The 52285-nt window shown below is 63.9% G+C and carries 49 protein-coding genes (1 of these 49 running past the window's edge); 38 read left to right on the top strand and 11 right to left on the bottom strand.

Annotation, left to right across the window (positions count from 1 at the left end; genetic code table 11):
* Window positions 1-115: 115 nt before the first annotated feature.
* The 18 genes from AUR_RS00840 (at window position 116) to AUR_RS00755 (ending at window position 19301) form a co-directional block, all read left to right on the top strand.
* On the top strand, window positions 116-1306 hold the full coding sequence (locus AUR_RS00840) for a TetR/AcrR family transcriptional regulator (RefSeq protein WP_062096779.1): 1191 nt from the start codon (window positions 116-118) through the stop codon (window positions 1304-1306).
* A gap of 247 nt (window positions 1307-1553) precedes the next feature.
* Entirely contained in the window at window positions 1554-2906 is a 1353-nt protein-coding gene (locus AUR_RS00835) for an MFS transporter (protein ID WP_021472203.1), read from the top strand.
* A gap of 101 nt (window positions 2907-3007) precedes the next feature.
* Entirely contained in the window at window positions 3008-3862 is an 855-nt protein-coding gene (locus AUR_RS00830; protein ID WP_062096780.1) for a TauD/TfdA dioxygenase family protein, read from the top strand.
* Window positions 3863-3987: 125 nt separating this feature from the next.
* The gene (locus tag AUR_RS00825) at window positions 3988-4881 is read left to right on the top strand and encodes an FAD binding domain-containing protein (RefSeq protein ID WP_031216488.1); all 894 of its coding nucleotides are present in this window, start codon (window positions 3988-3990) and stop codon (window positions 4879-4881) included.
* On the top strand, window positions 4878-5411 hold the full coding sequence (locus AUR_RS00820) for a (2Fe-2S)-binding protein (protein ID WP_021472206.1): 534 nt from the start codon (window positions 4878-4880) through the stop codon (window positions 5409-5411). The genes AUR_RS00825 and AUR_RS00820 overlap by 4 nt, the downstream gene beginning before the upstream one ends.
* Window positions 5408-7747, top strand: coding sequence for a xanthine dehydrogenase family protein molybdopterin-binding subunit (locus AUR_RS00815; RefSeq protein WP_021472207.1), 2340 nt, complete (start codon window positions 5408-5410; stop codon window positions 7745-7747). The genes AUR_RS00820 and AUR_RS00815 overlap by 4 nt, the downstream gene beginning before the upstream one ends.
* Window positions 7740-8990 carry an XdhC family protein gene (locus AUR_RS00810; protein ID WP_082694479.1) on the top strand — a complete coding sequence of 417 codons (1251 nt, stop codon included), beginning with the start codon at window positions 7740-7742 and terminating at the stop codon, window positions 8988-8990. The genes AUR_RS00815 and AUR_RS00810 overlap by 8 nt, the downstream gene beginning before the upstream one ends.
* A gap of 122 nt (window positions 8991-9112) precedes the next feature.
* A complete protein-coding gene (locus AUR_RS00805; protein ID WP_021472209.1) occupies window positions 9113-10672 on the top strand; it encodes an aldehyde dehydrogenase in 1560 nt (519 codons plus the stop codon).
* Window positions 10673-10712: 40 nt separating this feature from the next.
* Window positions 10713-11057 carry a RidA family protein gene (locus AUR_RS00800; RefSeq protein ID WP_128397019.1) on the top strand — a complete coding sequence of 115 codons (345 nt, stop codon included), beginning with the start codon at window positions 10713-10715 and terminating at the stop codon, window positions 11055-11057.
* Window positions 11058-11062: 5 nt separating this feature from the next.
* A complete protein-coding gene (locus AUR_RS00795; RefSeq protein WP_021472211.1) occupies window positions 11063-12121 on the top strand; it encodes a PDR/VanB family oxidoreductase in 1059 nt (352 codons plus the stop codon).
* A 32-nt stretch (window positions 12122-12153) separates the two neighbouring features.
* Window positions 12154-13164, top strand: a complete 1011-nt coding sequence (locus tag AUR_RS00790; protein ID WP_021472212.1) for a VOC family protein — start codon at window positions 12154-12156, stop codon at window positions 13162-13164.
* On the top strand, window positions 13157-13984 hold the full coding sequence (locus AUR_RS00785; protein ID WP_021472213.1) for an alpha/beta fold hydrolase: 828 nt from the start codon (window positions 13157-13159) through the stop codon (window positions 13982-13984). The genes AUR_RS00790 and AUR_RS00785 overlap by 8 nt, the downstream gene beginning before the upstream one ends.
* A complete protein-coding gene (locus tag AUR_RS00780; protein WP_062096781.1) occupies window positions 13981-14724 on the top strand; it encodes an SDR family oxidoreductase in 744 nt (247 codons plus the stop codon). Before AUR_RS00785 ends, AUR_RS00780 begins: the two co-directional genes overlap by 4 nt.
* 72 nt (window positions 14725-14796) lie before the next feature.
* The gene (locus AUR_RS00775) at window positions 14797-15585 is read left to right on the top strand and encodes an SDR family oxidoreductase (protein WP_021472215.1); all 789 of its coding nucleotides are present in this window, start codon (window positions 14797-14799) and stop codon (window positions 15583-15585) included.
* Window positions 15586-15666: 81 nt separating this feature from the next.
* Window positions 15667-17337 (top strand): thiamine pyrophosphate-binding protein, encoded by a 1671-nt coding sequence (locus tag AUR_RS00770; protein ID WP_031216495.1) that lies wholly within the window; start codon window positions 15667-15669, stop codon window positions 17335-17337.
* 16 nt (window positions 17338-17353) lie between these two features.
* Window positions 17354-17995 carry an alpha/beta fold hydrolase gene (locus AUR_RS00765; RefSeq protein ID WP_021472217.1) on the top strand — a complete coding sequence of 214 codons (642 nt, stop codon included), beginning with the start codon at window positions 17354-17356 and terminating at the stop codon, window positions 17993-17995.
* On the top strand, window positions 17988-18206 hold the full coding sequence (locus tag AUR_RS00760; RefSeq protein WP_021472218.1) for a recombinase-like helix-turn-helix domain-containing protein: 219 nt from the start codon (window positions 17988-17990) through the stop codon (window positions 18204-18206). The genes AUR_RS00765 and AUR_RS00760 overlap by 8 nt, the downstream gene beginning before the upstream one ends.
* 3 nt (window positions 18207-18209) lie before the next feature.
* Entirely contained in the window at window positions 18210-19301 is a 1092-nt protein-coding gene (locus AUR_RS00755; protein WP_062096782.1) for a Rieske 2Fe-2S domain-containing protein, read from the top strand.
* A gap of 215 nt (window positions 19302-19516) precedes the next feature.
* Here the strand turns inward: AUR_RS00755 and AUR_RS00750 are convergent, their stop codons facing one another.
* The gene (locus AUR_RS00750) at window positions 19517-20035 is read right to left on the bottom strand and encodes a cupin domain-containing protein (protein WP_062096783.1); all 519 of its coding nucleotides are present in this window, start codon (window positions 20033-20035) and stop codon (window positions 19517-19519) included.
* 196 nt (window positions 20036-20231) lie between these two features.
* Between AUR_RS00750 and AUR_RS00745 the strand changes: the two genes are divergently transcribed.
* Window positions 20232-20789 carry a MarR family winged helix-turn-helix transcriptional regulator gene (locus AUR_RS00745; protein ID WP_062096784.1) on the top strand — a complete coding sequence of 186 codons (558 nt, stop codon included), beginning with the start codon at window positions 20232-20234 and terminating at the stop codon, window positions 20787-20789.
* A 47-nt stretch (window positions 20790-20836) separates the two neighbouring features.
* On the top strand, window positions 20837-21631 hold the full coding sequence (locus AUR_RS00740) for an aspartate dehydrogenase domain-containing protein (protein ID WP_021472222.1): 795 nt from the start codon (window positions 20837-20839) through the stop codon (window positions 21629-21631).
* On the opposite strand, the gene AUR_RS20685 is transcribed toward AUR_RS00740, so the two are convergent.
* On the bottom strand, window positions 21628-24528 hold the full coding sequence (locus AUR_RS20685; RefSeq protein WP_062096785.1) for a helix-turn-helix transcriptional regulator: 2901 nt from the start codon (window positions 24526-24528) through the stop codon (window positions 21628-21630). The genes AUR_RS00740 and AUR_RS20685 overlap by 4 nt on opposite strands.
* A gap of 161 nt (window positions 24529-24689) precedes the next feature.
* Here AUR_RS20685 and AUR_RS00730 point away from each other — a divergent pair, with 161 nt between their 5' ends.
* Window positions 24690-24941 carry a hypothetical protein gene (locus AUR_RS00730; RefSeq protein WP_021472224.1) on the top strand — a complete coding sequence of 84 codons (252 nt, stop codon included), beginning with the start codon at window positions 24690-24692 and terminating at the stop codon, window positions 24939-24941.
* Here AUR_RS00730 and AUR_RS00725 read toward each other — a convergent pair whose 3' ends face one another.
* The 4 genes from AUR_RS00725 to AUR_RS00710 form a co-directional block, all read right to left on the bottom strand.
* Complete coding sequence (locus AUR_RS00725) at window positions 24942-25439, bottom strand: hypothetical protein (RefSeq protein ID WP_021472225.1); 498 nt, start codon at window positions 25437-25439, stop codon at window positions 24942-24944.
* A 73-nt stretch (window positions 25440-25512) separates the two neighbouring features.
* Complete coding sequence (locus AUR_RS00720) at window positions 25513-26280, bottom strand: SCO1664 family protein (protein ID WP_062096786.1); 768 nt, start codon at window positions 26278-26280, stop codon at window positions 25513-25515.
* A complete protein-coding gene (locus tag AUR_RS00715) occupies window positions 26280-26825 on the bottom strand; it encodes a DUF3090 domain-containing protein (RefSeq protein ID WP_062096787.1) in 546 nt (181 codons plus the stop codon). Before AUR_RS00715 ends, AUR_RS00720 begins: the two co-directional genes overlap by 1 nt.
* A 23-nt stretch (window positions 26826-26848) precedes the next feature.
* Entirely contained in the window at window positions 26849-27541 is a 693-nt protein-coding gene (locus AUR_RS00710; RefSeq protein ID WP_021472228.1) for an MSMEG_4193 family putative phosphomutase, read from the bottom strand.
* Window positions 27542-27657: 116 nt separating this feature from the next.
* On the opposite strand from AUR_RS00710, the gene AUR_RS00705 reads away from it, so the two are divergent.
* The 4 genes from AUR_RS00705 (at window position 27658) to AUR_RS00690 (ending at window position 31453) form a co-directional block, all read left to right on the top strand.
* Window positions 27658-28692 carry an AAA family ATPase gene (locus AUR_RS00705; RefSeq protein WP_062096788.1) on the top strand — a complete coding sequence of 345 codons (1035 nt, stop codon included), beginning with the start codon at window positions 27658-27660 and terminating at the stop codon, window positions 28690-28692.
* Between the two features lie 136 nt (window positions 28693-28828).
* Entirely contained in the window at window positions 28829-29251 is a 423-nt protein-coding gene (locus AUR_RS00700) for a hypothetical protein (RefSeq protein ID WP_062096789.1), read from the top strand.
* Window positions 29252-29371: 120 nt separating this feature from the next.
* Window positions 29372-30172, top strand: a complete 801-nt coding sequence (locus tag AUR_RS00695) for a GAF and ANTAR domain-containing protein (RefSeq protein ID WP_062096790.1) — start codon at window positions 29372-29374, stop codon at window positions 30170-30172.
* 222 nt (window positions 30173-30394) lie between these two features.
* Window positions 30395-31453: a serine hydrolase domain-containing protein gene (locus tag AUR_RS00690; RefSeq protein WP_241650832.1), complete on the top strand. Its 1059-nt coding sequence runs from the start codon at window positions 30395-30397 to the stop codon at window positions 31451-31453.
* 18 nt (window positions 31454-31471) lie between these two features.
* On the opposite strand, the gene AUR_RS00685 is transcribed toward AUR_RS00690, so the two are convergent.
* Window positions 31472-32101: a nucleoside/nucleotide kinase family protein gene (locus AUR_RS00685; protein WP_241650831.1), complete on the bottom strand. Its 630-nt coding sequence runs from the start codon at window positions 32099-32101 to the stop codon at window positions 31472-31474.
* A 3-nt stretch (window positions 32102-32104) separates the two neighbouring features.
* Complete coding sequence (locus tag AUR_RS00680) at window positions 32105-32854, bottom strand: dienelactone hydrolase family protein (protein ID WP_062096792.1); 750 nt, start codon at window positions 32852-32854, stop codon at window positions 32105-32107.
* A 212-nt stretch (window positions 32855-33066) separates the two neighbouring features.
* On the opposite strand from AUR_RS00680, the gene AUR_RS00675 reads away from it, so the two are divergent.
* On the top strand, window positions 33067-34782 hold the full coding sequence (locus AUR_RS00675) for a thiamine pyrophosphate-binding protein (protein ID WP_128397018.1): 1716 nt from the start codon (window positions 33067-33069) through the stop codon (window positions 34780-34782).
* Between the two features lie 70 nt (window positions 34783-34852).
* On the top strand, window positions 34853-35728 hold the full coding sequence (locus tag AUR_RS00670; RefSeq protein ID WP_128397022.1) for a PaaX family transcriptional regulator: 876 nt from the start codon (window positions 34853-34855) through the stop codon (window positions 35726-35728).
* A gap of 94 nt (window positions 35729-35822) precedes the next feature.
* Here AUR_RS00670 and AUR_RS00665 read toward each other — a convergent pair whose 3' ends face one another.
* A complete protein-coding gene (locus AUR_RS00665) occupies window positions 35823-36221 on the bottom strand; it encodes a RidA family protein (RefSeq protein WP_021472237.1) in 399 nt (132 codons plus the stop codon).
* 142 nt (window positions 36222-36363) lie between these two features.
* Between AUR_RS00665 and AUR_RS00660 the strand changes: the two genes are divergently transcribed.
* The 11 genes from AUR_RS00660 (at window position 36364) to AUR_RS00610 (ending at window position 51083) form a co-directional block, all read left to right on the top strand.
* Window positions 36364-37200 carry a fumarylacetoacetate hydrolase family protein gene (locus AUR_RS00660; RefSeq protein ID WP_021472238.1) on the top strand — a complete coding sequence of 279 codons (837 nt, stop codon included), beginning with the start codon at window positions 36364-36366 and terminating at the stop codon, window positions 37198-37200.
* Window positions 37201-37253: 53 nt separating this feature from the next.
* Window positions 37254-37736, top strand: a complete 483-nt coding sequence (locus tag AUR_RS00655; protein ID WP_062096795.1) for a cupin domain-containing protein — start codon at window positions 37254-37256, stop codon at window positions 37734-37736.
* A 2-nt stretch (window positions 37737-37738) separates the two neighbouring features.
* Complete coding sequence (locus tag AUR_RS00650) at window positions 37739-38611, top strand: acyl-CoA thioesterase (RefSeq protein ID WP_062096796.1); 873 nt, start codon at window positions 37739-37741, stop codon at window positions 38609-38611.
* A gap of 57 nt (window positions 38612-38668) precedes the next feature.
* Window positions 38669-40369 (top strand): AMP-binding protein, encoded by a 1701-nt coding sequence (locus AUR_RS00645; protein WP_062096797.1) that lies wholly within the window; start codon window positions 38669-38671, stop codon window positions 40367-40369.
* Between the two features lie 14 nt (window positions 40370-40383).
* Window positions 40384-42774 carry a bifunctional salicylyl-CoA 5-hydroxylase/oxidoreductase gene (locus AUR_RS00640; protein ID WP_062096798.1) on the top strand — a complete coding sequence of 797 codons (2391 nt, stop codon included), beginning with the start codon at window positions 40384-40386 and terminating at the stop codon, window positions 42772-42774.
* A 2-nt stretch (window positions 42775-42776) separates the two neighbouring features.
* Window positions 42777-44135 carry an MFS transporter gene (locus AUR_RS00635; protein WP_062096799.1) on the top strand — a complete coding sequence of 453 codons (1359 nt, stop codon included), beginning with the start codon at window positions 42777-42779 and terminating at the stop codon, window positions 44133-44135.
* Window positions 44125-44583 (top strand): acyl-CoA thioesterase, encoded by a 459-nt coding sequence (locus AUR_RS00630; protein WP_225740031.1) that lies wholly within the window; start codon window positions 44125-44127, stop codon window positions 44581-44583. The genes AUR_RS00635 and AUR_RS00630 overlap by 11 nt, the downstream gene beginning before the upstream one ends.
* A gap of 240 nt (window positions 44584-44823) precedes the next feature.
* The gene (gene ppsA / locus AUR_RS00625; RefSeq protein WP_128397017.1) at window positions 44824-47226 is read left to right on the top strand and encodes a phosphoenolpyruvate synthase; all 2403 of its coding nucleotides are present in this window, start codon (window positions 44824-44826) and stop codon (window positions 47224-47226) included.
* Entirely contained in the window at window positions 47227-48069 is an 843-nt protein-coding gene (locus tag AUR_RS00620) for a pyruvate, water dikinase regulatory protein (RefSeq protein ID WP_021474581.1), read from the top strand.
* A 185-nt stretch (window positions 48070-48254) separates the two neighbouring features.
* A complete protein-coding gene (locus tag AUR_RS00615) occupies window positions 48255-50477 on the top strand; it encodes a catalase (protein WP_062096801.1) in 2223 nt (740 codons plus the stop codon).
* Between the two features lie 129 nt (window positions 50478-50606).
* Window positions 50607-51083, top strand: a complete 477-nt coding sequence (locus tag AUR_RS00610) for a pyridoxamine 5'-phosphate oxidase family protein (protein WP_021474579.1) — start codon at window positions 50607-50609, stop codon at window positions 51081-51083.
* Between the two features lie 51 nt (window positions 51084-51134).
* On the opposite strand, the gene AUR_RS00605 is transcribed toward AUR_RS00610, so the two are convergent.
* Window positions 51135-51908, bottom strand: coding sequence for an HpcH/HpaI aldolase family protein (locus AUR_RS00605; RefSeq protein WP_031217292.1), 774 nt, complete (start codon window positions 51906-51908; stop codon window positions 51135-51137).
* Window positions 51893-52285, bottom strand: partial view of a 2-oxo-hept-4-ene-1,7-dioate hydratase gene (hpaH, locus tag AUR_RS00600; protein ID WP_062096802.1) — the final stretch only. It continues 393 nt past the right edge of the window; 393 of the gene's 786 nt are visible here — the last part of the coding sequence; the start codon falls outside the window, past its right edge; its stop codon occupies window positions 51893-51895. The genes AUR_RS00605 and hpaH overlap by 16 nt, the downstream gene beginning before the upstream one ends.

Raw genomic sequence — 52285 nt, 5'->3', positions numbered from 1 at the left:
TAAGCCCGCTTACTAACCCGCATTCATGGATGCAGATGAGTTCCTGTGGCTTGTTCTTCAACTTTGGCACGCGGCGGGCTATTGCGCAATAAGTGAATCTGATTAATCTTGAGATATGGAGAAAGCGTCCACAGCCCCGGAACGCGGTACACGGCCCCGCAACCGCCGAGCCCTCATACTCGCTGCGGCGGCGGACCTCTTCGCGCAACGGGGGTATCCGCAAGTCAGCATGACCGATGTGGCCAAGGCGGTCTCTGTGCAGCCGTCGGCCCTGTACCGGCATTTCCCAGGCAAAGGCGAACTGCTCCGGGAGGCCGTGGCGGCGAACCTCCAGCCTGTTGTGGAGAGCGTCATCCAGGCGCCCGACGGCGATCTTGACCAGTTGGTCTTGTCACTCGGCCGGGCGCTTTTGGAGCATCGCGGGAACGGCGTGCTGTGGGAGCGGGAATCCCGCCACCTGCCGCCTGCGGTCCGCTTCGAAATAGCCAGCGGCGCCAAGTTCGCCATCAGCAGCAAGCTCCAGTCCGGCACTGCTGCGCTTCCCGCAGCAGAGGCCGATCTGCGGGCGTGGGCGATGTTCGCTGTGATGGTCAGTGTGTCGTGGCATCCGAACCGGCTCTCGAAAGCGGACGAGGAAACCCACCTCGCCACGCTTGCCCGCACTGTGATCGATATGCCGTTGCCGCCGATCAAGGAATCGGACCGTCGGGCCGGTGCGGCACTCTCCGTGCCGCGCAGCCGCCGCGAGGCTCTGTTGGCTGCTGCAATCCGGCAGTTCGCTAGGTCCGGTTTTGATGCGGTCAGCCTTGACGATATCGGCGCCGACGTCGGGATAGCCGGCCCCGGCATCTACCGTCACTTCAGCAATAAGGCAGAAATGCTCGCTGCCGCGCTTTACCGGGCCACGGAGGTCCGTTGGATGGACTTGTCGCGCGCCCTCTCTGAAGCCGCGGATTCATCCGCGGCGCTCCAGCGCATCCTGTCGTCGCAAATTTCCTTCTCGCTGTCCTGCCCGGAATTCCTGCAACTGGCCGTCTCCGAGCGCCAGCACGTTCCCGAACGGGAGCTGCAGAACCTTTTGGAGGCGCAGAACGACTATGTCGCCGACGTCGCCTCACTGGTCCAGGACGCTTACCCGGGTACGGATCAAGAAGTAGTCAGAGTCCGCGTGAAAGCAGCTTTGCATGTGATCAGCAGCGTTGTCCGTACGCCGTTCCTGCGGGACATCCGCGGCATTCAGGACATCCTCGAGGACCTCGCGTGGGGAATTATGGTGCCCGCTGCCGATCAAGGCGCCACGTCATGAGCATCTGCCGAAGGGACTAGCCCATAGCAAACAGTTCCAGTTCGCACCACGCCGGAAGCCCCTCGGGGGCTCCACCACTGCCAAGATGAGATCTTGCGCACAAGACATCTCAGCAATAAGATAATCAACACTGAAGTAATTTGCATCACTTCAGATCTCATTCTCAGACAGGTGCCTTGGCTGCCCTGATCACCAGGGCCCACGCAAAGCGGGGCCGACTGTTTGCAAAATTACCTGGAGGCACAATATGAGTGCAGTGGTCCCACAACCATCGGGCGGCAGCTCTCCGAGAAAGGTCGCCATCGCGAGCCTCATCGGCACAACCATCGAGTGGTACGACTTCTTTATCTACAGCACCGCAGCGGTGCTTGTTTTCAACCAGCTCTTCTTTCCGGGCTTCGACCCCACAACCGGCACGCTGCTCGCGTTCTCGACCTTCGCCGCCGGCTTCGTCGCCCGCCCCGTAGGAGCCATAGTCTTCGGCCACTTCGGTGACAGGGCGGGCCGGAAGCCGATGATGGTCCTCACCATCCTGATCATGGGCATAGCCACGGTCGCCATCGGATTGTTGCCTACCTATGACGTCATAGGTGTGTTTGCCCCCGTCTTGCTGGTGATCCTGCGGCTTTGCCAAGGGTTTGCCCTCGGCGGAGAGTGGGGCGGGGCCGTGCTGATGGCTACCGAGCACTCCCCGCAGGGCCGGCGCGCCTTCTTTGGCAGCTGGCCGCAAGCAGGCGTGGCTGTGGGACTCATCCTTGCCATGACCTTGTACATCCCGCTGGAATCCATGTCGCCGGACGCCTTCATGGCCTGGGGCTGGCGGGTTCCGTTCATGCTGAGTGCCGTGTTGGTCATCACCGGCCTAGTCATCCGCGTAAAGGTGGCAGAAAGCCCGGAGTTCGATCGAGTCAAGGCTAACCACAGCGTTGTGCGCATGCCCGTCATCGAGGTACTTCGAACCCACCCGAAGCAGGTGTTCCTTGTAGCCGGCGCAAGCCTGGTGCCGGGCATCTTCTTCTACCTCATCACCGTGTACAACTTCGTCTACGCCGGTAAGTCGGAAGAGTTCGATTCGACCTCCATGCTGGTGCTGGTGATCATCACCTCGGCCGTTGGTTTCTTCGTCAATCCCGCAGCAGGTGCCATGGCGGATAAATACGGCGCACAGCGGGTTTACCTGTGGGGCCTTGTACTCATCGTGGTGGTTGCCTTTCCGCTCTACTTCGCCCTCGACGGCGGCTCGTACGGCTTGATCGCCGTTTGCTACTTCGCCGCAACCATCGCCGTGTACATCCCGTGGGCATTGTCGCCTGCGTACTTCTCCACGGCCTTTGACGCCAAGGTCCGTTACAGCGGGTTGTCCCTGGCAACCACGCTTGGCAACCTCCTCGGCAGCGCCATTGCACCCCTTATTGCCGGCGCCTTGTTTGCTGCGACGAAAGCGTCGGTCTCCACCTCCATTTACGTCTTCGTCGCCGGTGCGGTTTCGATCACCTGTGCGTTGGCGCTGGGGCGCGTCATCCGAAACAAGGCCTTGCGGGCCGGGAAGGGCAGCGACGGCAATGTGCAGGAATTTGCTGCCCCCACCTATTCGGAATGAGTCGACACCAAAGGATTCCCAACAAAAGCAGCCCGTCTGATCAGTCAGCGTTGACGGACACGGGCTCAATGCAACAGACCAAACAAAAGGAAGGAACGACCATGAGCGGCAATGATCAAGAGTTCAAGACATTCACTGTGGAACGTGCGACACCGACTATCGGAGCCTACATCCACGGGCTGGATCTGCGTGAGGGCATCACTCCTGAGTGCCGGCGGGAACTCCGGGAAGCATTCCTTGAATACCAAGTGCTGTTTCTCCGCGACCAGCAAATTACCCCGGACGACCAGATTGAGTTCGCCAAGGTCTTCGGCGATCCCCAGGAAGTCAGCGCATTCTTCCCATCGCTTCCGGGCTATCCGCACATTGAGGTGTTGGAGTCCCGGGGCCGGGCTGCTGGAACCGACGTGTGGCACTCCGACCTGACGTGGCAGGCTACGCCGAACTCCGCCACCTGCCTCCATGCGCAGGAAATTCCCCCGTGCGGCGGCGACACCCTCTGGGCAAGTATGACCGCGGCTTATGACGCCCTGCCGGAGAACGTAAAAAACGTCATCGACGGGCTTGAAGGAGTGCACGACTGGGAAAAGGAACTGACCGGCGTCGTCCGGCAAGGCCCGGATGGCGAGGCGCGCTATGAGGAAACGCGACGCAAATACCCGCCCATGACCCACCCCGTGGTGCGCAAGCATCCGGAAACGGGCCGCAAGCTCGTGTACGTCAATGCGTTGTTCACCACCCGCCTCACGGGTATTTCCACGCAGCTGGGCGACTCGCTGCGGAACATGCTCACGGACCTCGCCCGGACCCCCGAGTACCAGGTCCGGTTCCGGTGGGAGCCCAACTCCCTGGTGATCTGGGATAACCGTTCCACCCAGCATTACGCAGTGGGCGACTACCACCCGCATTACAGGCTGATGCACCGGGTCACGCTGAAGGGCGACCGCCCGGCCTAGTGAAACTGCCCGCTCCGGGTGGCCCGAACGGGCCACCCGGGACGGTTGTTTGCGAAACCAGGAATCAACCACGGCGGTAGTCCGTGGAAAGCGCCTACATGGCGAGAGTGAAAGAAGGCTGACCAATGCGAGGCCAGAAATTAGGGGCGGGCCTGATAGCCCAGAGCCAGTCCGCCCTCCCGCCGTTTGTTCTGCATCGGCCTGCTTCACTGGGAGAAGCTGAGGCACTGGTCCGGCAGCACCCACACGCTGTGATCGCGGCGGGCTGCTCGGACCTCATGGCCCAAATCCGCGAAGGATTGGAGCCACAGGTGCTGATTTCCCTGCAGGGAATCAAGGAACTGCGGGCTGTCTCGAACGACGCCGGAACTCTGCGCATCGGTTCCTTGGTCAGCCACTACGAAGGCAGCAGGAGTCCGGAAATCCTGTCTTCCCTCCCGGCCCTGGCTGCGGCCTGGGGATCGATTGCAACAGTTCGGATCCGTTACCGCGGCACCCTGGGAGGCAACCTCCTTGCGCGTCGGTATCGCTATGAAATGCCGGTCATTTTGTCCGCCCTCCAGGCTCGCATGCACTTTCAGGGCGGAGACCTTGCAACCCTCCCGGTTGCGAAGCTCTGGGAGGGGGAGCGCAGGAGCCCTGGTGTCATGACAGCCGTCAGCGTGGACACCGCATCCCTGCTGTGGTTCGGATACGAACGCACCATGCGCCCGGTCAGCACAGTGGCCATGGCCGTGCGAAGCAACGCCAGTGGCGACGTTACGGTAACGGCCGTCTGCGGGAGTGAATACAGGCGGCCCTATGTCCTCTCCCACACCGTCCTCTCCCATCCCGCCGGTGGAACTGCAACAGCTGACCTCGACCCTGCCTCTGTCGCAGAGATTCTTGCAGCGCAGCTCCCGGAGGAGGCGGCCGACTACGCCGGATCCATCAGTTACCGCCGGCACCTGGCGTCTGTGCTTTGCCGCCGTCTTCTCGTCCAAGCAACCGGAAAACAAAGGAAAGGAAGCCAGCCATGAGCCTTGAATCGCCGGTGCCCGGCCACGAACCCGTTACCCACGATCTCGAATTCGAACTGAACGGAAGCCCCGAGAGGCATCGTGTTCCTACCAGCGCGACCGTCCTGGACGTGTTGCGCAACACCTGCGGAAAGCAAGGGGTTCGTGCCTCGTGCGAGCGCAGTGTCTGTGGTGCCTGCACTGTCCTGGTGAATGACCTTCCGGTAGCCGCCTGTTCCACGTTTGCCTTCGACGTCGAGGGTGCCCGGGTTGAAACGGTGGAGGGCCTGGCCCGCCAAGATGGCACGTTGAGTGCCCAGCAGCAGGCATTCAGGGAATGTGGCGGCTTCCAGTGCGGGTTCTGTACGTCGGGCATGCTGATGCTGACCACTGGCCTGCTGCGGCAGGATCCGCAACCGGACAGGGACCGGATCCGGGAATGGATCAGTTCGAATACCTGCAGGTGCACAGGATACGAAATGATCCTGGAATCCGTGGAACGTGCCGCAGAGCTCTCCGCCGCGGAGCAGCAGGAACGGGCGTCGGAATGAACGGGACAGCCACTCCCGGCGAGGCCGGGGAGCCGATCGTGGGACGCGACCGCCCGCGCCTGGACAGCACCGCCAAGGTCACCGGACGCGCCCTCTACACGGTGGACATCAAGAAGGCCGGAATGCTCCATGCCAAGGTCCTCAGAAGCCCGCATGCACATGCCCGGATCCTGGGCATCGACGCCTCGGCGGCCCGCTCGCTGGCGGGAGTCACTGCGGTCCTCACGCGTGAGGAGATCGGTGGTTTGAAGCCCTACGGTACCTACGTCAAGGACCAGCCCATCGTCGCTACGGACTCGGTCCGCTACGTTGGCGACGTCGTTGCGGCAGTTGCTGCCGTGGATGAACGCACAGCCATCGCGGCCCTGGATTTGATTCAGGTGGAGTACCAGCAGTTGCCGGCTGTTTTCGGTGCCAAGGAAGCAACGGACCCCGCAGCACCTGCCATTTTCCCGGAGCAGCCGTACGCCGTCTCTCCAGCGTACGGGGACGGCGCGTTCGGGGCGCCACATACCGCGCACAACGTGAGTTACGAGTTCCGCTACGAAACGGGGGACGAGGGCGTCTGGGCAGAGTGCGACTACGTTTTTGAAGACACGTTTACGTTCTCCCGGATGAACCATCTGCACCTGGAACCCTTTGTCACAGTGGCCGAAGCGACCTCCGGGCAGATCGAGGTGTGGACCTCCACCCAGAGCCCGTTCCCCATGCGGAGGGAGCTGGCGCGGGTCTTTGGCGTGCCGGAGAACGATGTCCGGGTGAACGTCCCGTTGCTGGGCGGCGGCTTCGGGGCCAAGAACGGCCCAAAAACCGAGGCTATCGCCGTCCGCCTGTCGCAGTTGTCCGGCGGCCAACCCGTGCGCTACTGCATGAGCACCGAGGAAGTCTTCCTGACCTTGAGCCAGCATGATGCCATCCTCACGGTCAAGTCGGGACTCAAGGCTGATGGGGAGTTCGTGGCCCGCCAGTCCAAGGTGTTGCTCAACGGCGGTGCCTATGCGGATGCAAGTCCGTTGGTGGCCGAAAAAGCCGGTTACCGGATGCCGGGGGCCTACCGCTGGAAGCGGATCGATTCGGTGTGCCAGGCGGTCATCACCAATACAGTGCCGGCAGGCGCATACCGTGGTTTTGGCGCGACCCAGGCCACCTGGGCCAGTGAACGCCAAGTGGACCTGATCGCTGAGCGGCTGGGATTCGACCCTCTGGAACTGCGGCTGAAAAATGCCAAGGGCCTGGGCGAGGAATTCGTCCCGGGCGAAACGCCCATCGACTCGGACCTGCGGCACGGTTTGAACCTCGTAGCGGACGCCATCAGCTATCGCGACCGGAGCCGCTTACCCAACCGTGGCATGGGTGTCGCCATGGGAATCAAGGACGGTGGCGGCGTCAACAAGCCCGCCCAGGCCCGGGTCAAAGTGGCCACCAACGGCGATGTCTTCCTCAATTGTGGCCTGGTGGAAATGGGCCAGGGCGGCCATTCGGCGCTGTGCCAGATTGTGGCGGAGACTCTGGCGTGCGATCCGAAGCGTGTTAAATATGCGGCCATCGACACCGATAACACCCCCTTCGACCAAGGAACCAATGCCTCATCGGGCATCGCCGTCATGGGTCACGCGGTCCTGCAGGCTGCTGAACGCGTGAAGTGCTCAGTGCTGGACGTAGCGGCCGAGCAGCTGCGGTTGGATCGCGAATCGATCCGCCTTCAGGACTGGCACATCATTGATGCCGACGGTGCCACGCATGATCTTCCGCCGTTGATCATGGACAGGTTCGGCGGGACAGGCTACGAGTTCACCGGGGACGGATACTTCAAGGTACGTAATTCCAGCCGCGCCCCGCTGGAGGCGCCGTGCATGTTTTGGGAGATCGGCTGGGCAGCTGCCGAAGTTGAGGTGGATCCCGAAACCGGGCGGGTGGAAGTCCTGCAGCTGGTCGTCAGTGGCGACGCCGGCAAGGTGGTGAACAAGCTTGGTTGCCGGGGCCAGGACGAAGGCGCAGCGGTCTTCGGACTCGCGCAGGCACTCTTTGAGGAACTGCGGTATAACGACGACGGCCAGCTGCTGAATGGTGAAGCACTCCTCTACCGCGTCCCGTTGGCCGAGGACATCCCGCAGCGCTTCTTCTCCATCACCCAGGAACAGGGCCATGGCGCTGGGCCCTTCGGAACCAAGGGCATGGGCGAGGGAGGGATGCTGCCTATCGCCCCTGCAATTGCCCAGGCAATTGCCGACGCCACCGGGGCGCAGCTCACGTCGCTGCCCATGACGCCGGAACGGGTCTACAACGGCATCCGGGCTGCGCAATCGCGTCAAGGCAGGGTCGGGGCCGATGCGTGAAGTGATGGAAGCGCTCAACGAGGCGTTTTCCGACGGACGGCGCGTCGCGATGGCCACGGTGGTCCGAACCCAGGGATCTGCGCCGCGGGCAGTCGGTACGTCCATGCTGGTCACCGGCGAGGGGTCGCCGATCGGCTCGGTTTCGGGTGGCTGCATCGAGGCCAGCGTGATCGAACAGGCTGCCACAGTGCTCGCCACCGGGGTCCCGGAGCTGCTTCATTTTGCTATGTCCGACGACGACGGGTTCAGTATCGGCCTCACGTGCGGCGGCAGCGTGGATATTTTCGTGCAAGCATTCGAGCGTGCCACGTGCCCTGGTTTTGCGTCCTTGCAGAAGGCGTTGGTGGAAAATTTACCGTGCGCCATGGTCACCATTTTTGAGGGCGCACCTGAACTGCTGGGTCGCTCCGGGCTGGTCCATCAGGGTTCTGCCATTACACCACTGTTCGCCGGTGCAGGCTTTGCGTGGGATGTTGTTCAGGCCGCAGACAGTGCCGTTCAGGAGGCCATAGCGTCCGGAAGATCGACGTCGGTCACTCTTCCTGCCGTGACCGGCAGCGACGAACGCCTGTCCTTGCTGATCGATGTCTTCCGCCCTGCGCGCCGGCTGGTGATTTTCGGGGCGGTTGACTTCTCCGCCTCCCTGGCCCGGTTAGGCGCCTTTCTTGGCTTTCACGTCACGGTGTGCGATGCCCGGGCCGTTTTCGCCACGCCCGAGCGGCTGCCATCAGCCCACGACGTCGTGGTGGATCAACCGGCACGCTACTTACAAAAGGAAATCGCACTGAGACGGCTGGGGCCCGATGCTGCTATCTGTGTCCTGACGCACGATGCGAAATTCGATGTTCCGGTCCTCGATGTGGCGCTTCGGGAAGGTTTTGCGTACATCGGGGCGATGGGTTCGCGCCGGACTGCCAGTGACCGCAGGGGCAGGCTCCTGGCATTGGGCCACACGGAACGGTCGCTGGCGCGGCTCCGCTCGCCGATCGGCTTGGACCTTTCGGCTTCCACCCCGGAAGAAACGGCGATCTCCATCATGGCGGAGGTCATTGCGGCCCGGCACCAGGCTTCCGCCCTGCCCTTGGCGTTCACGTCCGACCCCATCCACAAGGGTTTGGGGGAGCGCGCAGCCCTCGCGCCGCACCCGGGCGGCCAGCCGTCGTCGTCCCCTACCTGCGGCGTGGGGCAGGAACTGCAGCTCCCGCCGCTACGCAACAATCAGAACGAAAATATCTTGACATAAAGTATCTTAGGACTGATATTCTTTTTCTATGACGCAGTTCACGTAACTCGCGCAAAGCCGCTCGCGGCATCCCGCTTGAAACCCCTCCGTGGGCACTACACACAAATGGACGGAACCCGAAGATGAGTACGGACAGCCTTACAGAGAACCCCTCCCGGTCTGCTCGGGAAGAAACCCGGGCACCCGGCGCGGCCGGTCTTCGCAACGGACCTGATACGCGGGACGAGATCTTTGTTGGCGGAGTGTGGACCCGGGGTAGTGGTGCGCTGATCGAGTCGGTGAATCCCGCTACGGCAGAAGTTTTTGCCACCCTCCACGCAGCAACGGCGGCCGATGTGGACGCCGCAGTGGCCGCCGGCCTGGAGGCCGTCAAAGCGTCGGGGTGGGCAAGGAGGCTCCCGCACGAACGCGCCGCAGTCCTTCACCGCATCAGCTCCGCGATTGAAGCCAACGCTGACAGGATCGCGGAGCTGCAGACGCTTGATACGGGCAAAAGCCTCGTGGAAACGAAGGCATTGGCCATGAGCGCGGCGGCAACCTTCCGCTTCACGGCAGCTGCCTTGGAGACCATGGAAGATGCCCTGACGCCGCCGCGGGGCAACTACCTCAGCATGTCCACCTATGAGCCGATCGGGGTGGTGGGGGCCATCACGCCGTGGAATTCACCCATAGCCAGTGACGCGCAAAAGGTGGCTCCGGCACTCGCGGCAGGAAACGCCGTCGTGGTGAAGCCGCCGGTGTGGGCCCCCTGGGTCTCGCTGCTGCTGGCCCGCCTTTGTGAGCAGGCCGGTCTTCCTGCCGGTTTGCTGTCGGTGCTGCCGGGCCCTGGCCGGGTAGTTGGCGACGCCGTCGCCAAACATCCGGATGTTGGGAAGATCTCCTTCACGGGCGGGACTTCCACGGGGCGTCAACTTGCCCACATCGCAGCCGAAAAAATCATGCCCATCACGTTGGAACTGGGAGGAAAATCACCCACGGTTATTTTCGCCGATGCCGACGTGGACCAGGCTGTGGCCGGAGTGCTCTACGGCATCTTCTCCTCAAGCGGTCAGAGCTGCATCGCCGGGTCGCGTGTCTTCATCCAGCGCGCCGTGTACGACGACGTGGTGGAAAGGCTCGTGAAAGGGGCAAAAGCGTTGCGGATCGGACCGGGCACAGACCCGGCTACGCAGGTCGGGCCCCTGGTGGCCTTCGCACACCGCGACACCGTTGCGGGCATGGTCGAAGCAGCGAAGTCGGCCGGTGCGCAGGTTTTGTGCGGAGGCGCTGTCCCCACGGAGTCCCGGTTGCAGGGCGGGGCGTTCTATGAGCCCACCATCCTTGCCGGTGTCAGTAACTCGGACGCCATCTGCCAGCAGGAAATTTTTGGTCCCGTGGCCGTCATCCTGCCGTTCGACGACGAAGCGGACCTCATCGCCCAGGCGAACGACAGCGTCTTTGGCTTGGCCTGTGGCATCTGGACTGCCGACTACCGCCGGGCCTGGCGGTTGGCGCGGGCCATTGCCGCCGGCACCGTGTGGATCAACACCTATAAGCAATTCAGCATTTCGACCCCCTTCAGCGGGCTTAAGGAAAGCGGTCTGGGTACCGAAAAGGGCCGCGACGGCATTCGTTCCTACATGCGCCAGAAGAGCATCTATATGGACCTCTCGGGTGCACCCATCCCATGGGCCGGCCTTTAAGCGAACCGGCCCGCATCACCAGCTTCCGAAAGGTAGATCAATGAATGCCCACCCCTACAGTCCGGCCTTCGTGGCCGGCGGATTCGGCTTCGTCTCCGGCGCCTTGTCGGTGGATGAGAACGGCACGGCCGTACCGGGCCGCTCGGAGGCGCTCGTCGCAGCAGGCGCGAGGCTGGCCGAACGTTTGGAATCAGTCGGCATGTCCCTGGCGGACGTCGTCAAGACCACCTATTTCGTCACAGACGTAACGCTGCGGGACGAAGCAAACCTGCACTACGAGCTGCTGTTCGAGAATCCCCGCCCGGCACGCTCATTCGTTGAAGTTGCCGCACTGCCCTACGGCGCGTCGGGGGAGATCGAAGCAATCGCGCATCGGAGGAGTTAAGGACCATGAGCGTGGACATTCAGAACCGTGGGACGACCATCCCCGAGGACACCGCAGACGATCTGACGTCGGGTCCTGGCACAGGAGACCAGGCCGCGACCATCGCTGCGGAACCCAAAGCACTGACGCTGAGGGTGCAGCAGAAACGGTGGGAAGCGGACGGCGTCGTCAGCATCACCTTCGTTGATCCGCAGGGGGCGGCTCTCCCGCAGTGGCTACCAGGCTCCCACCTGAGCCTCCACTTGCCCAACGGGCTGACGCGCGAATACTCCCTGTGCTCGGACCCCAACGATTCCTCCGCCTGGACCGTGGCAGTGCTGCGGACCACCGATTCCCGCGGTGGCAGCAGGCTGATCCATGACGAACTGCCGGTGGGCACGCTCCTCACAGTCGAAGGTCCCCGCAACAACTTTGAACTCGAGCAGGCGCAGCGGTATGCGTTGGTGGCCGGAGGCATTGGCATCACCCCGATCATTTCCATGGCGAGGCGCCTGGAAGCAGCCGGCGCTGACTGGTCCCTCCTCTATACGGGACGGTCCCGGTCCACCATGGCATTCCTCCCGGAAATTTCCGGCTTTCCCGCACACCGGATCAGCATCCACGCCATGGACGAAGCCGGGGGAGCCTACGCGGATCTCCCCAAAGCAGTTGGTGCCCTGCCCCCAAAAGCATTGGTTTATGCCTGCGGCCCTGAATCGTTGATGCAGGCAGTGGCCGGCGCCATGGCGGACGATTCGCAATTGAGGATAGAGCGGTTCAAAGCGCCGGAGGTCGTGTCCGGTCCGGAAACCGAGGCCACAAGCTTTGACGTCATCTGCCAACGGTCGAGCCAGCGCGTTGCTGTTGGGCCTGACATCTCAGTCCTGGACGCCCTGAACGGCGCCGGCATCTTCGTGCCCAGTTCATGCGCGGAGGGCATCTGCGGAACCTGTGAGACCGGCGTCATAGCCGGCGACGTCGAGCACCGCGACTTCCTGCTCTCCCCGGCTGAACAGGCAGAGAACAAGACGATGTTCGTCTGTGTCTCGCGTTGCCGGTCCCGGGAACTGATTTTGGATCTCTAGTACGAACACCACCCGACTGAAGGCTGATTCCCATGAACTTTTTCTCAAGCGAGCCTGTCTGCAATCTGCGTTCGCTGCGTTCCGTGTCCTTGAAAGTACCCGATACCAAGCCGGCCAAGGACTTCTATGACCAAGTCTGGGGTCTCTCCACGGTAGAAGAGGACACAGACAAATTCTGGCTCCGCGGTACCGGATCCGAACACCACATCCTGAGGCTGGAAACGGGTGAGCAGAATGCCCTGGGCGGGGTCTCCTTCGCACTGGCCACGCCGCAGGACGTCGATTCCGCGGCTACCAAGCTCGTTGCCCTGGGAATACCGCTTTTCCGTGAGCCCGGACCCCTGGATGATGCTGCCGGTGGATATGGCGTGCAACTGGTGGATCCCGAAGGCAGGCTCGTGGAACTTTCCGCGAACGTCCATGCGGTGGTCAGCCAGGAGCCGGCCGGCCGGCGCGCCCTTCCCCGCAAGATCGCCCACGTGGTCCTCAACACCGTGGACATCGACCGCGCCACCGCGTTCTACACCCAAGTGCTGGGGATGCGGATATCCGACTGGTCCGAGCACCAGATGGCCTTCCTCCGGTGCAACAGCGAGCACCACGCAATCGCGTTCAACCAGGCGCCCTGGACCTCGGTCAACCACGTGGCCTATGAGATGCAGAGCATTGACCACTTCATGCGCGGCATCGGCAACCTGAAACAGCACAACATTGCCCCGCAGTGGGGTCCGGGCCGGCACGGTCCGGGCGACAACACTTTCTCCTACTTCACGGACCCCGCGGGACTGGTCTGCGAATACACCTCCGAAGTTGCCCAGGTGGATGAGGACAGTTGGCTCTGCCGTACGTGGGAGCGAACGCCCGAACTGTCCGACCAGTGGGGCACCGCAGGTCCGCCGACCACCGCGGTGCGAAGCGCCATGGCGGGCGTTCCGGACAGCGGCTACCGGTCCCTGGTGGTCCCCGGCCGTGAGGACTATTTCTCCCCGGCTAAGGCCCCTGCCACTGAAAAAGCCCCTGCCACAGAAAAAGCCCATGCGTAGCGGCTCGTTGCCGGCGCCCACCGCCCCTTCGACCCCCGCTGTTGCCGAGCGTAGAAAGTCCGTTCACGGAGTCTCCCTCGTGGTTCGCGGTGAAGGGATTCCCGTCTTCCTGATGCACGGCATCGGGGGAGCCGCGTCGTCCTGTGGTGCGCTGGCCCAACTGTTGAGCGCCCACGGCTACCAGACCTTCTGCTGGGATGCGCCCGGTTACGGCGAGTCCGCCGCTCCAACGGACGGACTGGATCATCCGTCGTTGGTACTGGACATCCTGGCCACCCTCGGCGTTGGGCCGGCACACCTCTTTGGCACATCGTGGGGCGGGGTCATTGCCACCACGGTAGCCGCGAGGGCGCCGGAGGCAGTACGGTCCATTGTCCTGGCCGACAGCACGCGGGGTTCGGGAACCACGCACGACACAGCGCAACGCATGCTGGCCCGCGTTCCTGAACTGGCCGCCGTCGGGCCTGAAAGTATTGCAGCCCGGCGCGCCTCGAAGCTGGTCTCTCCATCCGCCCCCGCCTGGGTGGCCGAAGCTGTCCGGGCGGACATGGCCTCCGTCCGCCTGTCCGGGTTCGCGTCGGCGGCCACCATGATGGCGCAGTGTGATACGACGGACCTGCTGCCCGGGTTGCGGGTTCCGGCGCTCGTGCTGGCCGGACAGGACGATGTGATCACCGGCGTGCCCGAATCGAGGATCCTCGCCGAGAAGATTCCAGGCGCCGAACTGTGCATTATCCCCAATGCGGGCCACGCGGCAGTGCAGGAGAAGCCCCTTGAGATGTCGGCGGCCATCCTCGCTTTCTGGGACGGCATCCAGTGACGCGCCTGGTGGTAGTGACGGGATCCGGGCGTGGCCTGGGCTTCGACATTGCCGAACGACTGGCACGTGCCGGCGACCGGATAGTCATCGCGGAGAAGAACGCGGACCTCGCGGAACGGGCCGCCGCAACACTCCATGAACGCGGCCTGGATGTCACGGCGGTGGTCACCGACATAGCTGACAAGGCTTCGGTGGAGGCCCTGGCGACGGCGGTCCGGCAGCTGGGCGGCGCGGATGCGCTGGTCAACAACGCGGCACTGGCCGACGGCGTAGGCGGCGATACTTTCTGGGAACTGGAGGAAGGATTCTTCCAAAGGGTGATGACGGTCAATGCCTACGGGACCTGGCTGGTCAGCAAGCACCTCTTCCCCCAGCTTGCCCAGTCCCCGGCGGGCGCGATCGTGAACATCGCCTCTGACGCAGCGCTCTACGGAAGCCCACGGCTGGTCCACTACGTTGGATCAAAAGGGGCCGTGCTCGCCATGACCCGGTCCATGGCCCGCGACGCAGGGCCATCGGGAGTCCGTGTCAACGCGGTGGCCCCGGGGTTGACCCGGGTGGAAGCCACTGAATCGGTGCCCGCCTCACGCTACCGGCTCTATGAAGACAACCGGGTGCTGCCCAGGGACCAACAACCCAACGATGTATCGGGAGTGGTCCAGTTCCTGCTCTCCGACGCCGCGGGGTTCGTCACCGGCCAGACCATCGTGGTGGATGGCGGCTTCGTGATGGGCCACTGATGAGCTCAACCACGGCCACAACAAAACCGGCCAACGCACACTATGCCGGCCATTAGACAAGGAGTCCCACACATGGACCTGCAACTGAAGGACCGCACGGTGGTGGTCACCGGGGCGAGTTCCGGCGTCGGCCTTGCCACCGCACGCTATTTGCTCAGTGAAGGCGCGCGGGTTGCCGCCTGTGCCCGTGACCTCGGCCGGCTCACCGCGGCGTTCGACGAGTTTTCCTGGGCGGACAAGGACTCCATCCACCTTGCCTCGTGCGACGTCACGGACCAGGAAGCCACCAACGCCTTCATCGCCGGAACGCTGGATCGGTTCGGCGCCATGGACGGGCTGGTCTGCAACGCCGGACGATCGCTCATGGCCACTCTCCAGGAAACCACGGACCAGCAACTGCGCGATGAGTTCGAGCTGAAGATCTTCGGCGTCCTCAACATGGTGCGGTCGGCCAGGATCGCCTTGAGCGCCTCCGCCCACGGGTCCGTGGTCAATGTCAACGCCATTCTTGCCCGGCAGCCCGAGCTGCGCCTGGCCGCTACCTCCGCCGCCCGCGCCGCGCTGTTGAACCTGACCCATTCCCTTGCCGAAGACCTGGCAAAGGACGGCACGCGCGTGAACTCGGTCCTGCTGGGACTGGTGGACACGGGACAGTGGCGGCGACGCTTCGAAAATGCCGGCACCGATCTCGACTACGAGGCCTGGAGTGCGGAAATCGCCGGTGACCGCGGCATCAAGCTGGGCCGTTTCGGCACAGCGGAGGAGGTTGCGTTCCATATTGTCTGTCTCCTCTCGCCCAACAGCGGCTACACCACTGGGGCGACCATCGACGTCGGCGGTGGCGTTGGGCGCTATGTCTAGGCAGGGCGCAGGGAAAACACCTCCTGCACCTCAACGGAAACCCATCGGCCCACGGAAGTTCACCACGAAAGAGAACCGGAAATGTTACTGACACAAGAAGCAACCGTCCCGAGGGGGCCAACAGGAGGCGATGTCCTGGTCCGTGTGCTGCGCCGCCACGGCATCGACACCGTCTTCGGCGTTATCAGCATTCACAACCTGCCCCTCGTTGAAGCTGTGGACAGGGAACTGAACTTCGTCGCCATGCGCCATGAGGCCGCGGTCGTCAACGCCGCTGACGGGTACGCCCGCGCGTCCGGCAAGTTCGGCGTTGCCCTGACCAGCACGGGCACGGGAGCCGGCAACGCCGCTGGTTCCATGGTGGAGGCGCTCACTGCGGGAAGCCGCGTCCTGCACATTACCGGCCAGATCGACAGTGAATTCATGGGCAGCAACCGCGGAGTGATTCACGAGGTACCACGCCAGCTCCAAATGCTCCACGCCGTGTCCGGGTATGCCCGGACCATCTTCAACGGGAAGGATGCTGAGGCTGACCTTGAGGAGGCGATCGCGCACCTCCTTTCCGCCCCGCACACACCGGCCAGCATCGAGTGGCCCACGGACCTGCAGTACCTGGCCCATCCGGACGATCAGCGCCCCGTCGATGCCCGGGTGAAGCCCGCCCCCGCGTACGACACCCGGGCCGTCGCGGAAGCCGCCCGTCTCCTGGCAGGTGCCAAGCGGCCCCTGATTTGGGCCGGGGGAGGAGCAGCCGGAGCCGGTAAGGAACTTGCTGCCCTGTTGCACGGGCTTGGCGCAGGACTGCTCACCAGCAATTCAGGGCGGGGCGTCGTTCCGGAGGATGACCACCTTGTCATCGGGAACTTCGCGACCACTCCGGCCGGCGCCCGGCTGCTCGGGGAATCCGACCTGTTGCTCAGTATTGGAACGCATTTCCGTTCCAACGAGACGCAGCATTACTCATTGAAGATTCCCTCCACCCACATCCAGCTGGACCTGAACCCTGACGCCGTCGGACGGGTATACCCGGCCACCGTCTCCCTGGTGGGCGACTCCCGCGCCATTCTGGATGCGCTCGTCCAGCAGTTGCCGAGCCAGTCCCCGGACCCCGGCTGGGCGCAAAAGGTTCACGACGTACGCCGCGAGGTACGCGATGCGCTGACCACCTACATTGGCGGTTACGCGGAGATCTGCCACAGCCTCCGGGAACGCCTGGACCGCAGGTCCGTCGTGGCCCGCGACGTCACCATCCCCTCCAGCCAGTGGGGTAACCGCCTCTTGGAAATGTACTCACGCGAAACCAACATCTTTCCCCTCGGCGGCGGCATAGGCCAAGGACTCGCCATGGGGATAGGTGCTGCCTGCGCCCGCCCGGAGGTTCCCACGGTAGTCATTGCCGGGGACGGCGGTCTTGCCGTTCACCTGGGCGAGCTTGCCTCCCTGGCCGGCTCCGGCGCCTGGTGCGTGGTGTTGGTCTTCAACGACGCCGGCTACGGGGTGCTGCGCAACATGCAGAGGGCCAACGGTTTCGCGGAGGCAGGAGTCGACCTGCATACACCGGACTTCGCCTTGTTGGCCCGGTCATTGGACTTGCCGTTCCGGCGGGTGGGCGGGCCGGGAACCTTCGATCCGGCCCTGGCCGAGGCGCTGGCCCTCAGGGGGCCGGCGGTCATCGAAATTGATGTCAATGCCTTGGAACCTGCTCCCGGAGCCTTCGTCCCTCCGGTGCACGTTCCAACCGCAGATCACTAGTAGAGCAGGTGAGCACATGAACCCAAGTACTGATCCGGACCCGTACGCCGGCCCTGGGCCCGACGCGGCCGAGCCGCGGCATGACGTGGTGTGTCTGCGCGGCGGCGCAGGGACCGGAGAGTGGGATGAGCATCAACTGGACACGTTGGGAGCCCGTGCCTGGGAACCTGAAACGGGTCTTGCCCTGGACGTCGGGGGACCACCTGGCCAACTGGACGCCTGGGTTCAAGCGGCCTCTGAGGCGCTCCGGGAGTCTACGGCCGGCCCGGCGCATGTCCTGGCCAACGGCGCAGCCGCCTACGGTGCCATACTCCTCGCTGCGCGGCATCCTGAACAGGTCAAGAGCATGATCCTTGGCGACCCGCTGGTGGACACGTCCACTGACGGATTCGTGGCAGCGCTCCGGCAGGTTCGCGCACCGTCCCTGGTCATTGCCGCCGCACCCGACATCGACGCCGATGTTTCCATAGCCCAATGCATCGCAGGCGGCATCGGCAACGGTGTTTTCGTCATCATCGACAACGCCACCGTGCCGGCACATCAAAGCCGATCCACCTCGTTCAACGAGTGGAGCAGGTCGTTCATGAAGATCGCTGAAGGCCTGCACACCGTCTCGCAATCACTCCCCACCCAATTACAGGAGGAACCCCGTGCCTGAGCAATACCTGGATGCCAACCAGTCCCGTGTCGGTCCGCCGAACCCCTATGAGCTGAAGCTCGCCGGCGCCCTGTCCGAAATTTTCGCCAGCGGCAGCCACGAACTTCCGGCGGTCATTTCGGGGTTGAACAACCTGGGGCTTAATGCCCCGGACGGCCAGCCGTGGGATGAAGCCCGATTCCGTTCCGAAATGCGACGACTGGGAGAGTAGGAAATGACAACTGCAACTGCAACTTCAACCGGGGCAAGGGCCGGCAGGGCCATGCCGAAAACGGTGGTCGGTACCCGGCGTCAGCTCGATGCCGCAGAACTGGCTGCCACAGGACTGCGGGACCGCTGGTACGCCATCTATCCCTCCCGGTTCGTTGGCCAGGGGGATATGGTCAAGGTCCGGCGGTTGGGCGTGGATTGGCTGCTGTTCCGTGATGCCCGGGGACAAATCCGGATGCTGGAGGATCGCTGCCCCCACCGCAGCGCGCCCCTGTCCGTAGGCCAGCACCTGGGTGACCGGGTGGCATGCAAGTACCACGGAGTTCAGGTGGACGGACACGGAACGGTGGTGTCGGTTCCCGGCATGCCCGGCTGTGCGCTGGAGGGGAAAACAGTCACTGCGTCCCTGGCCGTGGAGGAGGGCGCGGACATGATCTTCGCTTTCATGCCACTGACCGCGGACTCGGAGGTAACCCCCTTCAAGTTGCCTGATCGTCTGGACAACCCCGATATTTCGTGGTTCTCCAATTACGCGGAGTGGAACAGTCCGTGGCGGTTCTACATGGACAACGTCCTGGATCCCATGCACGGGGCGTTCCTGCACCGTGAATCGCATTCAATGTTTGGCGGAGACACGAGCGCCCGCTTCCGCATCCGCGAAACGGACCGCGGATTCTTCTTCGAGAAGACGGACCAGCGCGGCAAGAACTTCGACTGGGTGGAGTACTGCCGTGAGGCCATGGACTACGTGGACCTGGAGATCCCTTACGCCGATTCAGCCGGTCCCGGCGGCTCCTTCGGCATCGTCGGGATGTCCACGCCCATAGATGCGGTTACCTCCGCTGTGTTCCACTGGCGTACCCGGACCGTCTCCGATTGGGAGCGTGACGTCTGGCGGTTCATGTACAAGACAACACTGGAGGAAAAGCACTGGGTGGTCCTGGAACAGGACCGCGCGCTGTTGGAGGCTCTGGCGGCCGACGCCGACAGGGACGAGCACCTGTACCAGCACGATCTTGGCGTGGCCAGGATCAGGCGCATCCACGACGCCGATGCACAGAAGCAGGCAGCCACTCTCGCAGAGGGAACCGCATAGCGCCTGTGGAGCGCGTGGTTCCACCACCGCGCAATTGATGCAGTGAGCAAGAGCCTGCAGTCCGACCAAGTCCGGGCTGCAGGCTCTTTCCTGTGCTCTTTTCGTTTGGTCTTTTGTTGGCCCGGCGCCCGGGGCAGACGTTTCCCGATGCTGCAGTTTTCCGGCAAGAAGAAGCCCGGGTACCGGCCATCGCCGGTACCCGGGCTCCCAGGGGGCTAACGGGTCACGCCATACATCTCCGACGTCGGCGGGTAGAAGGGGATCTCCGGCTTCTTTGCGCCGATGATGACGCAGATGAGTGCGTCGTCATCGCTGACGGTCCGCAAACTCCGGGGGACACCGGCCGGAACGCGGATCAGGTCGCGGTAGCCAAGCACGCGGCTTGCTTTCTTGTTCCCGTCTTCAACGTCGTGCACGCTGAACTCGACCTGCCCCTCGAGCACGAAGAACACCTCTTCAACGTCCGGGTGCGTATGTTCGGGTCCAACGCATCCGGCCGGCAGCACCATGTTGGAGAAGGTGAAGTGCTCTGCCTGGAGAATGTTGTTGTCGTTGGAGTGGTCACCGGTTGCCCCGGACCCGATGTAGCGGACCTGGCCGCGACGGAACTTCTCACCCATTTTGGTCTGGAACTTGAGCGTATTGAAGTCAACTACCCGACTGTCACGGGAGGCGATGGACGAGTCAATCAGCTCCTCAAGTTCCGGAATTTTGCTTGCGATAACGTCGCCCATGATGGACCTCTCTCTGGTGGTAAATTGCCGGATTTCGTAAGGGCCTTGCAGGAAGTGAATCTTCCTCGGTCCTAACTATCTCAAGACTAAGATATAATGGAAAGCGCTGCAAGACACTTGCGGGAACGGGCGCGGTTCACCGGGGTACTGGAAAGCTCAGTGTTAAGATGCTTGGACGAAATTAAGGAGAGAGCACATGACCACCGAGCCCCAAAACACCGACCCGGATGCCGTAGATGCGATCATCGAGGACTGGCGTCGCGAACGTCCCGAACTCGATGCCAGGACCATTGGAGTTTTTGGCCGCCTGCAAAGCCTCGTTGCACGGCAGCGCGCCGTGCAGGACGCGAACTACGAGGAGCATGGGCTCACGTTGGCTTCCTTTGACGTCCTGGCAAATTTGCGCCGATCAGGGCCTCCCCACCGCAAAACCGCTGGTGAGCTCGCAAGTTCGTCCATGCTGACAACGGGAGGGATCACGTTCCGCCTGGACCGCATGGAGGAGCAGAACCTCATCGAGCGTGTTCGATCAAAAGAGGACCGTCGCGTCGTCTACGCCCAGATCACCGAGCACGGCAAGAAGCTCATCGATGAGGTGATTTCCAAGCATCTGGAAACGCAGCGCAACATGCTCTCCGGCCTCACAGCCGAAGAGATTGAACAACTGGCCCTCTTGCTCAAGAAGGCCGAAGCCTCCATCGTCGCCTATGACCCCAAGGCTTCCTCCCAGGACAAGATCCCTTCCAATGCCTAGGCGGTCCTGGGGCGGAATGTCCACCTAACCCACTAGTAAGGAAACGCATGAAGCCAGTAGCCCGCAAAATTGGAATCATCGGACACGGGGCCATCGGGGCCCGGGTGGCTGCGGATGTTGCCGCAGGGAAAGTGGCAGGTGCCTCTCTGGAGGGCATCGTCAGCCGCAGTCCCGTTCCAAACGCTCCGGCGGCCCGCCTGGACATGGCTGAGGCGTTGGAGCGTTGCGATGTGCTGGTCGAATGCGCGGGCCAGGAAGCCCTTGCCGAACACGGCGAGGCAGTGCTGTCTGCGGGTGTCGATCTGCTGGCCACATCGCTGGGAGCCCTGGCGGACCCTGATCTTTCGGGCCGCTTGTCCGCAGCCGGTCCGGGCAGGCTCTTCCTGACGTCCGGCTCCATCGGTGGCTTGGACCTGTTGGCGTCGGGAGCCCGGGCAACGGGTTATGACGCCGTCAAAATCACGACGACCAAGCTGCCCGCTTCCCTGGTGCAGCCGTGGATGGATGAGAAGGAAGAAGATCGAATCCGGAACACCGCTGTTCCGCTCGAAATCTACCAAGGCCCTGCTGACCAGGCCACGCGCTTGTTCCCGAAATCGCTCAATGTGGCCGCGGCGGTCGCCCTGGCCGTAGCGGACTGGGGCGTGGATGTGTCCGTGCGGGTGGACCCGGCTGCCCGGCTGACGACGCACGTGATCGAGGCCGCCGGGAACAGCGGGACCTACCGCTTCGAAATCTGCAATCAGGTATCGCCGCAAAACCCGCGTACCAGCGGCATTGTGCCGTTTGCCGTGCTGCGCTCACTGGAACTGATCGTTGGCGCGCGGGGCGGAATTATCTAGTCCTCCCTGCGCCGCCCACTGGCTTTGCGCGCCAGGTCCCTTCGATTTGTCGAGCCAGTTTTCCGCAGGAGGTGGGAGACGTGCGTGCTGACGGTTTTCTCGCTGATGAAAAGGTCTGCGGCGATCTCCTTATAGGTACTGCCGGCGATTAGTTGTTCGAGAACGTCGGTTTCGCGGGTGGTCAGGCCCGGGAACGGTCCGGTGCTCCTCCGCGTCGTGGGTGGTTCAGCGTCGAGTCGTATCCGTCCATGGTCCGCCAACCCCAGTATCGCCGTCCGCACGGGCGCGGCCTGCAGTGTGGTTGCCAGTTCCAGCCCGCGGCGCAGTATCCCTGCTGCGTTCGTTTGGCCATGATGGGTATGGAAGAGCATGGCTTCACCTGCGCGTTGGCAGGCGTACGCCTCTTCCCATGCCAGGTTGGCTTCTTTGCATGCGTCGGCGGCAGCGATCCACATTGCGTCGTTCCGCTTATCCGCCAGTGCCCGTCCGGTCTCGGCGGTATACAGCATGTCGAAGGCCTTGATCTGGCGTTGGTAAAGGGGGGTTGCCTGTCCGGGTTCGTGGAGCGCGGCCGGGAAACGTTTCCGCACATCCCGCACTGCGGCTTCCAGCCCGGACAGCGGCCCACCGGTATCCCTGGCTTGCATGATCATGTCGGCGGCGGCCCTCATGGCCAAGGGCAGGAGCCACTCGCACATGGTGGGTGCATGACCGGCCCGGGATGCAGCGGCCACGGCTGTTTCGAATCCTGCCTTGGGGTTTCCCGCCATGATGTTGAGTTCGGAACGAATGGCAGCGAAATTCAGGTTAACGAAGGCATCGGATTCACGGTTCACCTCTTCGGCGCGAGCGAGGTGCGCCAAGGCGTCGTTGGTCCTGCCTTGCAACGCATCCAGCCGGGCCAGGGTGAGCCGGGCACTGACGTCTCCCATGGGCCCGGGGTCAAAACTGATGGCTGTTCGTAAAGCTGTTCGAGCCTTCTCCCATGACCCAATGGCCAGGAAGCTGGCGGCCTCGTCGGCAGCTACTTTCGACATGAAGGAATGCGGAGCGCCCAGCCGGGAAAGTTCCTCCCTGCCGGAGCTCATGATGGCGCCGTACTGTTCGCTGATCCACCCTTCCGTGGCATTTGCCAGCCACGCCAAGGCATGGCAAAAGGCCCAGAAGTCCTGCGCCAGGGCCGCTTCCGAGGCACCCTCACGGGCGGCTTCCCTGGCCGCGCCGGAGTCGCCGCTGAACACTGCCGCCATGGCCGAGGCAGTGAGCGCGAAACTCAAAGCCCGGTGATGCCCAGTCTTGCGGGCCGCCTCAACAACCTTCGCGCAGTCCGGAGAGCCCTTGTATTGGTCCATCCAGAGTTTGGCATGAACCAGCTCGGCCATCGCCAAGGCATGCTGCCAGCTGTCAGGCTCCACGGACGAAAGCTGCACGGCGCGTTCGGCCTCTGCCGGATCCAGGAAGGAGAGACCCAGGGACATTCGCAAGTGCATGCGCCTGATGATCAGTGCAGCCACCTCGAGTGGCTGGAGGCGCTCGTTGAGGAGTCGAAGCAGGGCCTCGATAGCGTCGAGTTCCGCCTCGAAAGCGCCTGCATTGAAAGCGCTCCGGCGCACTTCCTGCCACAGGTCAAGCCATTCCCCGGCAGCGACCACCTTGGGCCGTAACTCCAGGACCCGGTGGTACTGGGCAAGGGCCTTGTTCCAGTCCCGCGAGGCCGATTCCTGACGTGCCGCCTCAAGCGCCCACCGGTAGGCCTCCTCGTAGTTCCCGGAGCCGTAGAAGTGTTGGGCAAGATCGGCGGCCGCCCGGTGGTGGAGCTCGCCTGAACCCGGAACTGTCGAGTAGGCCTCGGCGAACAGCCGGTGCCACTGGATCCGGTCCTCGGGAGGTGTTTCGGATGCCAGGGTCTCGGCGATGAGCGGGTGGTGGAACCAGTAGCTGCCGTCGGGTTGGCGGTCGAGGATCCCGGCTGTCGACGCAGCCAGGAGAACAGAAAGGGCATCCTCCCCGGGTAGCGCCCGCTTCACGACCACCGTGAACACTTCAACCGGAGCATTCTTGCCGCCAACAGCCAGGACCTGGGTAACCCGTCGGGCAGACTGCGGCAGGGCCCGCCAGGAACGCAGCACTGCGGTCCGCAGGTCGGGCGGGAGTCCGGGCGGAAGGGACGACGCGGCCGGATCCAGTGGCTCCACCAGGAGTTTGGTGAAGTACGGGTTTCCATTCGCGCGCCCGTACACTTCCGTAATCAGGGACTGATGCGGTTCGCGACCCAGCAGCGATGCGATCAATGCGGACGTGGCCGGGCGGTCCAAGGGGCCAAGGCGTTCAATGCTCACACCGGGGATCCGCCGCACATCGGCAAGCCACCCCTCCAGAAGTGAACCCTCCGTCACCGCATCCGCCCTGACTGTTGCTACGAGCCCCAGCCGCCGATCGGACGGTCCCGCAATCAGAAACATCAACGTATCCAACGTGCCCTGGTCCGCCCAGTGCAGGTCATCGATCGCGAGGAGCACCGGATGCGCGGCTGTGACCGCACTCAACCATTCATCCAGGAAGAGGGGAGTGCTTGCCGGATGCCCGGCCGCGCTGTCCTCACTAAATGGTTCCGGCGTTCTGATGCCGGCAGTGCCCCTGAAGGCCGCGCGCAAGGGTTGGTACGGGATCTCGATACTGTGAAGGGGAAGGGCAGCACCGGACAGGACAATAACGTCCCCCGGGAGTCCCGCAATGGCTTCGTAGATCAGAGCGGTCTTCCCGATGCCGGCGTCGCCAGTGACCAAAACGGTTCTTTGCCGGCCGCTGCGGACTTGCTGCAGTGCGTCACCGAGCCGCGACAATTCCTTCATCCTGCCCACCAAAGGAGGGGAACCCGAATCGATGATGCCCGTCATTTTTCAAGGGTGGCACCGAGCGCCGGGCCGGAAAAGAGCCGGCGACGTGAAATGTCAGGGTCCCGGCGCCAAATCTCAGGACACCTTCCGGATGTTCCCCGAGGGGTCCGGAGCGCACTGTGAAGGAGTCAATAGACACCCACTGTCACCCGAGGATCACCATGTTCAATCCAGCCAGCCATTCAAGAATCATGGGCATCGCGATATTGCTGCCCTTCCTCTTCCTGCCGGCAGCTCCGGCAAACGCCGGCACTGAGCAAGCCGGCACTGCGCAAGCAGGCACACAGCAAGCCACCGACTACTTCACCTACAGCAACTGCCCCTTGGAGCGCATAGGCACGCAACTGGTTCGCTGCGATGTCCTCACGGGCACCGGTGTGGATGCTCCCTACTGGATTCCGGAACAGGAATAGTCAGCGCTTCTGCCCCTGGGAGCCGCCCCGGGCGGCATCGCCGCCTGGGGCGATGTCAGCCAGGACAGCATTCAAGCGATCATCGGTCAGGTAGGTCATGCCCGTCAGAAGGGACGTAATCTTTTCGCGCTCCCGTTGGTTGAAGCGTGTGTCATCGAGGATGTCACTGACCCAGAGCCCGTCCATGGCCAGGCGCACGATGATCCCGATGATCCCCACCGGTTCGTCCGGGGCCAGGTCTTCCCGGTCAAGCCGGCGGTTCAAGTACAGAAGGGATTCGGCCAGGTTTGGCCGGGATATGGCAGTGGCCAAAAGAGCCGCCTGGTTCCGGTCACTGTTGGCCCGCGCGTCAGAGAATGCCTGGATATAGGCACGCTCTTCGGCACCCACCGGATTGGGGTCAGCCTCCGCGACCCTCCCCAGCTCATGCACGAGTTCAACAATCATCGACTCGACGTCCTGCTCGATTTCTTCGATGGGCGCATCCGGCCTGAACATTTTCCCCTCCAGTGCTGCAATCGACAATCTCCGCTTCCGGCCAGTCTAGCCACGAATGAAAGTGGAGCGGGCCTTAGAACAAAGGCCAGGGCACGGCCGGCATGCCGCCCCGCGGCGCCGGAAACCTTCCAGCCGAACGCAGGCGTTCGCAACGGAGCGCGAGGGCTGAGACTTCTTCGGGGCTCAACAGCTCTGCCAGCTCCCGGCCCAGCCCGCCGCGCAATCCTTCGCTGACGCGCTCTACGCCTTCCCGTTCTTCGGCAGACAAGGCCTGGCCGAGCCACCCCCAAAGCACGGTGCGCAGCTTGTGGTCCGTATGGAACGTCAGTCCGTGGTCCACGCCGTGGCGATGCCCGTTCGCCATGGCAAGAATGTGGTTTCCCTTGCGGTCGGCGTTGTTGACGACGACGTCGAACACGGCCATGCGCCTGAGCGCAGGTGAGTCTTCGTGGACCAGGGCGACTATCCGCCCGTCGTCGTCCTGCCCCTCGAGGACCTGTTTCCAACCGGCCTCCGGAACGTCATCGCTTGGCCTCAGGTCCACCGGATCCTGGGAGGGGTCCTGCTCTTGCCAGAGCTGCACCATCCCGCGGCCCAGTGGTCCGTCGCGCAGCCAGGTGCGCGGCACGATGTCCCAACCCATGGCCTGGGAGACCAGGAAGGACGCCATCTCGCGGTGGGCCAGGGTGCCGTGCGGAAAGTCCCAGAGGGGGCTTTCGCCGGCTATCGGCTTATAGACCACGGCAACGTCGTCGATGCTGCCCAGGAAGGTGGCATTTGAGGCCGCTGTAATGCGGCCGGTCAGCGTCAGCTCTGCGGCGACCAGGTCCGGTGTTGGCATCAGGCCTCGGGAAGCGTGCAGGTGTGCCCGTCGGGATCAATGGGGTAGCCGCAGATAGTGCACAAGGGACGTCCGGCCGCCACGATTTCCCGGGTGCGCTTGGTGAAGGCGCGGGCGGTGCCTACAGGCATGCGCACCAGCAGCATTTCCGGTTCGTCGGCGCCGTCCAGGTCAAAGGGCTCATCGCCGTCGACATCACTGATCGGGTAAGCCTCCAGGACTATCTGGGCCGTGGTCGGATCCCACCCCAGGCTCATCGCGCCGGTGCGGAATTGCTCCAGGGGGTCCTCAAGCGGGTCATTGTCCACCAGTTCGACCGGCGTGCTGGTGGGAACGCTGAAGGGGTTGCTATCGATCGTGAGGAGCTGGTCGAGGATCTCGTCGATCTTCTCCGCAAGCTGGGCTGACTGCTGCTTCTCGAGGGCAATGCTGACAATCTGCGTTCCTGCGCGCACCTGCAGGTAGAACGTGCGGTCTCCGGGTTGTCCTATGGTGCCGATGACAACCCGGTCGGGCCAGGCAAACTCGTGAACGCGCGTAGGCATGTCAGTATTCTAGGCACACGGGCTCAGGGCGTCTGCCCACCTGCGCCGCCGCCCACCGGTGCGTCGCCCGAACGGAGGCCGCTCGAGAGCCAGGACAGGTCGCCGGCTTCCGTGTTGGTCGCGTGGACGCTCGGCCGGTTTGCACCGTAGGTGACTATCGACACGGAAGCCGGACCCACGCTGATCCGCTGAAAAAGGTCAAGGTGCATGCCCAACGCGTCGGCGAGGATGGACTTGATGACGTCGCCGTGGCTCACCGCCACCCATACTGCTCCGGGCCCGTGCTCGGCTTCGAACGCTGCATCATGGCGCCGGATGGCCGCCACTGAGCGGGCCTGCATGGCCGCCATGGCCTCACCGCCGGGAAATACGACGGCGGATGGTTGCGTCTGCACCACGGGCCACAGTTTCTCGGTGGCCAGGTCGGACAGGGCCCGGCCCTGCCATTGACCGTAATCGCACTCCGTCAGGTCGGACTCGACCGGTGCGTACGGACTGCTTGTTTGCCGGTCAAGAATGAACCGGGCTGTTTGCAGGCAGCGTTCAAGGGGGCTGGATACCACTCCCACCACCGGAACCGCCGCGAGCCGTTCCCCGGTCAGGGCAGCCTGCCCGCGTCCGATCTCGTCCAAGTCAACACCGGCTGCGCGGCCGGCCAACAATCCGGTGGCATTGGCCGTGGTGCGGCCGTGCCGCACGAGGATAACTGTCGCCATCTGCCCAGCCTAGCCAGAAACGGAGCCCCGGGCCGACGCAGGTGAGGACGCCTTGCGTTCACCCCGCGGACCCGCCGCGACGGAGAGGCCGGAACCCCTGGGGCTACAGTGGAGCTATGGCTACCAGCCGCAACCCGCTTGATGACCTGCGGGAGACCATTGGTCATTTGGCCAGTCAGCTTAAGCTGACCGGTTCCGAACGCGTCGATGACCTGATGGGGGACCTCATCGGCCCACGGTCTGGTCCTGCCCGTCCGCTCTCGGAAGTGCAGGCGGAGTTGGACGCCCTGATCGGGCTGGAGACGGTGAAGGAGCAGGTGCGGGCCCTCGTCGCGCTGCTCCAGGTCCAGGCCCGCCGCAAAGCCCACGGACTGCCTGAAGTGGCCACATCCCAGCACCTGGTGTTCCTCGGCAATCCCGGAACAGGTAAAACGACGGTCGCCCGGCTCCTGGCCGAGATGTACCGTGCGGTGGGGCTGCTGCAGAAAGGCCATTTGGTGGAGGTGGACCGTTCCGGCCTGGTAGGGCAATACGTCGGGGAGACTGCCATCAAGACGGACCGGGTGATTCGGCGGGCGCTGGACGGGGTCCTGTTTATCGACGAGGCATATGCGCTCGCCCCGGAGGACGGCCGGATGGATTTCGGGCCGGAGGCCATCGAAGTGCTGCTCAAACGGATGGAAGACCACCGCCACCGGCTGGTAGTGATCGTGGCCGGATATCCCCGGCTCATGGAATCCTTCCTGATCTCCAACCCCGGGCTGCGCTCCCGGTTCGCCCGCGAAATCACCTTCCCTGATTACTCCGTCGATGAACTGGAGATGATCTTCCACCGGATGCTTGAGCACCACGAGTACATGCTGGAACCAGGCGCGGACCAGATGCTTCGGCGGATTTTCTCCGGACTCCGCACGGGGGAGGAGTCCGGCAACGCGCGGTTCGCCCGCACCCTCTTTGAACAGGCACTCAATCGGCAGGCGCTGCGGCTGTCACTCGACGCGGAGCACAGCCTGGATGCGCTTGGCCGTGAGGCCGTGGTCACCCTCACCTCGGATGACATTGTTGAGGCGGCGCTGGCGTTGGGCGAGGAACCGGAGCCGGAATGCACACCGGAACCGGAGCGGCCGCGCTGGTGGCGTAGGCTCGTCTGAGAGCCTCGCGAACAAAAATCGATTTTCGTACGGCTACCTATTGATAAGGCGCCTTACAAATGGTGTCATGGTATTGGAATATATAGTTTGCCTTCCTGCCGGATCAACCAGTTACCCGCCGAGCAACGGAGCCATCATGTATGGGATTAGCGGCCCGAGCCTTCACCGGCTCACCCAGGAAACCCGGGCCTTGGGATGCCTGCACTGTGGATCCAACGAGTACGTTGCGATCGAATCAATAGATTCCCTGCCTCCGCATCCGGGTGAACTACACGTCGAGGTGGAGTACGCCTGCCGTCGTTGCCAGGGGAGCTATCAGCACAGGGCGCGCTTCCGCGACGTCGCTGCCATCCTGAACCGCACCAAGACCTTGGAGGGACTGTTCCGGTTTGCGGGGGAGTACTTCCACTGTGGTGAGGCTATGCGTGTCGAGGGAACCGGGGTCAGGAACATCCATGCCCCGTTGCCCGCCAGGGAACCGGAACTGGACGATGGCGTCAGCGTGGGTACCAGGGTCCTGAGGTGCCGCTGCGGGTTCCGTTTGGAGCTGCCCAACTAGGTGAGGCGTCTCAGGCACGGCACGGACGTCGGGTAACCAGCATCAAGTGCCGGTGAGAAGAAGCAGTGGGCGGTAGCGGTGCCACGTAGCTGTTCCACGTAACGGTGCCAGGTAGCAAGGGTGCTGATTGAAGAGCTGGTGATGCTTTCCTACATTGGTTCCATGCCTGCCGATAAACCGCGCGTCGATGATTTGGAACTGATCGAAGACCTCCTGGTTGCTGCCAACGGCCTGCAGGACTTCGTGCAGGGGCTATGCGACGTGGCTGCGCAGGTCGCCTCCCGGGAAACCGGCATTGCGGTTGACTGCGGGATTTCCCTAAGCCGCCCCAAACGTCCGTCCGCCGTGGCGGGCAGCACCACCATCGCTGCACAGCTCATGGATGGAGAGCACGACACTCTGGACGAGGGTCCCTGCCTGGAAGCGTGGGCAACGGGATCGCGCGTCCTGGTGGGGGCTGATGCGATGGAGCAACGCTGGCCGTTGCACAGCAAGACCTTGGCCTTGGCCGGCTACGCAAATGCATTACTTGTCCCTTTCGCCTTCCGGGACGGGGCCTGCGCTCTGATCGTCTTCCTGGCGGCGACGCCGGGCGCCTTCACCGAAGACGCTACGCCGGTCATCGACAGATTCAACCACACCGCCCACCAAGCTCTGCAGATCGCCTTGAAGACGGCCGCCGGCTCGGACCTGATCAGTGATCTGCATGCCGCCATGCGGAGCAGATCCGTCATCGACACCGCGTGCGGGATGATCATGATGCAGGAGCGCTGCACCCAGGAGGAAGCGTTCAGAACGCTCCAACGAGCATCAAGCGCACGCAACAAGAAACTTCGCCTCGTGGCTGAGGAGATCCTCCGGAGGGCTAACTCTTCTGCTGTCAGGTGCCGGGAATCCGGCGTGGGAAGCAGCCGCACCTGAGTTTGTGTGAGGGTACTGACAACAGCCCGGGCGTGCGCGATACTAGGCCCATGGGCGCTGGGTCGAGCCCTGGCACTACTTTGATTACTGGTTATTCGAACGGCTGGTCATTCAATGAAACCGCCGACCCGTTTGCTGGTCCTTCCCGCCATTCTGATGGCGCTGATACTTTCCGGGTGTACGGGCTCCGAGCCGGAGCCGGCCCCCTCGCAGAGTTCACTCATGGCAACGGATACGTTGGACTACGCCATGACGTCCTTCATGAATGAGGATGCCGTAGCCGTTCTGGCTGAGGTCCGGTGGCCGGGCGGGGAGTGGTCAAAATCGTACGGAGTACGTGACCTGGACAGCAAAGAACCCGCCCGGCCCGACGACAGGGTTCCTGTAGCCAGCGTGACGAAGACCATGACCGCCGTATCGGTGCTGAAACTGGTCGATGAAGGGCTCATCGGGTTGGAGGACCCGGTCAACGGCATGCTGGAAGCCTTTCAAGCCGGGCTGAAGCCGCCCGGCCCGATCACCCTGCGGCAACTGCTCTCCCATACCTCGGGCATGCCGTCGTACGGAGAGGCTTTGTACAAAGGCATTGACGACCTGGTCCCGGTGTCCAACCAGCGGTTGTCCCTGCACCGCGTCATGGAACTCACCAGCACTTTGCCGTGGGAAGCGAGGATGGTGGGCTCGTTCCGCTATTCGGATTCCAACTACGCCGCGCTGGGACTTATCCTGGAAAAACTGCGCGGCAAGCCTTTCGCCGAAGTCCTGAGGAACGACGTCGTTGAGCCGTTGGGTCTGGTTAAAACCACGGTGGACGACCCCCTGGTCGCAGCCCCGGACCTCGTGAAGGGGTACGTCACCATTAAGGGTCATCGGGAGGAAGCGGGGGTCACCCAGGAACAACTGGGTTCGCCGTCGCATGGCGTAGTTTCGTCCGTACCCGACGTCAACGATTTCCTTGCCGGGCTTTTCACGGGCCGCCTGATCTCAGCCGGCGCCTTGGCGGAGATGAAGAGGCCGGTTGTGGGCCCCTACGGTCTGGGGTTGTTCGAATGGTCTGAGGACTGTACGGACGCTCCGCGCTATTTCGCACGCGGCGACTTCTTCGACTTCCAGACCGTTGCCCTTAGCTCCGCCGACGGGCGCTACCAAGCGACGATGACCGTGGCTTCCCCGCCTGCCCCCACGCCCTTCGAAGATCCTGACGTGGAAAGGGAGCGGGCACTCTGGAGCGACCAAATGAGGTCAGCTTTGCTCGAGACCATGGATCGGCTCTGCCAGTAGCAATCCGCCCCCTGGAGATCATGCTGACCAGTGAATGATCAGGTCGGCGCCGGCCTTGGTCGATTCGATGAACCTCGCATTGGTTTCGTCGGGCCCATTGGCCCACGCTTCAGCGGCGGCAGGGTCCATGCCGGACGCTATGTGCCGTTCGATGAGCCGCGGGATTCGGGTCTCTGGAGCTGTCTCGACGAACCAGGCCACATCAAGGCAGGTGCGTACCTTGCTCCATCGGCCTTCGGTGGCCAGGAGGTAATTGCCCTCAACAAGGACGTATTTGACGGAGCTTGCTATGGCTATCGATGCGGCGATCGGTTCCTCCAGCCCCCTGCGATAGGCCGGCGCATAGATGACGTCCTCGTCGTTGCGGCGGAGACGCTCGAGGAGCGAAAGGAAGCCGCCGACGTCGAAAGTGTCGATGGCTCCTTTGCGGTCGCGGAGCGGAGTGCCGTCGATGATCGGGGTCGCGAGGTGGAAGCCGTCCATGGGGACGACCACACTTTCGTCGCCCAACTGTTCGCTGAGGCGTCCGGCCAGTGTGGATTTGCCGGTCCCGGGAGGACCGGCGATCCCGATGATTTGGCGATCGGCGGAACGGCTACGGATTCGGTCCGCGAGGCCTGCCGCGGTATCCAAGACCTTGGTCTGCACGGCTTAGCGCTTGAGGGCGCTGTCGAGGAGGGCCCGCAATTCCTGGAAGTGCCGCTCGGTTGCCTCGTCATGGAAGGCCGAAGTGTCCGCCATCGTGTAGCCGTGCGGCGCCCCTTGATAGATCTCGTTCGACGCCTTAAGTCCGGAATCCGCCAAGGCTTTCCCAAGGAGGGCCACAGCGTCGGGAGCCATGCCGGGGTCCTTGTCGGCGTGGCCGAAAACGAATCGGGCGCGGGCGTTGACCAGCCCCAAATGCGGACTGTCCGCCTCGTCAGTGGCCAGGCCGCCACCATGGAAACCACCGCAGGCGGCCACTCTTTGTGGGTGCAGGTTGGCAGTACGCACGGCTAACCTGGCGCCCATGCAGTATCCCGTGGTTCCGATAGGCCCGGGCTTGACGCCGTCCAATCCGGCCAGCGCGGAGACCCATGCATCGATGTCCGGCTCGGCCTTGGCCGATGTCAAGCGGCCAACCCGGGGGAACGCGACTTTGCCGGCGGCGGTCCTGCCTTCGTCGGTCCTCATGTCTCCGGCCGGCGCGAGGTCGGCTATGGTCCCTTCGCGGTAGAAGACATTCGGCGCCAGCACAACATAACCCCAGTCGGCAATGCGTTGGGCCATTTCCTCGATGCGCGGGCGCAGCCCGAACGCGTCCATGTAGAAGATGACGCCGGGAAATTCTCCGTCCCCGGTTACCGGTCGGGCGACAAAGGCCTCGGCGCTGCCGTCAGCGGCAGGAACATTGATCAACATGGGTTCACATTATCGGAGGGCTCCGGGTGTTCCGGGTCAAACTCCACATCCGGAATGTGTCGATCTATTGACGCTCGTAAAAAATACACTATAACCTGATTGAACACGTATCAGGGGCCAGCGCCGCAGCCCGAGGTGACTTTCACGGACCGGCGCCTGTCCGGAGTCCACTTGCTGTCCAGTTTCACATGCTATTCAAAGGAGAAAAGTCCATGACTGTTGTGACCAGCAGGCCGGAAGAGAACGGCGCACAAGCAGTGGGCCTTCCAGTGGCCGCACCCCGGAACGTCAGTGAGCTTGTTGGCTACACGCTCGCACGGCTTGGGGCCGGGCATGTCTTTGGAGTAGTGGGCAGCGGAAACTTCGTGGTGACCAATGCGCTGCGCCGGGCGGGTGTCCCGTACACCGCCGCCCGCCATGAGGGCGGCGCTGCAACCATGGCCGACGCCTATGGACGCATGTCCGGCAAGGTAGGAGTCGTTTCCACGCACCAAGGGTGCGGTTTGACCAACGCCACCACCGGCATCGGAGAGGCGGCCAAGAGCCGAACGCCAATGATCGTGGTCACGGCAGACACAGCGGGCTCCGCCATTGGCTCGAACTTCAGGATTGACCAGGACGCGTTGGCCCGGAGCGTCGGTGCTGTGCCGGAGCGGATCCATTCACCCGCCAGCGCTGTCGCGGACACCGTCCGCGCCTATAGGACCGCCGTCAATGAACGCCGCACGGTGGTCCTGTCCCTTCCCACGGACATCCAGGCCGCACCCGTTCCGGACGGACTGGCAGAGGTCGATCCCTTGCCCCTTCCCCAGCGCATTGCCCCCTCGGCGGCAGCCGCCGGGGAACTCGCCGCGCTCATCCGTAAAGCAAAGCGGCCCGTGTTCGTCGCCGGGCGGGGCGCCCGTGGAGCCGGTCCCGAAATTGCCGCCCTCGCGGAGGCGTCAGGGGCGCTCGTGGCGACATCCGCCGTCGCGCATGGCCTCTTCCATGGAGACCCTTACAACCTGGGTATTTCCGGCGGTTTTTCGTCGCCGTTCACGGCCGAAACCATTTCGGGCGCCGACCTGATTGTCGGCTGGGGGTGTGCCTTGAACATGTGGACCATGCGGCACGGGTCCTTGATCGGGGATGCGGCCACGGTGGTCCAGGTAGACGTGGAAGACCGGGCCCTCGGCGCCAACCGCCCCATCCACCTTGGCGTGCTCGGCGACTGCGGGGATACCGCAGCTGCGGTACTTGCAACGCTGCAGTCGGCTCAATACCACGCGGTTGGCCTGCGCACTCCGGACATGGCCCGGCAGATTGCCGAGCGCTCCCGCTGGAACACCGAACGCACGGAGGACCTTTCCACGCCGGATGCCCTTGACCCGAGGGTGTTGAGCCGGGCGTTGGACGGAATCCTCCCCGCGGACAGGATCGTGTCGGTAGACTCCGGCAACTTCATGGGCTATCCCAGCGCTTACCTCGCCGTCCCGGACGAGTTCGGATTCTGCTTCACGCAGGCCTTCCAGTCGATCGGGTTGGGCCTCTACACGGCTATCGGAGCAGCCAAAGCCCGGCCGGACCGCTTGCCGGTCCTCGGCGCGGGAGATGGCGGGTTCCTCATGGCAATCTCCGAACTGGAGACCCTGGTCAGGGAACGCATTCCCCTCGTGGCAGTCGTGTACAACGATTCGGCCTACGGCGCCGAGGTGCACCACTTCGATGCGGACGACGCTGACCTTGACGTCGTGCGTTTTCCGCCGGTGGACATTGCATCGATCGCCCGCGGCTACGGCGCCGCAGCGATCACGGTCCGGACCGTCGGAGATCTTGCCGGCGTTGAGGAATGGCTTTCAGGGCCGCGGGATGTGCCCTTGGTGATCGACGCCAAAATTGCTTCCGATGGAGGCGCCTGGTGGTTGGCGGAAGCGTTCAAAGGCCACTGAACATCAAGAGCGGCGCGTGTGAAATATGCTGGTGAGGACCACGGCCCCAACAGAATCGAAAGCTACTCCGGTGATTGAGGTTCCCGCACCTGCGCTGCCCCAGCAGCAGCTCATCCTGACCATTTATGGTCTCTACGGGCGCCGCGCAGACGGGCAACTGCCAATCTCCGTCCTGATCCAGATGCTGGGCGACCTCGGCCATGACGCACCTGCGGTCCGTTCTGCTGTTTCCCGCCTCAAGGCCAAGGGCGTGCTGGCCAGCGTCAAGGGCGGGGGATTGGCCCGTTACGAGCTGTCGGACGCGTCCCTGAAGCTGATCAGCGAAGGCGACGAGCGCATCTTCGCGCCAGCCCGGGCCAATCCCGGCGCACCGTGGGTCCTGGCCATATTCTCCGTCCCGGAGTCGAAACGGGAACGGCGCCACCAATTGCGTGCGGAGCTCACCAGGCTCGGTTTTGGCTCCATGGGAGCCGGAGTGTGGATTGCTCCTTCCGGGGTGCGCGAAAGCGCGCAGCAGCGCCTCGAGGCCCGCGGGCTGGACAAGTATGTGGAGTTCTTCACCGGTGACTACTCCTCGGAATCGGACATGAGGGCCAAGGTGGCCCAATGGTGGGATCTTGAGGCCTTGGGCAGTCAGATTTCGCAGTTCATGGACACCTTTGGCGGTTCGCTGGAGGAATGGACCGCGCTGGTGGGCGAGGATCCCGGAGCGGCGTTCGCTGCGTCGTCGCCGGAGCTGCGCCGGAATGCCTTCCGTTACTACGTGCCGATGCTCACCTTGTGGCGGCGGTTGCCCTACCGGGATCCCGGGCTTCCCCTTGAGTACCTGCCGGTTGGATGGCAGGGTCCCGAGGCGCGCAGGATCTTCTTCGGTGTTCACCGCCTCATCGGGCCAATGGCCGAGAGCTACGCGATGTCCCTCGTGGAAGAAGCGGAAGCGGCCTGAATCACGACAAAGAGGATCCGGTAAGCCTTAGGGCTTGCCGGATCCTCTTTGTCGTGCGGGATCTTCCGTCGTGCCGGATCTTCCGTACAGTGCCTCAGCGGTCGGCGATGACGGCGATGGCCTGGATCTCGATCATGGCTTCTTTCTGCCAAAGGCGCGTGACGCCGATGCCTGCCATGGCAGGGTACTGCGAGCCGGCCATTTCCCGCCAAATGCGCCCGATCTCCCGGCCATTGGCCATGTAGTCGTCCACGTCCGTGAGGTAGATGGTGACGTTGACCAGGTCCTCGGGCTGTCCTCCGGCTTCCCGCAGGGTAGTGAGGACGTTCGAAAACGCCTGGGTGAACTGTTCGACGATGCCGCCGGGGACGATGTTCATGTCCTTGTCCAAGGCGGTCTGGCCGCCCAGGAAGACGGCGTTCCCGGCGAGAATGCCGTGGGCGAAGCCCGATGGTTTGGGCAATGACTCCGGATTGATGGTCTTGTGCGCCATGCTGTTCCTCCTCGTTGTGGCAGCCGCAAAAAATTCTGAAAAGCCCCTGTGCAGATCAATTCCGCCGTGCTACGTTGAGCATATGTGACGATCGTAAAAAAGTCGACACATCAAGTCTCGAAACCCCGAAGGGACACATTCCATGAAACTTGCCACCCTGCGAACCTCCGGCGGACGTACGACGGCGGCACTCGCTACGGGCGACGACACCTACGTGGCGCTTCCGGCCAGTGACGTCGGTGCATTCCTTGGCCTCGAAAACTGGCGGGCCCTAGCGGAATCCGCGGAAGGGGAAGCCCTGACGGCACCCGATTTCGCAGCGCTGCTTCCCCATGCCGGCAAGGTGATCTGCTGCGGACTGAACTATGGCGACCACATCCGGGAGATGGGCCGGGAGCTTCCCGAGTACCCCACGCTCTTCGCCAAGTACGCGGACACGCTCCTGGGTGCAAACGACGCCGTGGAGATCCGCGGCAGCGGCCGCGTCGACTGGGAAGCCGAGCTCGCCGTCGTCGTCGGTTCGGAGCTGTACCAGGCCGACGTTGACCAGGCACGCGAAGCGATCGCCGGGTACACGGTGGCCAACGACGTGTCCATGCGCGATTGGCAGAGCCGGACGCTGCAGTGGTTCCAAGGCAAGGCCTGGGACGCCACCACTCCCGTGGGGCCCGTGATGGTCACCCCGGACGAGGCCGGCGAAGAATTCCAAGTCCGCGGGTACGTCAACGGAGAGCTGGTGCAGGACGGCAACACCCGGACGCTCGTCTTCAGTCCCGCGCAGCTGCTGTCCTACATTTCCCAATTCACCGTCCTGCGCCCCGGCGACCTCGTCCTCACCGGGACACCCGGGGGAGTGGGCATGGGCATGAACCCGCCGCGCTTCCTGCAGGACGGGGACATCCTGGTCACCGAAATCGGCGGGATCGGACGGCTGGAGAACACGTTCCGCATCCATGCGCCCGTCCCTGCGACAGCGTGAACCCCAACAGCCTGAACCCCAGAAGCTTGTAAAAAACCCAGAAGGAGAACTCCATGAGCCAGGCCACCACCGACTACCGCCTCGAAGGCGACAACTCCATCTACGCCCAGGCAGACGGCAAGGTAGTTCCTGTCGTCACCCGTGCGGGAGAAGAGGACACCAACACGGCCCAGTCCGGTGACTGCATCCGTGTTTCGGGCGTCAGCATCCAGCACACCCCGGCAACCAAGATCTGGTTCGGCCAGGTGTCCAACGTTCCCGGTTACCGTTCCCTCCCGCACCACCACGGCGAAGCGGAAACTGGCGGCTACGTCCTCCGCGGCCACGGCCGGATCTACTTCGGCGAAAACTACTCAGAGTTCATCGACATGAAGGCCGGCGACTGGGTCTTCGTGCCGCCGTTCATGCCCCACGTGGAGGCGAACATGTCTGTCACCGAGGAACTCGTGTGGCTGACCGCCCGCACTCCGGAAAACCTCGTGGTCAACCTCGACGACGTCCCGGACGAGACCCTCGCCGACTACCGCCGGGCATAACCATGATCACGGGAACCCTGACGTCGGAAACCTTCCTCCGCGCCGTAGACCTCACCGCTACGGACGCGCAGGTATTCGATGAAGCCTACGAGGCAACCACCCAGTACGTGCCGTGGCCCAAAGCCTATGGCGGGGACATGGTTGCCCAGGCCGCAGCAGCGATGATGCGCTCGGTGGACGCTGACCGGCAGCTGCATTCCATGCACAGCTACTTCATGCGGCCCGTGGATATCGGTTCCACTGTCCGGTACGAGGTGGAACGGCTGCGGGACGGCCGCGGTTACTCCACCCGAACCGTGCGGGGTTTCCAGAACGGCAAGCCGGTCTATGCCGCCATGGGATCCTTCCAGGTCCCCGAAGACGGACCCGGGTTCCAGCCCGAGGCGCCTGCCGCCGTCGGGCCTGAATCGCTGCGCACAGCCGAAGATGCGCTGGCAGGCGTGGACAGCAAGGCAGCCGAGTACTGGGCAACCGGGCGCAGCTTCGACATGCGGCACATTCCCGGTCCGCTGTACGTCCAGCTGGAAGGCGGCACCGCTCCGCAGCAAGCGATCTGGGTGAAGGCGTTCGATGCCTTGCCCGACGACCCGAACCTCCAGCGCACCGCCCTCGCGTACGTCTGCGACTACACCATCCTGGAACCGCTTCTCCGGGTCAACGGCCTCAACTGGTCCAGCCCCGGACTCGCCACCGCCAGCCTTGACCACTCCATGTGGTTCCACCGCGACGGACGCGTGGACGACTGGGTGCTCTACGCCCAGGAAGCCGTCTCCGGCCAAAGCAACCGCGGCCTGGCGATGGGCAGGTTCTTCGACCGCCAAGGGCGGCTCCTGGCCACCGTCGCCCAGGAAGGCATGATCCGCGCAGGCGCGTAGTCAGCCCCCGGCACCACCAACCCCAGCCCCAACGACGCACCACTGAAAGGAACGGCCATGAGCATGTTGCCATCGGCCCACGTGGACACGTTCACCCGCGACCACCTGCCGTCCGCCGATACCTGGCCGGCGTTCGAATTCACCCTCCCCGAACTGAACTACCCCGACCGGCTCAACGCCGCGGCCGTACTGATCGACGACGCCGTCGCCCGGTACGGTGCCGCGCGGCCGGCGCTCCGTACCCCCGACGGCGAAGTCTGGACCTACGGCGAGCTGCAGACCCACGCCAACCAAGTGGCCCAGGTGCTCACGGAGGACCTCGGTGTGGTCCCCGGCAACCGGGTGCTCCTGCGCGGACCCAACAACCCGTGGATCGTCGCGGCCTGGCTCGGCGTCTTGAAGGCCGGCGCCGTGGTGGTCACCACCATGCCCATGCTGCGCTCCACCGAGGTGGCCACGATTATCGGGCTCACCAAACCGGTGGTCGCCATCTCCGATCACCGGTTCGTGGACGAACTCGCGGTCGCGGCAGGGGAGGACGTCACCGTCCTGACCTACGGTGCTGACACGGAAACGCACGACGACGGCGACCTCACCTCCCGCTGCTTGCGCAAGAGCGGGGAGTTCACGGCAGTGGACACCGCCTCGGACGACGTTGCCCTGCTGGGACCGACGTCCGGCACCACGGGCGTGCCCAAGGTGACCATGCATTTCCACCGGGACATCCTGGCCAACGCGGACACCTTCGCCCGGTACATCCTGGAGCCCACCGAGGATGACGTGTTCGCCGGCTCGCCTCCGCTGGCCTTCACTTTCGGCCTCGGCGGACTCGTGGTCTTCCCGCTGCGGTTCGGCGCGTCGGCCCTGCTGACCGAGAAAGCCGGGCCCGTCGAACTGGCCGAGCGCGCAGCAGAAGCCGGCGCCACCGTCCTGTTCACCGCCCCCACCGCGTACCGTGCCATCCTCAAGGAGAACCGCGGCGACCTTCTGAAGAACCTCCGGGTTGCCGTCTCCGCGGGGGAGCACCTGTCCAAGGAAACCTGGGAAGCCGTCCACGAGGCCACCGGCCTGCGGCTGGTCAACGGAATCGGCGCCACGGAAATGCTGCACGTTTTCATCTCCGCGGCCGGGGACGATATCCGGCCCGGCACCACGGGCAAAGCCGTGCCCGGCTACCGGGCCACCATCCTGGACCAAGAGGGCAATGAACTTGGCCCCGGCCAGACCGGTCGCCTTGCCATCATCGGCCCCACGGGTTGCCGGTACCTGGACGATCCCCGGCAGCTGAACTACGTGGTCAACGGCTGGAACGTCACGGGGGATACGTTCTCCATGGACGAGGACGGGTACTTCACCTACCAGGCGCGCTCGGACAACATGATCGTCTCCTCCGGGTACAACATCGGCGGCCCCGAGGTTGAAGCAGCCATTGACCAGCACCCCGACGTTGTGGAGAACGCAGTCATCGGCATCCCGGATGAGCAACGGGGCAGCATCGTCTGCGCGTTCGTTGTGCTGCGTGAAGGCGTCACCGGCGACGCCGGCAAGCGCAAGGAAATCCAGGACTTCGTCAAGCGCACCATCGCCCCTTACAAGTACCCGCGCGACGTCCGGTTCGTGACCGAACTCCCGCGGAACCCCAGCGGAAAGCTGCAGCACTTCAAGTTGCGCGATCGCGTCCGTGCAGAGGACGCCTCAGGGGTTTCCACCGCGGGGAACACCCAACAACTCACCGCCGCAGGCCAGAGCCAGGCGTAGAAGGAGCAAACACCATGAAGATCGCAATCGTCGGAGGCGGCCCGGGCGGCCTGTACTTCGCAGCATTGATGAAGCAGCTGGATCCGTCCCACGACATCACCCTCTGGGAACGGAACGCCGCGTCCGACACCTTCGGGTTCGGCGTCGTATTTTCCGATGAAACCCTGGGCGGAATCGGCAACGCAGACCCAGTGGTGGCCGAGTACATGAGCCGCCGGTTCGCCCGCTGGTCCGACATCGACATCCACTTCCGCGGCGAGATGATCACCGTCGGCGGCCAGGGTTTTGCCGCCATGAGCCGCAAGGAACTGTTGGAACTGCTCCAGCGCCGCTGCATCGAACTCGACGTCGACGTCCGCTTCAGCACCATGGCCCCTGCCATCGAGGAACTCGAAGCCAACTACGACCTGGTCCTGGCCGCCGATGGCGTTAACTCCCAGATCCGCGCCAAGTACGCCGACGCGTTCGGCCCGGACCTGGACCCCCGCACCAACAAATACATGTGGCTCGGAACGGACCAAGTGTTTGAAGCCTTCAAGTTCTTCGTGAAGGAGACCGAGTGGGGCGTCATGCAGATCCACGGGTACCCGTACTCCGACGAAGGCTCCACGTTCATTGTCGAGATGCATGAGGACGTCTGGCACGCCGCGGGCTTCGATGAGACCGCCAACGAAGTCTTCCCTCCGGGTGTTTCCGATGAGAAGGCCATCGCCAAGATCCGTGAGATCTTCGCCGAGGAACTCGCCGGCTACGAGGTCCTTTCCAACAACTCCAAGTGGCTGAACTTCAACACCGTCCGCAACCAGAGCTGGCGCAAGGGCAACGTGGTCCTGGTGGGCGACGCCGCCCACACGGCGCACTTCTCCATTGGCTCCGGCACCAAGCTGGCCATGGAGGACTCCCTTGCCCTGGCTGCCTGCCTCCACGAGCACCCCACGGTGGCAGAGGCACTGGAGGCCTACGAAACCGAGCGGCGTCCCGTGGTCGCTTCCACGCAGCGTGCCGCGCAGGCTTCGCTGGAGTGGTTCGAACGCATCGGCCAGTACAAGGACCAGGACCCGACGCAGTTCGCCTTCAACCTGCTCACCCGCAGCCGGCGCATCACCCAGGAAAACCTGCGCCTGCGCGATCCTGAGTTTGCCGACGCCGTGGACCGCAACTTCGCAGAGTCCCAAGGGCTCACCGACGTCGCCCCTGCCATGTTCCAGCCGTTCCGTATTGGCGAACTCGAACTGAAGAACCGCATCGTCGTCTCCCCGATGGACATGTACTCCGCCACGGACGGCATCCCCGGTGACTTCCACAAGGTCCACCTCGGCTCCAAGGCCCTGGGCGGCGCCGGACTGGTCATGACGGAAATGGTGTGCGTCTCCGAAACCGGCCGCATCACCCCGGGCTGCAGCGGCCTCTACACCGACGAACAGAAGGACAGCTGGAAGGAAATCGTCGACTTCGTCCACGCCCGCTCCACCGCCAAAATCGGCGCCCAGCTGGGACACTCCGGCCGCAAGGGCTCCACCAAGCTCATGTGGGAGGGCATCGACCAGCCGCTCGAGTCCGGCAACTGGACCGCCGTCGGGCCTTCCGCCCTGCCGTACGGCCCCGACAACCAGACCCCGGTGGAACTGGACCGTGCCGGGATGGACGCCATCAAGGCCGAGTTCGTCGCTGCCACGCAGCGGGCCGACGAAGCCGGCTTCGACCTCCTGGAGATCCACGCAGCCCACGGCTACCTGCTCTCCTCCTTCCTGTCGCCCGTTTCCAACCAGCGCACCGACGAATACGGCGGCAGCCTGGAAAACCGGCTGCGGTTCCCCCTGGAAGTGTTCGACGCCGTCCGCGCGGCGTGGCCGGCAAGCAAACCTCTGACGGTGCGCATCTCCGCCACGGACTGGATCGACGGCGGCAACACCTCCGACGACTCACTGCAGATCGCGAAGGCTTTCGTAGAGCACGGAGCCGCCGGCCTTGACGTCTCCACCGGCCAGGTGGCCAAGGAAGAAAAGCCCGCGTTCGGACGCAGCTACCAGACCCCGTTCGCCGACCGTATCCGCCAGGAAGTAGCCGCTCCGGCAGGCGTGGCAGTGATCGCCGTCGGCGCCATCTCCAGCTACGACGACGTGAACTCGATCCTCCTCGCAGGCCGCGCCGATCTCATCGCCCTTGGCCGCACGCACCTGTACGATCCCCAATGGACCCTGCACGCAGCAGCCGAGCAGGAATACCAAGGCCCCGGCGCCCAGTGGATTCCGCAATTCCGCGCCGGACGCCGCAAGCCACCGAGCTCACGCACCGATGCCGTACGTCCCCGCCTATCCCTCTTGAAGGAGCCCGATGCCCAAGAAACCACCAGCCACCTCCGCTGGAAGCCCGCTTCCGCTGCAGCATCGGTCCTGGTGAAGTAGCCATGGCCGCCGCACCCGTCAACACCTGGAACGTGCCCAAGCGCACCACAGGCGTAGTGCTCTTCTGCTGCTGGCTGGCGATCCTCGCCGAAGGCTACGACGTCGGCGTGCTGGGAGCTGTCCTCCCGGCACTGGCCGAATACAAGGAATGGAACCTTTCCCCGCTGGCATTGGGCGGCTTGGGTTCCTACGCCCTGATCGGCATGCTGATCGGCGCCTTGTTCATCGGCACGCTGAGCGATCTGGTGGGCCGCAAGAAAATGCTGCTCGCCTCCATGATCATCTTCACCGTCACCCAGGCAGGTGCCGCCTGGGCACCGACTCCGGAACTCTTCGGGTTCTTCCGCCTGGTCGGCGGGCTCGGCATGGGTGGCGTGATTCCCGTTGCCGCGGCCTTGACCATCGAATACTCGGCGCCCAACAAGCGCTCTTACAACTATGGCCTCATGTACTCGGGCTACTCGCTGGGGATCGTGGCCGCTGCGCTTGCCGCGCTCCTGGTCCTCCCCATGGGTGGTTGGCGGATAGTCATCGCGATCGGCGCTGCCCCTGTGGTGCTGCTGCCGGTGATCTGGAAGTTCCTGCCGGAATCGCTGGAGTACTTGGAGTCGAAGGGTCGCGGATCCGAGGCAAAGGCCTTGGCCGCCAAGCTGGGCATCACTGATTACAAGCCGGTCGTCCCGGTGGCACCCACTGCCGCGCAAGCTGCGGATCCGTGGTGGAAGACGATCACCACCATGTTCTCCATGCGGTACCTCCGCTCCACGGTGTTCTTCTGGATTTCGCTGTTCTGTGGCCTGCTTTTGGTCTACGGCCTGAACACCTGGCTTCCGAGCATCATGAAGAAGGCCGGCTATGACCTCGGTTCCTCCCTGACCTTCCTCCTGGTCTTCAGCCTCGCCTCGGCAATCGGCGGCCTGCTCCTGGGCCGGGCTGCGGACAAGTACGGCAAGAAGCTGATCCTGGTGGTCTTCTACATCCTCGGCGGCCTGGGCATCATGCTCCTGGTGTTCCCCAACACCATGGTGGTGAACCTGCTGTTCGTGGCCTTCGCCGGCATAGGCTCCATCTCCACGTCGCTGGTCCTCACCGGTTACATCGCCGACTACTACCCGGCGAAGGTCCGCGGTACGGCCACGGGGTGGGCCCTCAGCTTCGCCCGCCTCGGTGCCATCTCCGGACCATTGATCGGTGGCTGGATTGCCGGGTCGAAACTTCCCTTCGAAGCCAACTTCGCCATCTTCGCAGGTATTGCGGTCCTGGCGGCGGTCGCTGTCGCACTGATTCCCAAGCCGCAGCCGGAGCAGCCCGTGGCCGCAGAGGACCCGGACGGCCGAAATGCCGCAATCGGTGCCCGATAACGCGCGCCTGGTCCGCGAAGACACGTACGTGGACGGGGGACCGGAGGCAAAGGTAGAGCGCATGGTCGAATGGGTGGACACCGATGCCTCCGGCCACCAACACAATTCGGCAATCCTGCGCTGGGTGGAGTCCGCAGAGGCTGAGCTGTTCCGGAATCTTGACCTCCCGGACTACTTTCCCAGCGCACCCCGGGTCCAACAGGTCATCAACTACAAAGCGAAACTGTGGTTCGGGCAGCGCGTGACCGCAACAGTGCGGATCGCGGCCCTGGGCCGGACCTCCATGACCATGGAGTTCGAAGTCCGTGGCCATTCCGCCGGGGCGGCAAGGGACGCGGGGGAGGTTGCCGCCTTCGGCTCCGTCACCACCGCCCACGTCCCGCCCGGCGCCACGTCGGCCCAACCCTGGCCGGAACACTTCGTTGCTGCGGTCAGGGCCGGAGCGTAACAATTCCGGGAAGCAATACCGGCAATAAGCCCGACGTCGGCACCCCACCCCGGGTGCCGACGTCGGGCTTTTCCCCTTTACCCGGCAGGCCCCCGACGCAACAAGTCATGTCCGCTTCATGACGTGTGCGTTAAGTTGCGCTGATCACATGAGTTTGCTTCCGGGGGCCTGGTCCCCACAGTCTTGCATCACCCTATTTTTCAGCGCTTGTCAGCGCGTGCCCAACGAAGGACACCATTTATGACTGACGTTCTCTGGTTTTCTGATCTTGGCTTGTCCGACCTTGACCAGGTTGGCGGCCAAAATGCTTCCCTCGGCGAAATGGTTCGCAACCTCGCCTCGGCGGGAGTAAAAGTTCCGGACGGTTTTGCCACGACGGCGGACGCTTACCGGCGTTTCCTCAGCGAATCCGGCCTGGATGCCAGGATCGAGGCCATCATTGCGGGGCTGGACAGCGGCGACGTGGCCGCTTTGGCCCGCGTTGGCCAGCAGATCCGTGACTTGATCCGTGAAACACCGTTCCCGGCCGGTTTCGAAGAGGAAATCCGCGCCGCATACCACCGCCTGACCGCAGAGCATGGCGACGATGTGTCCTGGGCTGTGCGCTCGTCCGCCACGGCCGAAGACCTTCCCGATGCTTCCTTTGCCGGCCAGCAGGAAACCTTCCTTAATATCCGGGGCATTGAGAACATCCTGGTTGCCATCAAGGATGTTTTCGCTTCGCTGTACAACGACCGCGCGATTGCCTACCGCGTCCACCACGGGTTCACCCACTCGGAAGTGGCGTTGTCGGCCGGCGTGCAGCGCATGGTCCGTTCGGACGTCGGAGCATCCGGCGTGATGTTCACCATGGACACCGAATCCGGGTTCAATGACGCCGTGTTCGTTACCTCGTCGTACGGACTTGGCGAAGCCGTGGTGCAGGGCGCCGTGAACCCGGATGAGTTCTATGTGTACAAGCCTGCCCTTGCTGCGGGCCGGCCGGCCGTGCTGAAGCGCGGCCTGGGTGACAAGGCCATCCAGATGGTCTACACCGAATCCCGCGAGGTTGGCAGGACAGTGGACTTCATCCCCGTCCAGCCGGACCTGCGGAGCAAGTTCAGCCTGAATGACGCCGAAGTTGAGCAGTTGGCCCGGCACGCGATGGCCATCGAGGCGCACTACGGCCGGCCCATGGACATCGAGTGGGGCAAGGACGGCGTGGACGGTGAGCTCTACATCCTGCAGGCCCGCCCGGAAACGGTGGAGTCCCGCAAAGCGGCCGGTTCCGTCTCCCGTTACACCCTCGCCGAGCGTTCCACCGTGCTGGTGGAAGGCCGCGCCATTGGCCAGCGGATCGGTGCCGGGCAGGTGCGCGTCCTGTCCTCCATCGACCAGATGGCTTCCTTCCAGGAGGGCGATGTCCTGGTGGCGAACATGACCGACCCTGACTGGGAACCGATCATGAAGAAAGCCGCCGCGATCGTCACGGACCGTGGCGGGCGCACGTGCCACGCCGCCATCATCGCCCGCGAACTGGGCATCCCCGCCGTCGTTGGAACCGGGTACGCATCCCAGATCCTCAAGGACGGAACGCCGGTGACGGTGTCCTGCGCCGAAGGTGAAGCCGGCCTGGTGTACGAGGGGCTGCTCGAGTACACCCTCCAGGAAACGTCCCTGGAGACCATGCCCGAGGCACCGGTGAAGATCATGATGAACGTCGGCACCCCGGAGCAGGCGTTCAGCTTCGCCAGGCTCCCGCACCATGGAGTGGGCCTGGCCCGGTTGGAATTCATCATCAACCGCCAGATCGGCATCCACCCCAACGCCCTGCTGGCCGTTGCCGGCGACATTCCGCGCCCGGCGTCCCTGGACGATTTCACCGTCAGGCAGATCCGCGAGAAGATCGCGGCCTACGACGGACCGCGGGACTACTACGTGCGTCGCCTTGCCGAAGGCATCTCCACGATTGCCGCCGCGTTCGCGCCGGAAACGGTGATCATCCGGCTCTCGGACTTCAAGTCCAACGAGTACGCCAACCTGATCGGCGGCCCGGCGTTCGAACCCGAGGAAGAGAACCCGATGATCGGGTACCGGGGCGCTTCCCGGTACTTGTCGGAGTCGTTCCGGCAGGCGTTCGAGCTTGAGTGCGAGGCCCTCAAGTACGTGCGGAACCAGATGGGCCTGAGCAACATCAAGCTCATGGTTCCGTTCGTGCGGACCCTGGACGAAGCCCGCGGCGTCATCGACCTGCTGGCGGAGAACGGCCTGCGCCGCGGCGAGAACGGGCTGGAGATCGTGATGATGTGCGAACTTCCCGCCAACGCGCTGCTGGCCGATGAGTTCCTGGAGTACTTCGACGGGTTCTCCATCGGTTCCAACGACCTCACCCAGCTCACCCTGGGCCTGGACCGCGACTCAGCCCTGGTGGCCGATGGCTTCGATGAGCGGAACCCCGCTGTCACCAAGCTTCTGGAAATGGCCATCAGCGCCTGCCGGGCCAAGGGGCGGTACGTGGGCATCTGCGGCCAGGGTCCCAGCGACCACCCGGACTTCGCGGAGTGGCTGCTGGCGCAGGGAATCAGTTCGATCTCCCTGAACCCTGACGCCGTCACGGAAACGTGGCTGCGCTTGGCACGCACGGGTAACCGCGCGGCGCTGTAGATGACGGATACGCATGCCGTGGGGGCGGGCTCCGCGCCCGCTCCCACGGTGTTCTTTCTCTCCGACAGCACCGGCATCACCGCCGAGACCCTCGGTAATACGCTGTTGACGCAGTTCCCGGCGCACCGCTTGGAACGCCGCACCATCCCGTTCATCACCACGGTTGAACAGGCCCGCGCGGTGGTCCACGGCATCAACCGGGTGGCGGCTTCGGGCACCCGGCCGCTGGTTTTCTCGACGACGGTCAATCCGGAGGTGCGTGCTGTCCTCGCCCAGAGCGCAGGCCGCTTCTTCGACCTCTTCGACGCGCACATCGGCCAATTGGAAGACGCGTTGGGCACTGCCGCCAGCGGCGCTCCCGGGCAAGCGCACGGCGTCGGGGACGCTGTTCGCTACCAGTCCCGCATGGCCGCGGTCGAGTACGCGATAGAGCACGACGACGGCCAGTCCCTGCGGGCGCTGGAGCGTGCCGAGCTGATCCTCATAGCGCCTTCGCGCTGCGGCAAGACCCCCACCACCATGTATCTGGCATTGCAGCACGGCATCCTCGCGGCGAACTTCCCCCTGGTGGAGGAAGACTTCGACACGATGTCGTTGCCCAAACCGTTGCTGGCGTTCGCGGACAAGTGCTTTGGCCTCACCTCCCAACCCGTGCGGCTGAGCCAGATCCGCCAGGAGCGCCGCCCCGGCAGCAACTATGCCTCGCTGCAGCAATGCAGTTTTGAACTCCGGAACGCAGAGGACATGTACCGGGCGAACAACATCCCGTACGTGAACTCGGCCACGATGTCGGTGGAGGAAATCTCGGCCACGGTGCTCCAGCGGATGCAGCTTCATCACTGATCTGTCGGGGAGCTTACGTCGGGGAGCTTACACGGCGAGCTGACGTGGGGCGCTGACCGGCCACCAAGGCCGCTCCGCGCCGCGTGGCTCCGTTGCGGTGCCGGCAGGGGACCCCTAGGGTAGTAAGGAAGCTTAGCTTTTTAGCTGGGCTGCCGGCTTTGCCACAAACCCGAGGAGAACCCATCGTGCCAAACGAAGACAACGTCCGGATTCCCGGCGCTCCGTCAAGTGAGCCCGCAAGCGTGGAAGAGCCAACCGGTCCCCGTGAACCTTTGCCGCCCAAGCCCGACCAGCAGGCGCCCGAGGCTGTCTCGCCCACGGGTAGCCCCACAGGTGCGCCGGCAAACGCCCGGGCCCAGTCCGGCCAATACCTGACAACTGCCCAGGGGCTGAGGCTCGCCGACACGGACCACTCACTCAAAGCGGGTTCGCGCGGGCCCACCCTGCTGCAGGACCACCACCTGCGCGAAAAGATCACGCACTTTGACCACGAACGGATCCCGGAGCGCGTAGTCCATGCCCGTGGAGCCGGCGCACACGGCGTCTTCCGTTCCTACGGCACGGCCTCGAAAGTGACCAAGGCCGGCTTCCTGGCGGCCGACGTCGAAACGCCGGTCTTCGTGCGGTTTTCCACCGTACTGGGTTCACGGGGTTCGGCGGATACTGTCCGCGACACCCGCGGATTCTCGACGAAGTTCTATACGGATGAGGGCACATACGACCTCGTAGGCAACAACATCCCCGTCTTCTTCATCCAGGACGGCATCAAGTTCCCGGACATCGTGCACGCTGCCAAGCCCCACCCGGACCGGGAGATCCCGCAGGCCCAGAGTGCCCATGACACCTTCTGGGACTTCGTCTCACTGCACACCGAAGCCCAGGCCCACACCCTGTGGAACATGTCCGACCGCGGCATTCCGCGGTCCTACCGGACCATGGAGGGGTTTGGTGTCCACACCTTCCGGTTGGTGAACGCAGATGGCGAAACCACGCTGGTCAAGTTCCACTGGAAGCCCAAGCAGGGTGTCCATTCACTGGTCTGGGAGGAAGCCCAGATCATCAACGGCATGGACCCCGACTTCCATCGCCGGGACTTGGCCGATGCCATTGAGGCGGGTGCCTATCCCCAGTGGGAATTGGGCATCCAGGCGTTCCCGGACACCGAGGACCAAATGTTCGAGGGCATCGACCTCCTGGACCCCACCAAGTTCATCCCGGAGGAACTCGCCCCGGTCCAGCCGATCGGCCTGATGACCCTGAACGCCAATCCCACCAACTACTTTGCCGAGACGGAGCAGGTCGCCTTCCACCCGGGACACCTGGTGCCCGGAATCGATGTGACCAATGATCCGCTGCTCCAAGTGCGGCTCTTCTCCTACCTGGACACCCAGATCTCCAGGCTGGGCGGGCCGAACTTCGCGCAGCTGCCCATCAACCGGCCGCACGCTCCGGTCAACGACATGCTCCGTGACGGGATGCACCAGACGGCGGTCCACTCCGGCGTGGCTCCCTACCACCCGAACTCACTTGATGGCGGATGCCCGTTCATGGCGGGGCAGGACGTCGGTGCGTTCGTGGAGGTTCCCGAAGAAATCGCTGAGGCCATCAAGGAGCGCCGCAACCCTGCATCCTTCGATGACCACTACAGCCAGGCCCGGTTGTTCTTCCGGAGCATGACACCGGTGGAGCAGGACCACATCATCCAGGCCTACACTTTCGAGCTCGGCAAATGCTATGAAGCTGCTGTCCGGGAGCGGCAGTTGATGGCGTTGGCCAACATCGACGCCGGACTGTGCGAGGCCGTCGCCAAAGGCCTTGGCATGCCGGTTCCCGGCGCCACGGTGGATGTCCCCGACTCCGAGCCCAGCCCGGCGCTGTCCCAGTTGGGCGGCACATGGCCCGTCGCAGGCCGCGTAGTGGGGATTGTGGCCGACGCAGGCAGCGATCTTTCGCTGGTCGCTGCGGCCCGTGAAGCGCTGGAATCAGAGGGCATCGTACCGTTGCTTGTTGCGCCGGTGGGTGGCCACCTCCGAGCGGACGACGGTCCTGCCTTGACGGTCCAGCGGACCTATCTGACGGCGCGGTCCACCGAGTTCGACGCCCTCGTCCTGGTAGGCGGGGCTTCGCCGGCTCCGGACGCCATGCCCGGTCGGGACGCCAAGGCGGGGGAGCCCGGAGCCGCGGTGGACCCCCGCGTCGTGCTTATGGCCTCGGAAGCCTTCCGCCACGGCAAGGCAATCGGTGCGTGGGGTTCAGGAGCCTCCTGCCTCGATGCTGCGGGCATACCCCAGGACGCTCCGGGGATCGTGGCCGGGGATGATCCGGGCGCTGTGATCCCTGCCCTCCAGGAGCTCCTGTCCACGCACAGGGCCTGGGAGCGGTTCCCGGCTGCGGGAACGTCAGCTTAGCGTCGCCTGCTTCCAGGGGACTCACGACGGCGGGTGGTTGCCATATCGGTGACCATCCGCCGTCGGCGTTAGGTGAATCGCGACGTCAAACCCTACTCAGTCCGGAATTCAAGCACTAGGCTCAACGCCATGGAGAACACTGCTTCAGTACAAGACACCAAAGAGCTCAGCGTCCATGACTGCTGGAAGTATCTGCAATCCACATCGGTCTGCAGGATCGGCCTTGTCATCGATGGAAATCCGGAGATCTTTCCCATTAACTTCGTCTCCAATTACGGAACGATCATTTTCCGCATCGGGGAAGGCACCAAGGAGGCCGCTCTACGGGGCGCGTCACGCGTTGCACTTGAGGCAGACGGTTTCAACAGCTACGGAACCATTGCCTGGAGCGTGATCCTCAAGGGCAGTGCCGAGTTCGTCTCGGACCCGAACGAAATCCAGGAAGCCGTGGACTCGGGACTTGCCCCGTGGCAACCGGGCAGCAAGGACATCCTGGTGAGGGTGACGCCGTCGGACATCAGCGGCCGCAGGTTCGTCATCAACCCGCCCAGCCAGTGGCGGCCAAATGTTGATCCGGAGACCTTGCCGGACGAACAGCGGTCCTAGGTTTATGCATCCAGCCCGGTGGCGGGGCATGCGCCGCGCCACCGGCGGCTGCTAGCTAATGAACTTCTCCGCAAACCCCTCCGAGGCCCGGGCCAAGACCGAGACGTCGGCGCCTACCAGCACGAACGAGGCGCCGGCGTCGAGGTAGGACCTTGCTGTTGCTTCGTTGAAGGCGTTCACGCCGGCCGGTTTGCCTGCCGCTTTGGCGGCTTCAAGGCAATGCTCGACGACGGCCCTCACCAGGGGATTTTCCTGCTGTCCCAGCAGGCCCATCGAGGCGGCGAGGTCGGAGGGGCCAAGGAAGATCCCGTCCACACCATCGACGGCGAGGATTTCTTCGACGGCAGATGCTGCCGCCTCGGATTCGATCTGGACCGTAAGGCTGATGCTCGCCGAAGCTGTGGCGAGGTAGTCCGGGATGCGGTTCCAGCGCGCCGATCGGGCCAGGGCGGAGCCGACGCCCCGGACCCCGTGCGGCGGGTAACGGACGGCGGCCACCGCGGCGGCTGCTTCGAAAGCGGAGTTGACCATGGGAATCATGAGGTTCTGAACGCCGAGGTCCAGATATTGCTTGATCACCACGGTGTCGTTGACGGGAGGGCGGACCATGACCTGGATCGGGTAGCCGCTGGTGGCGTGGAGCTGGGCGAGGATTGATTCGAGGCCGTTGGGGCTGTGTTCGGCGTCTATCAGGAGCCAGTCCAGGCCGGAGCCGGCGCAGATTTCGGCCACCAACGGGCTGCCGGAGCATACCCACATTCCCACCAGGGGGCGGTCCGATTCCCGGAGGACTGTGTAGAACCGGGGGTCTAGCTGAAGTGGCATGTCACAACTCCCAAGGGTCCGTAGTCGGCGTGGACGGTATCGCCTTTGTATACCCACAGGGGGCGGGTGAAGGAGCCGGCGAGGATGATGTCGCCGGCTTTCATGGAGTCGCCGTGGGCGGCGATCTTGTTGGCCAGCCAATGGACCCCGTTGGCCGGGTGGTCCAGGACGCCGGCTGCCACTCCGGTTTCTTCCACGGTCTGGTTCTTGTAGAGGATGGCCGAGACCCAGCGCAGGTCGACGGCGTCGGGCTTCACGGGGCGCCCGCCGATCACCATGGCGCCCATGGCAGCGTTGTCCGAGATCGTGTCCACGATGGTCCGGCCCTCCATTTCTATCCTGGAGTCCAGGATCTCCAGGGCAGGAACCACGTAGTC

The organism is Paenarthrobacter ureafaciens (genome assembly GCF_004028095.1).
Classification (GTDB): domain Bacteria; phylum Actinomycetota; class Actinomycetes; order Actinomycetales; family Micrococcaceae; genus Arthrobacter; species Arthrobacter ureafaciens.
The sequence above is the reverse complement of the archived record's forward strand: the minus strand, read 5'-3'. Positions and strand labels throughout refer to the sequence as shown.

Bases quoted from the DNA above. Each gene is read 5' to 3' on its own strand.
- AUR_RS00620 (WP_021474581.1), top strand. From the start codon at position 47,227: ATGACGGATACGCATGCCGTGGGGGCGGGCTCCGCGCCCGCTCCCACG.
- AUR_RS00645 (WP_062096797.1), top strand. From the start codon at position 38,669: ATGAGCATGTTGCCATCGGCCCACGTGGACACGTTCACCCGCGACCAC.
- AUR_RS00825 (WP_031216488.1), top strand. From the start codon at position 3,988: ATGCGAGGCCAGAAATTAGGGGCGGGCCTGATAGCCCAGAGCCAGTCC.
- AUR_RS00705 (WP_062096788.1), top strand. From the start codon at position 27,658: ATGGCTACCAGCCGCAACCCGCTTGATGACCTGCGGGAGACCATTGGT.
- AUR_RS00650 (WP_062096796.1), top strand. From the start codon at position 37,739: ATGATCACGGGAACCCTGACGTCGGAAACCTTCCTCCGCGCCGTAGAC.
- AUR_RS00715 (WP_062096787.1), bottom strand. From the start codon at position 26,825: ATGCCTACGCGCGTTCACGAGTTTGCCTGGCCCGACCGGGTTGTCATC.
- AUR_RS00675 (WP_128397018.1), top strand. From the start codon at position 33,067: ATGACTGTTGTGACCAGCAGGCCGGAAGAGAACGGCGCACAAGCAGTG.
- AUR_RS00740 (WP_021472222.1), top strand. From the start codon at position 20,837: ATGAAGCCAGTAGCCCGCAAAATTGGAATCATCGGACACGGGGCCATC.
- AUR_RS00805 (WP_021472209.1), top strand. From the start codon at position 9,113: ATGAGTACGGACAGCCTTACAGAGAACCCCTCCCGGTCTGCTCGGGAA.
- AUR_RS00770 (WP_031216495.1), top strand. From the start codon at position 15,667: ATGTTACTGACACAAGAAGCAACCGTCCCGAGGGGGCCAACAGGAGGC.
- AUR_RS00605 (WP_031217292.1), bottom strand. From the start codon at position 51,908: ATGCCACTTCAGCTAGACCCCCGGTTCTACACAGTCCTCCGGGAATCG.
- AUR_RS00640 (WP_062096798.1), top strand. From the start codon at position 40,384: ATGAAGATCGCAATCGTCGGAGGCGGCCCGGGCGGCCTGTACTTCGCA.
- AUR_RS00840 (WP_062096779.1), top strand. From the start codon at position 116: ATGGAGAAAGCGTCCACAGCCCCGGAACGCGGTACACGGCCCCGCAAC.
- AUR_RS00610 (WP_021474579.1), top strand. From the start codon at position 50,607: ATGGAGAACACTGCTTCAGTACAAGACACCAAAGAGCTCAGCGTCCAT.
- AUR_RS00785 (WP_021472213.1), top strand. From the start codon at position 13,157: ATGCGTAGCGGCTCGTTGCCGGCGCCCACCGCCCCTTCGACCCCCGCT.
- AUR_RS00815 (WP_021472207.1), top strand. From the start codon at position 5,408: ATGAACGGGACAGCCACTCCCGGCGAGGCCGGGGAGCCGATCGTGGGA.
- AUR_RS20685 (WP_062096785.1), bottom strand. From the start codon at position 24,528: ATGACGGGCATCATCGATTCGGGTTCCCCTCCTTTGGTGGGCAGGATG.
- AUR_RS00700 (WP_062096789.1), top strand. From the start codon at position 28,829: ATGTATGGGATTAGCGGCCCGAGCCTTCACCGGCTCACCCAGGAAACC.
- AUR_RS00820 (WP_021472206.1), top strand. From the start codon at position 4,878: ATGAGCCTTGAATCGCCGGTGCCCGGCCACGAACCCGTTACCCACGAT.
- AUR_RS00730 (WP_021472224.1), top strand. From the start codon at position 24,690: ATGTTCAATCCAGCCAGCCATTCAAGAATCATGGGCATCGCGATATTG.
- AUR_RS00665 (WP_021472237.1), bottom strand. From the start codon at position 36,221: ATGGCGCACAAGACCATCAATCCGGAGTCATTGCCCAAACCATCGGGC.
- AUR_RS00835 (WP_021472203.1), top strand. From the start codon at position 1,554: ATGAGTGCAGTGGTCCCACAACCATCGGGCGGCAGCTCTCCGAGAAAG.
- AUR_RS00795 (WP_021472211.1), top strand. From the start codon at position 11,063: ATGAGCGTGGACATTCAGAACCGTGGGACGACCATCCCCGAGGACACC.
- AUR_RS00655 (WP_062096795.1), top strand. From the start codon at position 37,254: ATGAGCCAGGCCACCACCGACTACCGCCTCGAAGGCGACAACTCCATC.
- AUR_RS00775 (WP_021472215.1), top strand. From the start codon at position 14,797: ATGGACCTGCAACTGAAGGACCGCACGGTGGTGGTCACCGGGGCGAGT.
- AUR_RS00635 (WP_062096799.1), top strand. From the start codon at position 42,777: ATGGCCGCCGCACCCGTCAACACCTGGAACGTGCCCAAGCGCACCACA.
- AUR_RS00765 (WP_021472217.1), top strand. From the start codon at position 17,354: ATGAACCCAAGTACTGATCCGGACCCGTACGCCGGCCCTGGGCCCGAC.
- AUR_RS00720 (WP_062096786.1), bottom strand. From the start codon at position 26,280: ATGCCAACACCGGACCTGGTCGCCGCAGAGCTGACGCTGACCGGCCGC.
- AUR_RS00690 (WP_241650832.1), top strand. From the start codon at position 30,395: ATGGCAACGGATACGTTGGACTACGCCATGACGTCCTTCATGAATGAG.
- AUR_RS00660 (WP_021472238.1), top strand. From the start codon at position 36,364: ATGAAACTTGCCACCCTGCGAACCTCCGGCGGACGTACGACGGCGGCA.
- AUR_RS00790 (WP_021472212.1), top strand. From the start codon at position 12,154: ATGAACTTTTTCTCAAGCGAGCCTGTCTGCAATCTGCGTTCGCTGCGT.
- AUR_RS00745 (WP_062096784.1), top strand. From the start codon at position 20,232: ATGACCACCGAGCCCCAAAACACCGACCCGGATGCCGTAGATGCGATC.
- AUR_RS00755 (WP_062096782.1), top strand. From the start codon at position 18,210: ATGACAACTGCAACTGCAACTTCAACCGGGGCAAGGGCCGGCAGGGCC.
- AUR_RS00680 (WP_062096792.1), bottom strand. From the start codon at position 32,854: ATGTTGATCAATGTTCCTGCCGCTGACGGCAGCGCCGAGGCCTTTGTC.
- AUR_RS00810 (WP_082694479.1), top strand. From the start codon at position 7,740: ATGCGTGAAGTGATGGAAGCGCTCAACGAGGCGTTTTCCGACGGACGG.
- AUR_RS00710 (WP_021472228.1), bottom strand. From the start codon at position 27,541: ATGGCGACAGTTATCCTCGTGCGGCACGGCCGCACCACGGCCAATGCC.
- AUR_RS00750 (WP_062096783.1), bottom strand. From the start codon at position 20,035: ATGGGCGACGTTATCGCAAGCAAAATTCCGGAACTTGAGGAGCTGATT.
- AUR_RS00830 (WP_062096780.1), top strand. From the start codon at position 3,008: ATGAGCGGCAATGATCAAGAGTTCAAGACATTCACTGTGGAACGTGCG.
- AUR_RS00800 (WP_128397019.1), top strand. From the start codon at position 10,713: ATGAATGCCCACCCCTACAGTCCGGCCTTCGTGGCCGGCGGATTCGGC.
- ppsA (WP_128397017.1), top strand. From the start codon at position 44,824: ATGACTGACGTTCTCTGGTTTTCTGATCTTGGCTTGTCCGACCTTGAC.
- AUR_RS00725 (WP_021472225.1), bottom strand. From the start codon at position 25,439: ATGTTCAGGCCGGATGCGCCCATCGAAGAAATCGAGCAGGACGTCGAG.